This window comes from Pseudomonas sp. RW409, assembly GCF_003184125.1.
GTDB classification, from domain to species: Bacteria; Pseudomonadota; Gammaproteobacteria; order Pseudomonadales; family Pseudomonadaceae; genus Aquipseudomonas; species Aquipseudomonas chlororaphis_I.
Genome location: NZ_QHHP01000021.1, coordinates 1 through 57,068, shown reverse-complemented (window position 1 = coordinate 57,068; position 57,068 = coordinate 1). Strand labels below are relative to the sequence as shown.

General features: G+C 64.7%; 49 protein-coding genes and 2 riboswitches (1 of these 51 running past the window's edge). Of the genes, 25 read left to right on the top strand and 24 right to left on the bottom strand.

The window, feature by feature from the left end; all coding sequences use genetic code 11:
* Window positions 1-188 carry the start of a FadR/GntR family transcriptional regulator gene (locus DK261_RS09045; protein WP_009049687.1) on the bottom strand. It extends 583 nt beyond the left edge of the window, so the window shows 188 of its 771 coding nt (coding positions 1-188); it begins with the start codon at window positions 186-188; its stop codon lies off the left edge, out of view.
* A gap of 216 nt (window positions 189-404) precedes the next feature.
* Here DK261_RS09045 and DK261_RS09040 point away from each other — a divergent pair, with 216 nt between their 5' ends.
* A complete protein-coding gene (locus DK261_RS09040) occupies window positions 405-809 on the top strand; it encodes a DUF488 domain-containing protein (protein WP_110175608.1) in 405 nt (134 codons plus the stop codon).
* Window positions 810-821: 12 nt separating this feature from the next.
* Here DK261_RS09040 and DK261_RS09035 read toward each other — a convergent pair whose 3' ends face one another.
* Complete coding sequence (locus DK261_RS09035; protein WP_110175607.1) at window positions 822-1,283, bottom strand: hypothetical protein; 462 nt, start codon at window positions 1,281-1,283, stop codon at window positions 822-824.
* Window positions 1,284-1,495: 212 nt separating this feature from the next.
* The gene (locus DK261_RS09030) at window positions 1,496-1,774 is read right to left on the bottom strand and encodes a hypothetical protein (RefSeq protein WP_256597559.1); all 279 of its coding nucleotides are present in this window, start codon (window positions 1,772-1,774) and stop codon (window positions 1,496-1,498) included.
* Window positions 1,775-1,972: 198 nt separating this feature from the next.
* Between DK261_RS09030 and DK261_RS09025 the strand changes: the two genes are divergently transcribed.
* The gene (locus tag DK261_RS09025) at window positions 1,973-4,603 is read left to right on the top strand and encodes a glucosidase (RefSeq protein ID WP_110175605.1); all 2,631 of its coding nucleotides are present in this window, start codon (window positions 1,973-1,975) and stop codon (window positions 4,601-4,603) included.
* Between the two features lie 126 nt (window positions 4,604-4,729).
* On the opposite strand, the gene DK261_RS09020 is transcribed toward DK261_RS09025, so the two are convergent.
* Window positions 4,730-6,448, bottom strand: coding sequence for a hydrogenase maturation protein (locus tag DK261_RS09020; RefSeq protein WP_110175604.1), 1,719 nt, complete (start codon window positions 6,446-6,448; stop codon window positions 4,730-4,732).
* Window positions 6,449-6,749: 301 nt separating this feature from the next.
* On the opposite strand from DK261_RS09020, the gene DK261_RS09015 reads away from it, so the two are divergent.
* The 8 genes from DK261_RS09015 to DK261_RS08980 all read left to right on the top strand — a co-directional run bounded on the left by DK261_RS09015 (window position 6,750) and on the right by DK261_RS08980 (window position 20,108).
* Window positions 6,750-7,262: a sigma-70 family RNA polymerase sigma factor gene (locus DK261_RS09015; RefSeq protein WP_110175603.1), complete on the top strand. Its 513-nt coding sequence runs from the start codon at window positions 6,750-6,752 to the stop codon at window positions 7,260-7,262.
* Window positions 7,259-8,212, top strand: coding sequence for a FecR domain-containing protein (locus tag DK261_RS09010; protein WP_009049680.1), 954 nt, complete (start codon window positions 7,259-7,261; stop codon window positions 8,210-8,212). Before DK261_RS09015 ends, DK261_RS09010 begins: the two co-directional genes overlap by 4 nt.
* A 104-nt stretch (window positions 8,213-8,316) precedes the next feature.
* Complete coding sequence (locus tag DK261_RS09005) at window positions 8,317-11,271, top strand: TonB-dependent receptor (RefSeq protein WP_009049679.1); 2,955 nt, start codon at window positions 8,317-8,319, stop codon at window positions 11,269-11,271.
* A 139-nt stretch (window positions 11,272-11,410) separates the two neighbouring features.
* Window positions 11,411-14,305 (top strand): TonB-dependent receptor, encoded by a 2,895-nt coding sequence (locus tag DK261_RS09000; protein ID WP_009049678.1) that lies wholly within the window; start codon window positions 11,411-11,413, stop codon window positions 14,303-14,305.
* A gap of 255 nt (window positions 14,306-14,560) precedes the next feature.
* Window positions 14,561-16,414, top strand: a complete 1,854-nt coding sequence (locus DK261_RS08995; protein ID WP_110175602.1) for an extracellular solute-binding protein — start codon at window positions 14,561-14,563, stop codon at window positions 16,412-16,414.
* A complete protein-coding gene (locus DK261_RS08990; RefSeq protein WP_028682869.1) occupies window positions 16,401-17,465 on the top strand; it encodes a microcin C ABC transporter permease YejB in 1,065 nt (354 codons plus the stop codon). Before DK261_RS08995 ends, DK261_RS08990 begins: the two co-directional genes overlap by 14 nt.
* Complete coding sequence (locus tag DK261_RS08985; protein WP_009049675.1) at window positions 17,465-18,487, top strand: ABC transporter permease; 1,023 nt, start codon at window positions 17,465-17,467, stop codon at window positions 18,485-18,487. Before DK261_RS08990 ends, DK261_RS08985 begins: the two co-directional genes overlap by 1 nt.
* 1 nt (window position 18,488) lies before the next feature.
* Window positions 18,489-20,108, top strand: coding sequence for an ABC transporter ATP-binding protein (locus DK261_RS08980; protein WP_038633509.1), 1,620 nt, complete (start codon window positions 18,489-18,491; stop codon window positions 20,106-20,108).
* An 80-nt stretch (window positions 20,109-20,188) separates the two neighbouring features.
* Here DK261_RS08980 and DK261_RS08975 read toward each other — a convergent pair whose 3' ends face one another.
* Together DK261_RS08975 and DK261_RS08970 are read right to left on the bottom strand one after the other, a co-directional pair.
* A complete protein-coding gene (locus tag DK261_RS08975; protein WP_007921837.1) occupies window positions 20,189-20,503 on the bottom strand; it encodes an SCP2 sterol-binding domain-containing protein in 315 nt (104 codons plus the stop codon).
* Between the two features lie 50 nt (window positions 20,504-20,553).
* Window positions 20,554-21,264: a histidine phosphatase family protein gene (locus DK261_RS08970; protein WP_110175601.1), complete on the bottom strand. Its 711-nt coding sequence runs from the start codon at window positions 21,262-21,264 to the stop codon at window positions 20,554-20,556.
* A 204-nt stretch (window positions 21,265-21,468) separates the two neighbouring features.
* On the opposite strand from DK261_RS08970, the gene sohB reads away from it, so the two are divergent.
* Window positions 21,469-22,491, top strand: a complete 1,023-nt coding sequence (gene sohB, locus DK261_RS08965) for a protease SohB (RefSeq protein WP_016705360.1) — start codon at window positions 21,469-21,471, stop codon at window positions 22,489-22,491.
* 197 nt (window positions 22,492-22,688) lie between these two features.
* Here sohB and DK261_RS08960 read toward each other — a convergent pair whose 3' ends face one another.
* Together DK261_RS08960 and DK261_RS08955 are read right to left on the bottom strand one after the other, a co-directional pair.
* Window positions 22,689-23,183, bottom strand: coding sequence for a DUF934 domain-containing protein (locus DK261_RS08960; RefSeq protein ID WP_009049671.1), 495 nt, complete (start codon window positions 23,181-23,183; stop codon window positions 22,689-22,691).
* The gene (locus DK261_RS08955) at window positions 23,167-24,825 is read right to left on the bottom strand and encodes a nitrite/sulfite reductase (protein ID WP_016705359.1); all 1,659 of its coding nucleotides are present in this window, start codon (window positions 24,823-24,825) and stop codon (window positions 23,167-23,169) included. Before DK261_RS08955 ends, DK261_RS08960 begins: the two co-directional genes overlap by 17 nt.
* Window positions 24,826-25,323: 498 nt before the next feature.
* On the opposite strand from DK261_RS08955, the gene DK261_RS08950 reads away from it, so the two are divergent.
* Entirely contained in the window at window positions 25,324-26,421 is a 1,098-nt protein-coding gene (locus DK261_RS08950) for an ABC transporter substrate-binding protein (protein WP_009049669.1), read from the top strand.
* Window positions 26,422-26,428: 7 nt separating this feature from the next.
* Here the strand turns inward: DK261_RS08950 and DK261_RS08945 are convergent, their stop codons facing one another.
* Entirely contained in the window at window positions 26,429-26,647 is a 219-nt protein-coding gene (locus tag DK261_RS08945) for a DUF2970 domain-containing protein (RefSeq protein ID WP_009049668.1), read from the bottom strand.
* Between the two features lie 188 nt (window positions 26,648-26,835).
* On the bottom strand, window positions 26,836-30,546 hold the full coding sequence (gene metH, locus DK261_RS08940) for a methionine synthase (protein ID WP_110175600.1): 3,711 nt from the start codon (window positions 30,544-30,546) through the stop codon (window positions 26,836-26,838).
* Between the two features lie 156 nt (window positions 30,547-30,702).
* Between metH and DK261_RS08935 the strand changes: the two genes are divergently transcribed.
* Window positions 30,703-32,994: a fatty acid cis/trans isomerase gene (locus DK261_RS08935; protein WP_110175599.1), complete on the top strand. Its 2,292-nt coding sequence runs from the start codon at window positions 30,703-30,705 to the stop codon at window positions 32,992-32,994.
* Window positions 32,995-33,198: 204 nt separating this feature from the next.
* Entirely contained in the window at window positions 33,199-33,783 is a 585-nt protein-coding gene (gene nfuA, locus DK261_RS08930) for a Fe-S biogenesis protein NfuA (RefSeq protein ID WP_009049665.1), read from the top strand.
* A gap of 164 nt (window positions 33,784-33,947) precedes the next feature.
* Here the strand turns inward: nfuA and cobM are convergent, their stop codons facing one another.
* From cobM to DK261_RS08910, 4 genes are all read right to left on the bottom strand, one after another.
* On the bottom strand, window positions 33,948-34,694 hold the full coding sequence (gene cobM, locus DK261_RS08925) for a precorrin-4 C(11)-methyltransferase (RefSeq protein ID WP_110175598.1): 747 nt from the start codon (window positions 34,692-34,694) through the stop codon (window positions 33,948-33,950).
* An 81-nt stretch (window positions 34,695-34,775) separates the two neighbouring features.
* Window positions 34,776-35,189 (bottom strand): cobalamin biosynthesis protein, encoded by a 414-nt coding sequence (locus DK261_RS08920; protein WP_009049663.1) that lies wholly within the window; start codon window positions 35,187-35,189, stop codon window positions 34,776-34,778.
* Entirely contained in the window at window positions 35,186-35,893 is a 708-nt protein-coding gene (locus DK261_RS08915; RefSeq protein ID WP_028682873.1) for a CbtA family protein, read from the bottom strand. The genes DK261_RS08920 and DK261_RS08915 overlap by 4 nt, the downstream gene beginning before the upstream one ends.
* Before the next feature lie 11 nt (window positions 35,894-35,904).
* Complete coding sequence (locus DK261_RS08910; RefSeq protein WP_007921866.1) at window positions 35,905-36,093, bottom strand: CbtB-domain containing protein; 189 nt, start codon at window positions 36,091-36,093, stop codon at window positions 35,905-35,907.
* A 97-nt stretch (window positions 36,094-36,190) separates the two neighbouring features.
* Window positions 36,191-36,413: riboswitch (cobalamin riboswitch) on the bottom strand.
* A gap of 239 nt (window positions 36,414-36,652) precedes the next feature.
* Window positions 36,653-36,860, top strand: a riboswitch (cobalamin riboswitch).
* A 95-nt stretch (window positions 36,861-36,955) separates the two neighbouring features.
* Between DK261_RS08910 and cobW the strand changes: the two genes are divergently transcribed.
* From cobW to DK261_RS08890, 4 genes are all read left to right on the top strand, one after another.
* Window positions 36,956-38,038, top strand: coding sequence for a cobalamin biosynthesis protein CobW (gene cobW / locus DK261_RS08905; RefSeq protein WP_041986100.1), 1,083 nt, complete (start codon window positions 36,956-36,958; stop codon window positions 38,036-38,038).
* Between the two features lie 3 nt (window positions 38,039-38,041).
* Entirely contained in the window at window positions 38,042-41,815 is a 3,774-nt protein-coding gene (gene cobN, locus DK261_RS08900) for a cobaltochelatase subunit CobN (RefSeq protein WP_110175597.1), read from the top strand.
* 132 nt (window positions 41,816-41,947) lie between these two features.
* Window positions 41,948-42,955 carry an ATP-binding protein gene (locus DK261_RS08895; protein ID WP_101282777.1) on the top strand — a complete coding sequence of 336 codons (1,008 nt, stop codon included), beginning with the start codon at window positions 41,948-41,950 and terminating at the stop codon, window positions 42,953-42,955.
* Between the two features lie 53 nt (window positions 42,956-43,008).
* Entirely contained in the window at window positions 43,009-43,611 is a 603-nt protein-coding gene (locus tag DK261_RS08890; protein ID WP_177411711.1) for a VWA domain-containing protein, read from the top strand.
* A 56-nt stretch (window positions 43,612-43,667) separates the two neighbouring features.
* Here DK261_RS08890 and DK261_RS08885 read toward each other — a convergent pair whose 3' ends face one another.
* The 4 genes from DK261_RS08885 to DK261_RS08870 form a co-directional block, all read right to left on the bottom strand.
* Window positions 43,668-43,991, bottom strand: a complete 324-nt coding sequence (locus tag DK261_RS08885; protein WP_009044456.1) for a hypothetical protein — start codon at window positions 43,989-43,991, stop codon at window positions 43,668-43,670.
* A gap of 196 nt (window positions 43,992-44,187) precedes the next feature.
* Window positions 44,188-44,310 carry a hypothetical protein gene (locus tag DK261_RS33505; protein ID WP_016705350.1) on the bottom strand — a complete coding sequence of 41 codons (123 nt, stop codon included), beginning with the start codon at window positions 44,308-44,310 and terminating at the stop codon, window positions 44,188-44,190.
* A gap of 80 nt (window positions 44,311-44,390) precedes the next feature.
* The gene (locus tag DK261_RS08875) at window positions 44,391-45,929 is read right to left on the bottom strand and encodes an MFS transporter (protein ID WP_053269380.1); all 1,539 of its coding nucleotides are present in this window, start codon (window positions 45,927-45,929) and stop codon (window positions 44,391-44,393) included.
* Entirely contained in the window at window positions 45,926-46,423 is a 498-nt protein-coding gene (locus tag DK261_RS08870; RefSeq protein WP_009049655.1) for a heme-binding protein, read from the bottom strand. Before DK261_RS08870 ends, DK261_RS08875 begins: the two co-directional genes overlap by 4 nt.
* A gap of 103 nt (window positions 46,424-46,526) precedes the next feature.
* On the opposite strand from DK261_RS08870, the gene DK261_RS08865 reads away from it, so the two are divergent.
* The 7 genes from DK261_RS08865 to DK261_RS08825 all read left to right on the top strand — a co-directional run bounded on the left by DK261_RS08865 (window position 46,527) and on the right by DK261_RS08825 (window position 51,129).
* Window positions 46,527-47,399 carry a LysR family transcriptional regulator gene (locus tag DK261_RS08865; protein WP_110175596.1) on the top strand — a complete coding sequence of 291 codons (873 nt, stop codon included), beginning with the start codon at window positions 46,527-46,529 and terminating at the stop codon, window positions 47,397-47,399.
* Between the two features lie 140 nt (window positions 47,400-47,539).
* Window positions 47,540-48,193 (top strand): hypothetical protein, encoded by a 654-nt coding sequence (locus tag DK261_RS32850; protein WP_124301834.1) that lies wholly within the window; start codon window positions 47,540-47,542, stop codon window positions 48,191-48,193.
* Window positions 48,194-48,212: 19 nt separating this feature from the next.
* A complete protein-coding gene (locus tag DK261_RS08850) occupies window positions 48,213-48,605 on the top strand; it encodes a PAAR domain-containing protein (protein WP_016705345.1) in 393 nt (130 codons plus the stop codon).
* A 2-nt stretch (window positions 48,606-48,607) separates the two neighbouring features.
* Complete coding sequence (locus tag DK261_RS08845) at window positions 48,608-49,177, top strand: DUF4123 domain-containing protein (protein ID WP_231103260.1); 570 nt, start codon at window positions 48,608-48,610, stop codon at window positions 49,175-49,177.
* A complete protein-coding gene (locus tag DK261_RS08840) occupies window positions 49,170-49,553 on the top strand; it encodes a hypothetical protein (RefSeq protein ID WP_016705343.1) in 384 nt (127 codons plus the stop codon). The genes DK261_RS08845 and DK261_RS08840 overlap by 8 nt, the downstream gene beginning before the upstream one ends.
* On the top strand, window positions 49,550-50,389 hold the full coding sequence (locus DK261_RS33500) for a Tox-REase-5 domain-containing protein (RefSeq protein WP_269147507.1): 840 nt from the start codon (window positions 49,550-49,552) through the stop codon (window positions 50,387-50,389). Before DK261_RS08840 ends, DK261_RS33500 begins: the two co-directional genes overlap by 4 nt.
* A 17-nt stretch (window positions 50,390-50,406) precedes the next feature.
* The gene (locus DK261_RS08825; RefSeq protein ID WP_038633494.1) at window positions 50,407-51,129 is read left to right on the top strand and encodes an Imm52 family immunity protein; all 723 of its coding nucleotides are present in this window, start codon (window positions 50,407-50,409) and stop codon (window positions 51,127-51,129) included.
* A 50-nt stretch (window positions 51,130-51,179) separates the two neighbouring features.
* Here DK261_RS08825 and dhaL read toward each other — a convergent pair whose 3' ends face one another.
* The 6 genes from dhaL to DK261_RS08795 all read right to left on the bottom strand — a co-directional run.
* Entirely contained in the window at window positions 51,180-51,824 is a 645-nt protein-coding gene (dhaL, locus tag DK261_RS08820) for a dihydroxyacetone kinase subunit DhaL (protein ID WP_038633491.1), read from the bottom strand.
* Window positions 51,825-51,827: 3 nt separating this feature from the next.
* Window positions 51,828-52,829: a dihydroxyacetone kinase subunit DhaK gene (locus tag DK261_RS08815; RefSeq protein WP_101282776.1), complete on the bottom strand. Its 1,002-nt coding sequence runs from the start codon at window positions 52,827-52,829 to the stop codon at window positions 51,828-51,830.
* Window positions 52,830-52,961: 132 nt separating this feature from the next.
* Complete coding sequence (locus DK261_RS08810) at window positions 52,962-54,068, bottom strand: erythritol/L-threitol dehydrogenase (protein ID WP_016705338.1); 1,107 nt, start codon at window positions 54,066-54,068, stop codon at window positions 52,962-52,964.
* A 39-nt stretch (window positions 54,069-54,107) separates the two neighbouring features.
* Window positions 54,108-54,866, bottom strand: coding sequence for an SDR family oxidoreductase (locus DK261_RS08805; protein ID WP_110175595.1), 759 nt, complete (start codon window positions 54,864-54,866; stop codon window positions 54,108-54,110).
* Between the two features lie 146 nt (window positions 54,867-55,012).
* The gene (locus tag DK261_RS08800; protein ID WP_038633483.1) at window positions 55,013-56,035 is read right to left on the bottom strand and encodes a substrate-binding domain-containing protein; all 1,023 of its coding nucleotides are present in this window, start codon (window positions 56,033-56,035) and stop codon (window positions 55,013-55,015) included.
* Between the two features lie 49 nt (window positions 56,036-56,084).
* Window positions 56,085-57,068, bottom strand: a 984-nt coding sequence (locus DK261_RS08795) for an ABC transporter permease (RefSeq protein ID WP_371923065.1), incomplete at its 5' end; no start/stop codon positions are given.

Below are 57,068 nucleotides of genomic sequence, written 5' to 3'. Positions count from 1 at the left end.
TCGACCTCCAGCGCCTTGAGCGCTTCGCGGGCCGAACCCTTGGAGCACTGGAAGCTTTCCATCAACTCGCGCTCGGTCGGCAAGCGGTCGCCGGGACGCAGGGCGTTGATCACGATGGAGCGTTTGACCGACTCGACAATCACGTCGGAAAGCTTCTGGCGTTTGCGGCGAACAGGTCGTTTGAGCATGTTTTCGATTTATCGTATTAATGCGGATAAATAGTACTTAATAGGGCTGGGCGCGGTGCGTCAATCATCCAGGGAACGAGGTGTCGTTTTCGATGCGGGAGGGTCGTAATCAGACCCCGGGGGAGTGGTGGCGAGGCACTGGTCTTCGTCCTGTGCCAGGCCTTGTCCAGCCACTAAGCTGATGGCAGGTCATGCCGTCATAGAGGGGAAGAACCCATGATTCTGTGCAAACGCGCCTACGAACCGGCGAGCCCCGACGACGGGTATCGGGTGCTGGTGGACCGGCTGTGGCCGCGTAACTGTCGCAAGGAGCAGTTGCCGCTGGACGAGTGGTTGAAAGACCTGGCGCCGTCCACCGGATTGCGCCGTGCCTTCAAGTCCGGCGAGCTGGATTTCGCCACCTTCCGCAGCCGTTACCGCCAGGAACTGACGGCCCGCCCCGAGCATTGGTGGGCGTTGCTGGAACGCGCGCAAAAGGGCCGCCTGACCCTGGTGTACTCGGCTCACGATGAAGTGCACAACAATGCCCGGGTGCTGGCCGAGTGGCTGGAGGACGAGCTGGACCGGCAGGGCGAGGGGAGTTCGCCGGCGTGTTACGCGCACCTTTCGCCGCCTGAATGAAGGCGCTGCGCTTCAGGGTTGCCTCAACATCACATAAGCCTCGCCGCCGCGCCGGTCGTGCATCAGCAGGAAGGTCTGCTTATCGAGGGTGATTTTCGCCGGCAGGTGCTGCGCCACCGGGGTGCTGGAGAACTGCTCGGCCAGCTTGAGAAATTGCGCGGTCAGGGTCTTGTCCCGCTGCGACGGCGTGGTCACCGCGCATTGCTTGCCTTTCTGTACCTGGACCCCAAGGCTGTGGTCCGGCCTCAGTCCCATCCGCGCATAGCCGGCATCGTCCAGCCTGGCGATGCCATAGCCCTTGGCCGCGTTGTCGGCCCCGGCGAAGGAGGGCGCGGATTTCAGGCAGATGTCCCGGAAGGCCAGCACGCCTTCGGCGATGGCCGCCGGTTCCTTGTCGATGACTTCGGGCGGGCTGGCGCAGCCGGCCAACAGGGCCAGGGCCAGGCTCAGAGGGCTCAGGATCGTGCGGTTCATCGGACCTCCCAGGCATTCACGGGGCATGTTTATAGCCTAGCCAAGCTTCTGCCGGCGCGATGGGTCGGCCCGATATAGCGCAGTGCCCGGATCGCCAGCAAGCTGGCTCCTACAGGTCTGGCAGTGTTTGCTGGGGGGGCCGGACCCGCTTTATGTAGGAGCCAGCTTGCTGGCGATGAGGTCCTGAAAGGCGCCGCTGAAAGCAGGGCGGCTCAGTTGAACCCGACCGACCATCGGTTCACCGTTTCCGGTTCATGGCGCTGGCTCGGGTCGGTTTCGTAATTGCACTGAGGGCCGCTGCAGGTGTGTTCCAGGGTGATCGGTGCCTTGAACTCCAGGTGGAACTTGCTGGGTTCCGGCTCCGCCGCCGGGGCGGCCGTTGCCTCTGTCAGGACGGGCGCCGGGTAGCTCAGGTCCAGGCTTTCGGCCTGTGCCGGCAGGGCCAATACACAGAGCATAAGGCTCGCCAGGAGGGTGTTGTCGCTGGACATCATGGGTACCGCGTTTGCACAAAAGGGTTGCCGAGTATAACGAACGCCTCCCCGGAAATTTAAGCCGAAGGCTCTATCACGGGCCTTGTGCGGCAACGGGTCGCGGTTGGCGCCTCGCACCATGAAACATTTGTCATGGGCCGCCGGCGTCGCCAGCCCCTACACTGGCTTTCACCTCCATGGCTCACGGACACCCCCATGACGGCAGCAGCGGCGGCAAGCATCCTCGAAACGATCGAAGGCCAGCGCCTCAATGGCCCGGCGGGCGAACCCTGGCGCGAGTGGGGGCCGTACCTGAGCGAGCGGCAATGGGGCACGGTGCGCGAGGACTACAGCGCCGATGGCGATGCCTGGGCCTACTTGCCCCACGACCATGCCCGCAGCCGGGCCTATCGCTGGGGCGAGGACGGGTTGGCGGGGTTCTCCGACAAGGCCCAGCACTGGTGCCTGGGGCTGGCCCTGTGGAATGAGCGCGACAGCATTCTCAAGGAGCGCCTGTTCGGCCTGAACAACGCCGAGGGCAATCACGGCGAAGACGTCAAGGAGCTGTATTTCTACCTCGACGGCGTGCCCAGCCATGCCTATATGCGCATGCTCTACAAATACCCGCAGGCGGCCTTTCCCTATGAAGACCTGCTGCGGGAGAACGCCCGGCGCGGTCTGGACGATACCGAGTACGAGATCCTCGACACCGGGGTGTTCGAAGATGATCGCTACTTCGACGTGACGGTGGAATACGCCAAGCACGCGGTCGATGACATCTTCATGCGGGTCACCGTGCACAATCGTTTTCATCAGCCGGCGCGCCTGCGGGTCTTGCCCCAGGTCTGGGCGCGCAACACCTGGAGCTGGGGCGGTGATTCGCGCAAACCGAGCCTGCGCCTGCTGGGCGAACAACTGCTGGCCCGGCATCCGCGCTGTTCGCCGATGCAGGTCACGGCCTGGGGGCCGGAGCCTTGCGAGTGGCTGTTCTGCAACAACGAAACCAACTTCCCGAAGCTCGATGGCCTCGCCACGCCCGGCCCGTTCAAGGACGGGATCAACGACTACCTGCTGGGAGGCGCCAGCACCGCCATTGCCCGCGACAGCGGAACCCGTGCTGCCGCCCACTTCACCCTGGAGCTGGCCGGGCTGGAGAGCAAAAGCCTGTACCTGCGTTTCGCCCCGGCCGGTTCGGCCCAGGTCAGCGCCCGAACCCTGTTCGAACAGCGGCGGGCCGAGGCCGACGAGTTCTACGCCGCGCTGCAACAGGGCATCGCCGATGCCGACGCGCGCAATGTCCAGCGCCAGGCCCTGGCCGGGCTGCTGTGGTCCAAGCAACTCTACGATTTCGACGTCAACCGCTGGCTCGACGGCGACCCCGGCCAGCCCCCGCCACCGGCATCCCACGCCCATGTGCGCAACAGCCATTGGCGGCACCTGGCGAACTTCGACATCGTGGCCATGCCCGACACCTGGGAATACCCCTGGTATGCCTCCTGGGACCTGGGTTTCCAGGCGGTGGCCCTGGCCTTGATCGATCCGGGGTTCGCCAAGCACCAACTGTTGCTGCTGGTCAAGGACCGCTTCATGCACCCCAATGGGCAGTTGCCGGCCTACGAATGGCGCTTCGACGACGCCAACCCGCCGGTGCACGCCTGGGCCAGCTGGCGGGTGTACCAGCGGGAAAAAGCCCTGACCGGCCAGGGCGACCTGGACTTTCTCGAGCGGATCTTCCACAAGCTGCTGCTGAACTTCTCCTGGTGGGTCAACCGCAAGGACGCCGAGGGGCGCAACCTGTTCCAGGGCGGTTTCCTCGGTCTGGACAACATCGCGCTGTTCGACCGCTCGGCACCCTTGCCGCCGGGCTACACCCTGGACCAGGCTGACGGCACCGCCTGGGTCGCGGCCTACGCCCTGGACCTGATGCGCATCGCCCTGGAACTGGCCAGGCGCAACCCGGTGTACGTGGACATCGCAGTGAAGTTCTTCGAACACTTCCTGTACATCGCCGGGGCCATCAACCGGCTGGACGACGGCGACGCAGGGCTATGGGACGATCAGGACCGGTTCTTCTACGACGTGCTGCATCGTCCCGACGGCGGCAACGAACCGCTGCGCCTGCGCTCCATCGTCGGCCTGATGCCGCTGTTCGCCGTGCAGGTGCTGGAACAGCATGAACACGAATGCCTGCCGGGGCTGCGCGAGCGCTTGCTGGGGTTCATGCACCATCGGCCGGACCTGGCCCGCCTGGTATCGCGCTGGAACGAACCGGGGCAGGGCAATCGCCTGTTGCTCGCGCTGTTGCGCGGCGAGCGCACCAAGGACCTGCTCAAGCGCATGCTCGACGAGGCCGAGTTTCTCTGTGACTTCGGCATTCGCTCACTGTCCAGAAACTTCGCCGAACACCCCTTCGCCCTGCAGGTCGACGGTCACCAACTGTGCGCCCGTTATGCGCCGGCCGATTCCGACTCACGACTGTACGGCGGCAACTCCAACTGGCGCGGGCCGTTGTGGATGCCGATCAATTACATGCTGATCGAATCGCTGCGCGAGTTTCATCGCTACTACGCCGACAACTTCTCGGTGGAATACCCCAGCGGTTCCGGCTACTTGGCGTCCCTGGAGGAAGTCGCCGACAGCCTGGGCCAGCGCCTGACCCGCCTGTTCCTGCGCGACGAGGACGGGCGCCGCCCGTCGATGTGCGCCTACGCGCAGTTGCAGGCCGATCCCCGGGACCGGGAGTTGCTGCTGTTTCACGAGTACTTCCACGGCGACACCGGCCGCGGCCTGGGAGCCAGTCACCAGACCGGCTGGACGGCGCTGGTGGCGTTGTTGTTGCAGCCTTAGCGGCAACGGGGGAGGGGGCGCTGCCTGGGTTACGGCAGCCTGTTCTTGTGCAACATCGTGGTGACTGTTTCACGGCCGCTGCGCGCCCGATCGCAGGCTGCGCCAGCGGCGACCACGATCAGCCGATCAGGCACTCAAGGTATCCGGTTGCGGCACGGCCCAGTCCTCGATCAACCGCTGCGGGGTGCAGCAGGTCTTGCGCTTGTAGACGAAACCGGCGCATTTCTCGGCGAAGCCGTGGCGGTTCTGCACCATGTCCAGGTGCATCTGTTCCAGCTCGGCGTTGCGGCAGTGCTGCATCAGTTGCGGGTCGGCATTGGCCTTGCGCTCGCGCAGGGCCTGGTACTTCGGCTCGGTCAGTACGGCGTTGGCCCGTTGCAGCAGCCACAGGCCGAATTCGTCGGGGCAGCGCGGGCCGACTTCCTGGACCATGCCCATCTGCAGGGCCTGGAAGGCGCTGATCGGCAGGCATTCCTCGGTGAGCTTGTGGGCCATGGCGTGGCCGACGGCGCGGGGCAGGCTGTAGGTCCAGTACTCCGAGCCGTACAGGCCCATGCTCTTGTAGTGCGGGTTGTAGACGGTATTGGCTCGGGCCAGCACCACATCGGCCGCCAGCGCCAGCATCAGGCCGCCGGCCCCGGCATTGCCGGTCAGGCCGCTGACCACCAGCTGGCGGGCGCTGAGCAGTTCCTTGCAGACGTCGTCGATGGCCTGGATGTTGTTCCAGGCTTCCAGGCCCGGCACCGGCGCGGCCTGGATCACATTGAGGTGCACGCCGTTGCAGAACGCGCCACGCCCGCCCTTGAACAGCAGCACTTTGGTGTCCCGAGCCTTGGCCCATTGCAGCGCGCTGACCAGGCGCTGGCAGTGCTCGGTGCTCATGGCGCCGTTGTAGAACTCGAAGGTCAGCTCGCCGACGTGGCCCGACTCGCGGTAGCGGATCGGCTGGTAGGCCTCGTCGCTGAACGGTTCGCTGGCGACCGACCAGTCCAGATGAGGCACGCCATCCAGTTGGCCGGCCAGCACATGGCGGGCCGGCAGCTTGAAGTGTTCGGTGCCCGGCCGGGCTTTGCGCTTGAGGGAGCCGATCCACAGGCTACGGTCGCCGCAGGCCACCAGCACAGCATCGTCGTGCACCGCCAGCAGTTCGCCGGGGATGCCGCTGCGGCTATCCAGGTGCGCGTCATACAGGTAGTACTGCCCGCCGGCGAGGCTGGCCAGGACTCCGGGCTGGCCGTCGGCGGCGTCGATGCAACGCTTGATGAAGATGGCGCTGTCGTGCCAGCTGAAGCTGCGGTCGTCCTGTTTCATGTTCGGTTGCAGGCGGCCGCGCACTTGCGGCTTGCTGTAGTCCAGGGGTACCGGGACGAAGTCGCTGCCGAATTTTTCCACCACATCGCGGATGCAGTAGATCGCCGCGTCGGCCACCGGCCCGTTGTACAGCTCGGACTTGCGCACCTGCGCCGGTATCTTGAATTCCCAGGTGGACCAGACCGGCCCGGCATCCATTTCTTCCACCGCCTGCAGGGCGGTGACGCCCCAGCGCTCGAGGTTGTTGCTGATGGCCCAGTCCAGGGCGCTGGCGCCGCGGTCGCCGACGATGCCCGGGTGAATGATGATCACCGGACGCGTCGGGTGGCGCCACAGTTGCTCGGGCACCCGGTCCTTGAGGAAGGGACAGATCACCAGGTCGGCGTCGGCCTGTTCGATCTGCCGGCAGACTTCGTCTTCATGGGTGAACAGCACCACGCTGGGGCGATGGCCGGACTGGCGCAGGTCCAGCCAGGCGCGCTGGGTGAGACCGTTGAAGGCGGTGGACAGCAGAATGATCTTCAGCGATTGCATAACGACTCTTCCTTGAAGGTGAAGCGGGGCCGGCCGTTCCGAAAGCCGTCCCTGGCCGATGGAGGCGCCAGAGTAGAGAGGAGCTTTGGGGGGACTGCTGACCGAGATCAATCAAGTGCGTCGTGCGGCGCGGCGAGTCGCTGGATTACATATATTCGTTAGTTAGCCTGGGTAAATTTTTAATTACTTCCAAATAGATTCAGCCCTGTTGCACAGTCGCTCCCCTAATCCTGGGTCGGCAAGGTCCCGACCCAGCCAGACGATTTCGAGAGGGGGGAGCTGTCTCGTGAGGGAGCAAGGCATGGGGGCGAATCGGAACCCGCATTACTCACTGATCGGGCAGATGTTCAAACGCGACTATCAGTGGCTGTGCGCCTCGGTGGGTCGCGTCCTGGGCTGCCATCACAGCGCCCAGGACATCGCCTCGGAAACCTTCGTGCGGGTGCTGGCCCTGCCGGACCCCACGGCCATCCGCGAGCCCCGGGCGCTGCTGACCACCATCGCCCGACGCCTGGTCTACGAAGGCTGGCGGCGCCAGGACCTGGAGCGTGCCTACCTGGAAAACCTGGCCCTGGCGCCGACGCCGGTGCACCCGTCACCCGAGGAGCGGGCGCTGGTGATCGAAGCGCTGCTGGCCGTGGACCGCTTGCTCAACGGCCTGTCGGCCAAGGCCAAGGCGGCCTTTCTCTACCATCAGCTCGACGGCCTGACCTACGCCGAAATCGGCCAGCAGCTGGGGGTGTCCACCAGTCGCGTCCAGCAGTACATGGCCGAGGCGTTCAAGCGCTGTTATCAGGCGATGGTCGACGCATGAGCCGTCCACGCGCGAACGAGGCGCTGGTGGATGAAGCCGCGCAATGGATGGCACGCCTGCAATCGGGGCAGATGAATGCCCAGGAACATCAGGCATTCCACGACTGGCGCGCCGCCGACCCCCAGCATGAGCAGATCATCGCGCTGATGGGCGGCGGCCTGGGGGCGCTGCGCAGCCAAGCCTTGCGCAACCTGTCCCGCGACAGCCTGCTGCACAGCCTGAATGCGCCGTCGAGCCGCCGGCGTTTTATCGGCGGCAGCCTGAGTGTGATGGCCCTGGCCTTGGCCGAGACCTTGCTCGGCCGGCGCTACAACCTGTTGCCCGAGGCGGGCGCCCTGTACACCGGCACTGGCGAGCGCCGCGACTTCACCCTGGCCGACGGCAGTGCGCTGACCCTCAATGCCCGCAGCCAGGTCGTGACCTGTTTCGATGCCCGGCAGCGGCTGTTGCAACTGCGCAATGGCCAGTTGCTGGTGGACGTGGCCAAGGACCCGCAACGGCCCTTCGTGGTGGAAACCGAACACGGGCGCATGCGTGCCCTGGGCACGAAGTTCCTGGTGGAGCGCGGTGAGGACTGGACGCGCCTGGTGATGTTGCATTCGCAAGTCGAGGTGCTTACCGCCAGTGGCACGCGGCAGCTGGTAGAGGCCGGCGAAAGCCTGCGTTTCGACAGTCAGCGCCTGTTGCTGCTGGAGCGTGCCAAGGGCCATGAAAGCGCCTGGACCTCGGGGATGTTCGAGGCCCGCGACCGGCCCCTGAGCGAGGTGATCGACAGCTTGCGTAGCTACCGGCGCGGCATCATCCGCCTCAGCCCCCAGGTCGCCGACCTGCACCTGAGCGGCATCTATCCGCTGGACGACAGCGACCGCAGCCTGCAATTGCTCGAGCGTTCGCTGCCGATCCGCGTCAGCTACCACAGCCCGTACTGGGTCAGCATCGAGCCGCGCTGAAGGGCGCGGTTATAACCCCATAACCCCTTGGCCTAACCGCCGCCCTATAAAAACCCGTCAGTCGCTGCTCATTCCCTGCAACCGCATCCAACAGGGAATTGCTCATGCACTCATCGATCCTTTCCAATCCGCCACGCCGGCCATTGGCGCGCCTGTCACTGGCGTTGGCCCTGGCCCTCGGCACTTATGGCAGCGCCGCCTGGGCCCAGCAGGCAGGCGCTCAGCAGATCGAGCCCAGGCCGATCACCTTCGACATTTCCGCCGGCCCGCTGGACGAGGTGCTGCTGGATATCTCGCGGCAGAGCGGGGTGCCGATTTCCTTCAGCCAGGACCTGGTGCAGGGCAAGCGCAGCCCGGCCATCCGTGGCGCCCTGGGCGGCCAGCAGGCGGTGGACAGGGCCCTGCAAGGCACTGGCCTGGAGGCCCAGCACAGCGAGCAGGGGCTGACCATTCGCAATGCTCCGGCCAGCGCCAAGGCCAGTCCTAAAGTCAGCACCGTGGCGCCGGCTCGCGCGGCGGACCCGCAGCTGGAAAAAGTCACGGTGACCGGCTCGCGCATCGCCCGCGCCCAGTCCGACGGCGCTACTCCGGTGAACGTCATCACCCACGAGGAGATGGAGGCCCGCGGTTACCGCAACGTCTACGACGCCCTGGCGACCCAGACGCAAAACACCGGCATGACCCAGGGCGAGGACTACGGCAACACCTTCCAGCCCGCCGCCAGCGCCCTCAACCTGCGGGGGCTGGGGCCCAACCACACACTGGTGCTGATCAACGGCCGGCGGGTCGCGGACTATCCGACGGCCTATGGCGGCCAGGTCAACTTCACCAACCTGGCCAACATCCCTTCGGCGATCATCGACCGCATCGAGGTTCTCAGCAGCGGCGCCTCGGCGATCTACGGCTCCGATGCGATCGCCGGGGTGGTCAATATCATCCTCAAGGAGAAGGCCAGCGGCATCGACGTCAACCTGCGTGGCGGCACCACCGAGCGTGGCGGCGGCGACAACCAGCGCCTGCAGATCAGCGGCGGTGGCAGCTGGGGAGATTTCGATGGCCTGTTCGGCCTCGAGCTGACCCATCGCCAGCCGATCTGGGCCGACGATCGCGGTTTCATGGACCGCGGGCCGGCCTTGGACGTGGGCTACCGGCGCAACCTCGACAGCGGCAAGTACATCGGCCCCGGCTGCGGCGCTTACTCCGGAATCTTTGGCAACCACCTCAGCGGCAGCGGCGGGCGCTGCACCACCGACCAGGTCTACAACGATTACTGGACCTTGCAGACGCAGAAGGAAAACTACGACGGCTACACCCGTGGCACCTGGCATTTCAGCGACAGCGGCAAGGTCTTCGCCGACCTGATGTATGGCCTGGACCATATCCAGAACAACACCCGCGGGCCGAGCTTCACCTCGCCGGATTTCATCAACCAGAACACGGGCAACCTGGAGCGCTGGTCCCGGCGTTTCTCCGAGGAGGAAATCGGCGGCCGCACCAGCAACAACAGCAAGTGGCGCGACACCTCCTGGACCGGCACCCTGGGCCTGTCCGACCGGATCGCCGATACCGCCTGGAGCTATGAGCTGGCGGCCAACCGCTCGGAGTACCGCAGCGTGCGCACCACGCGCTATACGCCGTCGGCCACTATCCGCGATTTCTACCTGGGGCCGCAGCTGGGCGAGCAGGGCGGTTATCCGCTGTTCGCCCCGGATGCCTCGCGCCTTGACCGGCCGCTGACCGAGGAGGAGTGGCGACAGTTTCGCCGCAACCTGACCCAGACCAGCAAGTCGGTGTCGCAGAGCTATAACGCCTCGCTCAACGGCGAGCTGTTCGACTTGCCGGCCGGGCCGGTGGGCTTCGCCGGCATCCTCGAGCTGGGCAAGCAGGAGTACCGCATCGACCAGGACGACGGGCTCAACGACGGCAGTTTCTACGGCACCACGCCGGCGCAGAGTTCCGGTGGCTCGCGCAAGCGCTATGCCGCCGGCGGCGAGTTCAGCGTGCCGATCAGCGACAGCCTGCTGGCGTCGCTGGCGGGACGTTGGGACCAGTACAAATTCAGCGGCCGCACCGAGCAGCAGAAGACCTACAACCTCGGCCTGGAGTGGCGCCCGTTGAACAGCCTGCTGTTGCGCGGCAGCTACGGCACCAGCTTCCGCGCGCCGGACCTGAACTACATCTACCAGGCCGACACCAACGGCTATGTGCCGGACCAGATCGACTACTACGGTTGCAGCCAGGGCGTGGAGGGCGCCTGCGATCGCGGGCGGGTGGACTACACCCAGAGCGGCACCGCCGACCTCAAGTCCGAGCGGGGCAAGTCCTGGACCTACGGTTTTGTCTGGTCGCCGTCGCGCAACTTCGATGTGTCGGTGGATTACTGGCGCGTGCAGATCGAAGACCTGCTGACCACCGTCGACCAGAACCGCCTGTTGCAGGAAGAGAATGCCTGCCGCAGTGGTGCCATGGACATCAACTCGGCCAGTTGCCAGGCGACCCTGGCGCGGATCCAGCGCAACCCGGGCACCGCCGCGGTGGACCCGAACCGCTTGCAGCGGGTGCAGATCAATGCGATCAACGCCGCCAGCGAACGGGTCAGCGGGCTCGACCTGAAAAGCAATATCCGCTGGGGCGCCGGGGAATACGGGGCCTTCAGTTCGACCCTGGGCTACACCCTGGTCCTCTCGCATTTCTACAAGGAATCGGACGACGCGCCGACCCAGGACTGGCGCGTGGACCGCAGCAATCACGACTGGCGCAGCAAGGTCAACGCCAGCCTGACCTGGGATTACCAGCACTACACTGCGACCCTGCTGGGCATCCGCTATGGCAGCGTCACCAACGGCAACTCGGACGGGCGCCTGTCGCCCTGGACCGTGTTCAACGCCAGCGCCCGCTACAAGGTCAACGACCGCGCCAGCGTCGGCCTGACCGTCAACAATCTGCTGAACCAGGTCAAGCGCGACGACTCCGGCGGCTGGCCGTACTACCCCACCGGCAACTACGACCCCTATGGCCGGCAGTGGTGGCTGGATGTGAGCTATCACTTTGGCGGTTGATCCCCTCGTCGGAGGCCTCTTCCTACGGGGGGATGATGAACTGGCATAAGCTCATCACCCAACGGTCTAGATCGGCCTCTATAAAAACCGCCCGGCCGTTGCACATCCCTGCATACACCTAATGCAGGGATGGTTGTCCATGAGTCTGTTCGTACCCCATAGATCCCCTTTGAGTCTGGCCTTGCTGGCGACGCTGAATGTGTTGCCGGCCTGGGCCGCGACCACTCCGTTCAATCTGCCCGCGGGGCCGCTGGACCAGACCTTGCTGCAGATTTCCCGGCAGACCGGCCTGCCGATTTCCTTCGAGCAGAAGCTGGTGAGCGGCCGTTATGCGCCGGCGATCCAGGGCCAGCTCGAGCAGCGCCAGGCGCTGACCCTGGCCTTGCAGGACAGCGGCCTGAAGGAGCAGCAGGACACCCAGGGCGTGACCATCACGGCGGACGCCAGCACGGCCAGCAGCGCCGCGACATTTGCCGAGCCCACCACCCAGCTGCAGCGAGTGGAAGTGACCGGCACCGCGATCCGCCGGGTCGATGCCGAGACCGCGGTACCGGTCACTGTGCTGCAGGTCGAGAAGCTGCGCGAGCAGGGCGTGACCACCACCGAAGAGCTGATCAACCGGATTTCCGCCAACCAGTCCTCGGTCGGTTCCGGACGTTCGGTGGGCTCCAGCAGCGGCGGGGCGGCCTATGCCGACCTGCGCGGCATAGGCCCGAACAAGACCCTGGTGCTGCTCAACGGCCGGCGCCTGAGCAACAACGCGACCAATGCCATCAACGGCTCCGGGGTCGACCTCAACACCATTCCCTTCGCCGCCATCGACCGGGTCGAGGTGCTGCGCGACGGCGCGTCCGCGCTGTACGGCACCGACGCCATCGGCGGGGTGATCAACTTCATCACCAAGAAGAGCCTGACCCGCGGCCAGGTCAGCACCCGCTACGACACCCCGAGCCATTCCGGCGGTGGCCAGAGCAAGAACTTCAGCGGTAGCTGGGGCATCGGCGACCTGGAGGAAGACCGCTTCAACGTGTTCGGCGTGGTCAGCTACGACAAGCAGGAGCGCCTGGCCGCCAAGGACCGCGGCTACACCTACAACTATCAGCCGGGCCGCGGCCTGGACTACACGTCCGGCACCGCCTCGCCGGCCAACTGGAGCCAGGGCGCCAATGCCACCAACCCGCTGGCCGGTTCCGGCTGCAACGCACCGGGCTTGCTGTCGCGCAACGGCATTTGCCGCCAGAGTCTGTGGAGTTACCTGGACCTGGTGCCGGAAACCGAAAAGACCTCGGCCTTCGCCAAGGCCACCGGCAAGCTCAGCGACGATCACAACGTCAGCCTCGAATACTTCTGGGCGCGCAACGAGAACCGCACCCAGATCGGCCCCGGCACCCTGATGGGCAACCAGGTCAACCCGGGCACCGCGTTCTATCCGGGCAATGGCATCACCCCGGGGCCGAGCGGCTTTGCCCTCGACCCGACGCAACCGGTGGCGGCCAATTGGCGGGAAACCGATGTCGGCGCCCGCCGCCATGAGGACGACAACACCGGCCAGCGCCTGCTGCTGAGTTTCGACGGCAGCGCGGCGGGCTGGGACTACAACATCGGCGCCTCGTACAACCAGAACAAGGTGGTCAGCACCATTCGCAGCGGCTACGTGAACGATGTGGCGGTATCCCAGGGCATCGCCAATGGCGTGATCAACCCCTTCGGCCCGCAGACCGCGGCGGGCAGCGCGCTGTTGGCGGCCAATACGGTGGACGGCGATTACGCCACGGCGGTCGGGCGGGTCAAGGCCATCGACGGCCGGGTCAGCCGCGAGATCGGCGACTGGTTCGGCTCGGGCCCCTCGGCCCTGGCCCTGGGCGGCGAGTACCGCAAGGAGGACTTCCACCAGGATTTCGCCCAGTTCGCCGGCAATGTGCAGAGCCTGGGCATCGACCCCAACGGCAGCGTGTCGGGCGACCGCAGCGTGCAGGCGCAATATGCCGAACTCAACGTGCCGGTGCTCGACAGCCTGGAGCTGACGGCGGCGATCCGGCATGACAAATACAGCGACTTCGGCAGCACCACCAACCCCAAGTATTCGTTCCGCTTCCAGCCGTTCAAGGAGCTGGTGCTGCGCGGCGCCTACAGCGAAGGTTTCCGCGCGCCGTCGCTGTACGAACTGTACAACCCGACCTTTACCACCTTCACCAACGCCAACTACAACGACCCACGGCTGTGCCCCGGCGGTACCCCGGCCAATGGCGGGATCGGCAACCGCGACTGCGCCCAGCAGTTCAACCGCAGCACCGGCGGCAACACCGAGCTGAAGCCGGAGACCGCGCGCAACGTGACATTCGGCTTCGTCTATCAGCCGTTCGACCGGCTCAACGCCGGGCTGGATTTCTGGTGGATCAAGCTCGCCAACCAGATCGCCGAGTTTCCCGAATCGGCGCCGTTCGACAACCCCGACCTGTACGCCGATCGGCTGGTGCGCAAGGCCGACGGCTCCATCGATCACGTGGTCACCGGCATGGCCAACCTGGGCAAGCTCAAGACCAGCGGGGTCGACGTCAGCCTCGACTACCGCCTGCCGGCCACTGCCTGGGGCGAGTTCGGCCTGGGGCTGCAAGGTACCTACGTCACTCGCTACGACTACCAGCAACAGCTCAAGGGCGAGTACATCGACAAGCTGGGGGACTTTCGCGGCGGCGACTTCGCCTCGGCCGGAGCGGTGGCGCGCTGGCGCCACAGCCTGACCGCGACCTGGAACCAGGGGCCGCTGGGCGCGACCCTGACCAACCGCTACACCAGCGGTTACCACGACTCCGATCGCGACAGCCATAACCGCGTCGGCTCCTACAACGTCTGGGACCTGGCCGGCACCTACACCTGGCGCCAGGCCCTGGGCGTGACCCTCGGGGTGAAGAACCTGTTCGACCGCGAGCCGCCGTTCAGCAACCAGACCTACACCTTCCAGAGCGGCTACGACCCACGCTATTCGGACCCGTTCGGACGGACCTTGTACACCCGGCTCAGTTACAACTTCTGAGTCGACTGGCAATAAAGGGTCCGGACGCTTTTTAGTAACCAATGGTTCTAAAACCCGCTCTATAAAAATGCTCGGCCAGTTGCACAAGACAGGCAGGAGCGGGGTGTTCCGGGTGGAAGGGTTCGGGCAGGAGTCAGGGCTGAGCAGGCGATTGTGATCGCGGCAAGTCGCGCACGCTGTAGGCGCGAGGCTTGCCCGCGCTGAGGTCATCTATTCATCCCGGATCCCTGCTTCTGTTCAAAGAGGCATCATTCCATGCTGTTGCAACGCACCTTGCTGTTCTGGCTCTGCCTGCTGCCGAGCCCCGTGCTGCTGGCCGCCGTGCAACCGTCGCTGACGGTCTACGGCGAAGCTCCCAAATATCCCGCCGGCTTCCAGCACTTCGACTACGTCAACCCGGACGCGCCCAAAGGCGGCAGCCTGCGCCGGTCCTCCCTGGAAAGCGGGCCTTTCGATCATCTGATTCCCTACATCGACAAAGGCACCGGCGTGGCCGATATCGACGGCTGGCTGTACGCGCCGCTGGCCTATCGCTCCAAGGATGAGCCCTACACCGTGTACGGCCTGGTGGCCGAGGGCCTGGAGCTGGCACCGGACCGTTCCTGGCTGCGCTTTTACCTCAACCCGAAGGCGCGCTTTGACGATGGCAGCCCGATCACCGCCCAGGACGTGCGCTACACCTTCGAGCTGCTGATGACCCAGGGCAGCTTCAAGTACCGCCAGCAGTTCGCCGATGTCGCCGAGGTGCAGGTGGAGTCGCCGACCCGGGTGCGTTTTGTGTTCAAGAACAGCGAGAGCCGCACCTTGCCCCTGGACCTGGCGTCGTTGCCGGTGTTGCCCGAGCACTGGTGGCGCGGCCGCAATTTCGCCGACGGCGGCGGCTTCGAAGCGCCGCTGGGCAGCGGGCCGTACCGGGTGAGCGCGGTGGACGCCGGGCGCAGCGTCGACTTCGAGCGGGTCAGGGACTGGTGGGGGCAGGACCTGCCGGTGGCCCGTGGGCGCTACAACTTCGATCGGCTGCGGGTGGAGTTCTTCGCCGACACCGATGTGTCGCGGCAGATCCTCAAGGCCGGCGGCTACGACTACAACCGCGAGTTCTCTGCCACCGGCTACACCATCGGTTATGCCGGCGCCGCCCTGGAGCAGGGGCGCCTGGTGCGTGAACACCTGGCGCCGGGTTCGGCCCTGGGCGCCCAGGGTTTCATCTTCAACCTGCAGAAACCGCAGTTCCAGGACCGCCGGGTGCGCCAGGCGATCGCCATGCTCTGGGATTTCGAGTGGAGCAACCGGCAGATGATGCGCAGCCTGTACCTGCGCCAGCAGAGCTTCTTTTCCCACAGCGAACTGGCGGCAGCGGCGCTGCCGGACGCTGACGAGTTGAAGATCCTCGAACCCTGGCGCGGGCAGGTTCCCGAGGAGGTCTTTAGCCAGGTGTTCCAGGCACCACGCACCGACGGCAGCGGGATCATCCGCCCGCAACAGTTGCAGGCCCTGAAGCTGCTGGAACAGGCGGGCTGGAAACCCCAGGGCGACCAGTTGCGCAACGCCGCCGGCGAGCCCCTGCGTTTCACCTTTCTCAACGGCCAGAAAGGCCTGGAGCGTTTGCTGCTGCCGTTCAAGCGCAACCTGGCGCAGATCGGCATCGGCTTCGATATCCGCCAGGTCGACACCGCGCAATACACCAACCGCGTGCGCAGCCGCGACTACGACATGATCATCGCCGCCTACCCGGTGTCCCAGGCGCCGGGGCGCGAGCTGTTCAACTACTTCGGGTCGGTGAGCGCCGACGACCCGGGCTCGAACAACTACATGGCGCTGCGCGACCCGGCGGTGGACGGGCTGATCAGCGCCCTGGTGCAGGCCGACAGCCGTGCCAGCATGCTGGCCCACGCTCGGGCCCTGGACCGGGTGTTGCAGTGGGGCTACTACTGGATCCCCAACTACTACCCGCCGGGCATTTCCTCGGTGTGGTGGAACCGCTTTGGCCGGCCGGCCATCGCGCCGCTATACGACGCCGGGCTCGACACCTGGTGGGAGGTCAGCCCACAAGCGCTGACCCTGAGCCAGATGCGCCAACGTCGCGGGGAGGCTGTCCATGCTGGCTTATAGCGCGCGGCGTCTGCTGCTGATCGTGCCGACCCTGCTGTGCATCCTGCTGGTAAACTTCGTCATCGTCCAGGCGGCGCCCGGCGGCCCGGTGGAGCAGGCCATCGCCCGTCTGCAAGGCATTGGCGGCGCCTCGGCGGTGGGCGGCGGGCACGTGGAAACGGTGGGCGGAGAGTCCCGCGCCACCCGTGGCCTGGACCCCAAGCTGCTGGCCGATATCGAGCGCCAGTACGGCTTCGACAAACCCGCCGGCGAGCGTTTGTGGCTGATGCTCAAGCGTTATGCGCGGCTGGATTTCGGCGACAGCTTCTTTCGTGGCGCCAAGGTCACCGAGCTGATCGCGCAGAAGTTGCCGGTGACTTTGTCGCTGGGCTTGTGGGCGACGCTGATCACCTACCTGGTGTCGATCCCCCTGGGGATTCGCAAGGCCATCCATGACGGCTCGGCCTTCGATGTCTGGAGCAGCGCGGCGATCGTTATCGGTTATGCGATGCCGGGGTTCCTGTTCGCCCTGTTGCTGATCGTGGTGTTCGGCGGCGGCACTTTGCTCGACTGGTTCCCGGTACGCGGGCTGGTTTCGGAGAACTTCGCCCAGCTCTCGGCCTGGGGCAAGGTCGCCGATTACTTCTGGCATTTGGTGCTGCCGGTCAGCGCCCTGGTGATCGGCGGCTTCGCCACCTTGACCCTGCTGACCAAGAACAGCTTTCTCAACGAGATCTCCCGCCTGTATGTGGTCACCGCGCGGGCCAAGGGCCTGAGCGAGCGGCAGGTGCTGTACGGCCATGTGTTTCGCAACGCCATGCTGCTGGTGGTCGCGGGCTTGCCCCAGGCCCTGGTCAATGTGTTCTTCGGCGGCTCGCTGCTGATCGAGGTGATCTTCTCCCTCGATGGCCTGGGGCGCCTGAGCTACGACGCCGCGGTGTCGCGGGATTACCCGGTGGTATTCGGCTCGCTGTTCATCTTCACCCTGTTCGGTCTGCTGATAAAACTGCTCGGCGACCTGTGCTACACCCTGGTCGATCCGCGCATCGACTTCAGTGCAAGGAGCGCCTGATGTTGACCTTGTCTCCCATAGGCTTGCGGCGCTGGCAGCGCTTCAAGTCCCACCGGCGCGGCTGGTGGTCTTTGTGGCTGTTCATCGCGTTGTTCGCCTTGACCCTCGGCGGTGAGCTGATCGCCAACGACAAGCCCTTGCTCGTGGCTTACCAGGGCCAGTGGTATTTCCCGGTGTTCAAGCGTTACACCGAACAGCAGTTTGGCGGCGAGCTGCCGTTCCAGCCGGATTACCGCAGCGCTGCGGTGCGCCAGCTGATCGAAGGGCAGGGCGGCTGGCTGCTGTTCGCGCCCATTCCTTTCGCCTTCGACACGGTCAACTACGACCTGACGGAGCCGGCGCCCAGCCCGCCCTCGGTGCAGAACTGGCTGGGCACCGACGACCAGGCCCGGGACGTGCTGGCGCGGGTGATCTTCGGCACCCGGGTGTCGCTGCTGTTCGCCCTGGCGCTGACCGCCGCCAGTGCGCTGATCGGCATCGCCGCCGGCGCCCTGCAAGGCTATTACGGCGGCTGGATCGACCTGTTGGGGCAGCGCCTGCAGGAGGTCTGGTCGGGGCTGCCGGTGCTGTATCTGTTGATCATTCTTTCGGGGTTCGTCGAGCCGAATTTCTGGTGGCTGCTGGGGATCATGACGCTGTTTTCCTGGCTGACCCTGGTGGATGTGGTGCGCGCCGAGTTCCTGCGCAGCCGCGGCCTGGAGTACGTCAAGGCGGCGCGGGCCCTGGGCGTCGGCGATACCCAGGTGATGCTGCGGCACATCCTGCCCAACGCCATGAGCGCCACCCTGACGTACCTGCCGTTCATTCTCACTGGGGCCATCGCCACCCTGTCGGCCCTGGACTTCCTGGGCTTCGGCATGCCGGCCGGCAGTGCCTCCCTGGGCGAGTTGATCGGCCAGGGCAAAAGCAATCTGCAGGCGCCCTGGCTGGGGCTGACGGCGTTTTTTGCCCTGGCGCTGATTCTGTCGTTGCTGGTGTTTATCGGCGAAGCCTGCCGTGACGCCTTTGATCCGAGGCATTGAGATGAGTGAGCGACTGATTGAACTGCGCGACCTGCGGGTGGCGTTCAAGGCCACTGAGGTGGTGCATGGCATCGACCTGGAGATCCGTCCCGGTGAGTGCCTGGCGTTGGTGGGCGAGTCCGGCTCCGGCAAGTCGGTGACGGCCCACAGCCTCCTGCAATTGCTGGATCCGGGCTGCACGCGTATCGCCGGCAGCATCCGTTATCGCGGCGAAGAGCTGCTCGGCGCCAGCCCGGCGCGTTTGCGCCAGCTGCGCGGCAACCGTATCGCGATGATCTTCCAGGAGCCCATGAGCTCGCTGAACCCGCTGCATAGCCTGGAGCGGCAACTGGGGGAAACCCTGCGCCTGCACAAGGGCATGGCCGGTACCCAGGCCCGCGAACGGATCCTGGAGCTGCTGCGCCTGGTGGGCATCCAGCAGCCGGAGCAGCGCTTGAGGGCCTACCCCCATCAGCTCTCCGGCGGCCAGCGCCAGCGGGTGATGATCGCCATGGCCCTGGCTTGCGAGCCGGAACTGCTGATCGCCGACGAGCCGACCACCGCCCTGGATGTCACGGTGCAACGCAAGATCCTGCTGCTGCTCAAGGACCTGCAACAGCGCCTGGGCATGGCCTTGCTGCTGATCAGCCACGACCTCAACCTGGTGCACAGCATCGCCCAGCGGGTGGCGGTGATGCGTGCCGGGGAGATCGTCGAAACGGCTGGCTGCGAGCAACTGTTCGCTGATCCGCAACATCCCTACAGCGTCCAGTTGTTGAATGCCGAGCCCGGCGGCCAGGCGCTGCGCTGCGGGCCCAGCGAGACCCAGCTGGCGGTGGACGGGCTGAAGGTCTGGTTCCGTCAGGGCGGTGGCTGGCTGCGTCCCAGGCGTTACCTGAAGGCGGTGAACGGCATCGACCTGCAACTGCAACGGGGCAAGACCCTGGGCATTGTCGGTGAGTCTGGCTCGGGCAAGTCGACCCTGGGCCAGGCGATCCTGCGGCTGATCGAGTCCGAAGGCAGCATCCGCTTCAAGGGCCAGGACCTGCAAAGTCTCGACGGCAAACAGCTGCGGCCATTGCGTCGGCAGTTGCAAGTGGTGTTTCAGGATCCGTTCGGCAGCCTCAGCCCGCGCCTCAGCGTGCAGCAGATCATTGCCGAAGGTTTGCTGGTGCACAGCGAGCTGAATGCGCAGCAGCGCGAGCAGGCGGTGATCAAGGCCTTGCAGGAGGTCGGCCTCGACCCGGCCAGCCGCCATCGCTACCCCCATGAATTCTCCGGCGGCCAGCGTCAGCGCATCGCCATTGCCCGCGCCCTGGTGCTCAAGCCGGAACTGATCCTGCTCGACGAACCCACTTCGGCCCTCGACCGCACGGTGCAGAAACAGGTGGTGGCGCTGCTGCGCCGCCTGCAGCAGGAACACGGCCTGACCTACCTGTTCATCAGCCACGACCTGGCCGTGGTGCGGGCGCTGGCCCATGACCTGATCGTGATGAAGGACGGCGAAGTGGTGGAGCGCGGCGAGACCGATCAGCTGTTCGCCTCGGCACGGCACCCTTATACCCGGGAGCTGTTGATGGCGTCCTCGGTCATGACGGCAGCTACCGGCTTGCCGCTGGCCGAGCCCTTTGGTGCGGGCTGAAAGCACGGGCCTGAAACGACGAATCCCGCCAGAAGGCGGGATTCGTGGGCAAACAAGGGCTTCCCTGGGGAAGCGCTTACTTAGGCCGGGAACAGTTCGCTGAGCTTCATCGCCAGCATCATGTCGCCTTCGGCGCGCAGCTTTCCGCCCATGAAGGCCTGCATGCCGTCGGTTTCGCCGCTGACGATGCCTTGCAGGGTTTCGCCGTCCATTACCAGCGTGACCTGGGCGTCCGGGTTCTCGCCTTCCTTGAGCTCGCAGGTGCTGTCTTTGACGATCAGCGAGAAGTTCTTGGTGTCATCGATGCGGAAACCGAAAACCAGGTCCAGGCCGGCAGCGGCAGCTGGGTTGAACTTGGCTTTCATGGCTTGTACGGCGTCGGCTACGGAGGTCATGGTTCGATCCTTTTATGGGTTGTTACAGCAAGGGTCACAGTGATCCGGACTCAGCGGAAAGTGATGAGTTCCGGGGCCTTCAGCAGCTGCAGGTGGGCATGGCTGTTGAAGGAAGCCAGGGCGACCTCGCGACCGCGAAACTTCAGCAGGTTGAGCGAGGTATTGACGATTTGCCAATTCAGTTCGAAGGCCTGGGCGGCAGGCATCCGGGTAATCAGGTGGAGCAGGGCGGTGATGGTGCCGCCGGAGGTGAACACGGCGATTTTCTGGGTGTTGTCGGCCTGTTCCAGAATCCGCTGCAGGCCGGCCTGCACCCGCTCGACGAATCCCAGCCAGCTTTCCAGCCCCGGTGGATCGTAGGTGCCGGCCAGCCAGCGGTCGATGATCAGGGCGAAGATTCTTTGGAATTCGGCGCGGTTCTGCGCGGTGTTGCGCAGGATGTCCAGGGCGTCGGGCTCCTCGGACAACATGGCGGGCAGCAAGGCACGGATCACCGCGTCGGCATCGAATTCGTTGAACGCCGAATCGGTTTCCAGGATCGGCGTGGGCAGGCCCGCGGCGCTGAACTGTTGCAGGGTGGAGTTGGCGGTGTGTTGCTGGCGGCGCAGGTCGCCAGCCAGGCAGCGGTCGAAGTTCACCCCCAGTTCGACCAGGTGTTGACCGAGCACTTCGGCCTGGCGCACACCCGTGGTCGAGAGGACGTCGTAGTCGTCCGCACCGAAGGAGGCCTGGCCATGTCGAATCAGATAGATGCTGCCCACGTCCGCGTCATCCCGGTACGTTGAAAGTTTTGCGAGGTTATGAGGATGCCGGTGAGCTGTCAATGAAAAAACATACGCTTGTTTGAAATGCCCGTTAGAGCACGGTAACAGGAGGTTTCGCGACTGGCCGACGCCTGGCTGCGCCGGTATGCTGGAGCCATTCCGCCACGTGTTGGCAGTGATGCACGTCTTTAAGGAGTCCCTGTGGAGTTTCTCTCCGAGTACGCCAGTTTCCTGGCCAAAACCGTCACCCTGGTCATCGCCATCCTGGTGGTGCTGATCACCGCTGCCTCGCTGCGCAGCAAAGGCCGGCGCAAGGGCGCCGGGCAGTTGCATGTGAGCAAGCTCAACGATTTCTACAAAGGCCTGCGCGAGCGTCTGGAGCAGAGCCTGCTCGACAAGGACCAGCTCAAGGCGCTGCGCAAGTCCGAGGCCAAGGCCGAGAAAAAACACAAGAAGCAGCACGAGGAAAAGCCGCGGGTGTTCGTGCTGGATTTCAGCGGCGACATCAAGGCTTCGGCCACCGAGGGGCTGCGCCACGAAATCACCGCGCTGCTGAGCCTGGCCACGCCCAAGGACGAAGTGGTGCTGCGCCTGGAAAGTGCCGGCGGCATGGTGCACAGCTACGGGCTGGCCTCGTCGCAACTGGCGCGGATTCGCCAGGCCGGCGTGCCGTTGACGGTGTGCATCGACAAGGTCGCGGCCAGCGGCGGCTACATGATGGCGTGCATCGGCGAGAAGATCATCAGCGCGCCGTTCGCCATCCTCGGCTCGATCGGCGTGGTGGCGCAGCTGCCGAACGTCAACCGCCTGCTGAAAAAGCACGACATCGACTTTGAAGTGCTGACCGCCGGCGAATACAAACGCACCCTGACCGTGTTTGGCGAAAACACCGAAAAGGGCCGGGAGAAATTCCAGGAAGACCTGGACGTCACCCATCAGTTGTTCAAGAACTTCGTTTCCCGTTATCGGCCGCAACTGGTCATCGACGAGGTGGCCACCGGTGAAGTTTGGCTGGGTGTCGCGGCGCAGGAGAAAAAGCTGGTCGACGAGTTGAAAACCAGTGACGAATACCTGGCCGAACGCGCCAAGAGCGCCGAGCTGTTCCACCTGCACTACGCCGAGCGCAAGAGCCTGCAGGAGCGGGTCGGGCTGGCGGCCAGCGGTTCTATCGACCGTGTGCTGCTGACCTGGTGGAGCCGCCTGACCCAGCAGCGTTTCTGGTAAGGCCGTTGCGGCCTCCTGTAGGAGCGAGCTTGCTCGCGATGGAGGTTGCAGCACCACGTTTCTCTGGAGTTCGTGTTGTCTTGAGGTTTATCGCGAGCAAGCTCGCTCCTACAGGGGCGGGCAGCGCGTTAAAGATGGCAGACACAAAAAAGCCCTGAACCGGTTTCCCGGTCCAGGGCTTTTTGTTGGCGCGGCGTTTAGCGGCGACGGAACAGCGGTAGCGGTTCGTCGGTGGCGGCCTGGTAGGTCACGGAGAAGTCCTTGAGGCTTTCCAGGGCTTCGTACGGATCCTTGTCGGCGCGCAGGGCGTAGGCGTCGAACCCGCAGCGGCGCAGGTAGAACAGCTGGTCGCGCAAGATGTCGCCGATTGCCCGCAGCTCGCCCTTGAAGCCGTAACGGTCACGCAGCAGGCGGGCGTTGGAGTAGTTGCGGCCGTCGGTGAAGGCCGGGAAGTTCAGGGCGATGACCTGGAAGTGCTGCACGTCATCGCCGATCTCTTCGGCTTCTTCATCGCTGTCCAGCCACACGCCCAGGCCGCCGTCGCGGGCCTTGAGGGCATGAGCGTGCTCGCGCCACAGGGCCAGCGGCACGATCAGGTCGTCGCAGTTGGAAATGCCGTCGAGGGTCGCGTCCTTGGGCAGCAGGTGCCAGGTTTCGTCGATGACCTCGTTGTTCTTAATTATTCGCTGCATAGACGCGCTCCTTGAAGAGGTCGATGCCAATACGTTGGTAGGTGTCGATGAAGCGCTCGTCTTCGGTACGTTGTTCCACGTACACGTCGATCAGCTTCGAGATCACGTCGGGCATGTCGTCCTGGGCGAAGGACGGGCCGAGGATCTTGCCCAGGCTGGCGTCGCGGCTGGCGCTACCACCGAGGGAAACCTGATAGAACTCTTCACCTTTCTTGTCCACGCCGAGGATGCCGATGTGGCCCACGTGGTGGTGGCCGCAGGCGTTCATGCAGCCGGAAATGTTCAGGTCCAGCTCGCCGATGTCGAACAGGTAGTCCAGGTCGTCGAAACGGCGCTGGATGGATTCGGCGATCGGGATCGACTTGGCGTTGGCCAGGGAGCAGAAATCACCGCCCGGGCAGCAGATAATGTCGGTCAGCAGGCCGATGTTCGGCGTGGCGAAACCTTGCTCGCGCAGCTCGCCCCACAGGGTGAACAGCTGGCTCTGCTCGACGTCGGCGAGAATCACGTTCTGCTCGTGGGAGGTGCGCAGCTGGCCGAAGCTGTAGCGGTCGGCCAGGTCGGCGATGCCGTCCAGCTGCTTGTCGGTGACGTCGCCCGGGGCTACGCCGGTGGGTTTCAGCGACAGGGTCACGGCGACATAACCCGGCTTCTTGTGGGCCAGGGTGTTGCGCGTGCGCCAGCGGGCGAAGCCCGGATATTGTTTGTCGAGCTCGGCCAGTTCGGCGTCCTGGTTGACCAGTGCCTTGTAGTCCGGATCGACGAAGTGCTTGGCCACCCGATGCACTTCGGCTTCGGTCAGGGTGGTCTGGCCGCCGCGCAGGAAGGTCATTTCCGCTTCGACTTTCTCGGCGAACACCTCTGGGGTCAGGGCCTTGACCAGGATCTTGATCCGCGCCTTGTACTTGTTATCGCGCCGGCCGTAGCGGTTGTAGACCCGCAGGATGGCGTCGAGGTAGCTCAACAGGTCCTGCCACGGCAGGAACTCGTTGATGAAGGCGCCAACCACCGGGGTCCGGCCCAGGCCGCCACCGACCAGGACCCGGAAGCCCAGCTCGCCAGCGGCGTTGTACACCGGCTCCAGGCCGATGTCGTGGACTTCGATGGCCGCGCGGTCCGAGGTCGAACCGTTGATGGCGATCTTGAACTTGCGCGGCAGGTAGGCGAACTCAGGGTGGAAGGTGGTCCACTGACGGACGATTTCACACCAGGGGCGCGGGTCGATCAGCTCATCGGCGGCGACGCCGGCGAACTGGTCGGTGGTGACGTTGCGCAGGCAGTTGCCGCTGGTCTGGATGGCGTGCATCTGCACGGTCGCCAGCTCAGCCAGGATGTCCGGGATGTCTTCCAGCGCCGGCCAGTTGAACTGCACGTTCTGCCGGGTACTGATGTGGGCGTAGCCCTTGTCGTAGTCGCGAGCGATCCTGGCCATCATCCGTGCTTGGCGCGAAGTCAGCTGGCCATAAGGCACCGCCACCCGCAGCATCGGGGCAAAACGTTGGATATAGAGGCCATTCTGCAGGCGCAGAGGGCGGAATTCTTCTTCGCTCAGCTCGCCTGCCAGATAGCGCCGGGTCTGATCACGGAACTGCTTGACGCGGTCCTCGATGATCCGCTGATCGTACTCGTCGTATACGTACATATAGATCCTGTTCTCAGGCTTATCAGGTGACGCAGAGGCGGATGTCACCCAAGAAATTCTGCGCGCACGGCCGCGCACTCCCAACGGAGCCGGGCGAAGATACCAGTTTGCAGTTATGCGCAAAAGTGATGTTTGAGTATATGCAAAGAACCAAAACGACTAACGGTATCCGGCCGGCTCAAACCCACATTTGTGGTGAGGGCAATCCTCGACTTAACTGTGCTCGAGTCTTTGTGCAGTCACCGATAAAACCGACAAGAGGCGATGCTATGAGCAATCCAACCAAGGCAAGGAAAAGCGACAGCGCTGTCGATGCTTGGGCCATTCTCTTTCTGATCATTCTGGTCGTGGGAACGGCGGTGTTCTGGGTCAGTCATCAATAGTTGCGGTCGAGCGACGAACAGAGTCCGAATTGTCTGTGGGAAATGACGATTTGCCGACATTGGCCAGTATTTTGCCAGTTATACTGCGGGGCAATATTCCGGGACTCTGGTCGCAATGTTCAAGGCGTTTGATAAGTGTCTGCTGCTGGTGCTGCTTGTACTGAGTCCAGCGTTCTGGGCCATGGCCCATGCCACCTCGGTGGTGTTTTTGAACCCGGGCCATTCCACTGAAACCTTCTGGGTCGGTTATTCACAGTTCATGCAGGCCGCGGCCAACGACCTCGGCCTGGATCTGCGCGTGCGTTATTCGCAGCGCGATTCGCAAACCACCATCCGCCAGGCCCGGGAAGCCCTGCAGGGCCCGGACCGGCCGGATTACCTGGTGGTGGTCAACGAGCAATATGTCGCGCCGGAGATCCTGCGCTTGTCCCAGGGCAGCGGGGTGAAGCTGTTCGTCGTCAATAACGCGCTGACCAGCGATCAGCAACGCTTGCTGGGCGATCGCCAGAGTCGTTATCCCGACTGGATCGGCAGCATGATCGCCAACGACGAGGAAGCTGGCTACCTGATGCTCAAGGAGCTGATCCGTCGTCACGGTCCGTTAGCCCCAGGGCAGTACATCGACCTGCTGGCGTTCTCGGGAGTGAAGAACACCCCGGTGGCGCAATCCCGTGAGCAGGGCCTGCAACGAGCGCTGGCCGAGCATCCCGAGGTGCGGCTACGGCAACTGGTGTATGGCGAGTGGAATCGCCAGCGCGCCTTTGAGCAGGCCCAGCAGTTGCTCAAGCGCTATCCGCAGACGCAATTGATCTGGTCGGCCAACGACGAGATGGCCCTGGGGGCGATGGAGGCGCTGGAACAGCAGGGGCGGCGACCGGGCAAGGAGGTGCTGTTCAGTGCCCTGAACAGCTCGCCACAGGCCTTGCAGGCGTTGATCGACGGACGCCTGACGGCGCTGATCGCCGGGCATTTCACCCTGGGGGGCTGGGCGATGGTGGTGCTCAACGATGATGCCCGGGGGCTGAACCCTGCGGCCTATGGTGGCCCGAGCTGGCAGCTTGATGTGTTCCAGCTATTGGACAAGGTCCAGGCGCAGCGCTTGCTGGATCTACAGGGTTCGCAGCAATACGGTGTGGACTTTCGCGGGTTGTCGGCCGAGGGCAAGCCGGCCGGCTACCGTTATCCCTTCTCGCTGAATCTGTTGTTGCACTGACAGGCGTTCAAAGCCCCGCCAGGTGCACGACCAGCTTGACGATACCGAACAGGGTCAAGGCAAACACCGCAGTGAACAGAATGCCCAGGATCACGAAATGGCTGGGCTTGCCGTGGGTAAAGTCGCGCTTGCGGTTCTTGCCGCTCTGTACGCCAAAGGCGGCAGCGGCGACGCTTTGCAGCATCTGCCAAAGGGTCGGCGGCTTGTTGTTGATGGGGTCGTCCATAAATCCCTCGACACAAGTGAGTGTAGGGAAAGCATAGACAATTTTCGCGTAGCTCCTGCCCATACACCCTGTAGGAGCGAGCTTGCTCGCGATCAAAACGTCAAGACAACGCGATTCTTCAGATTCACCGCGTCATCGTTGGCGTTCATCGCGAGCAAGCTCGCTCCTACAGTGGGGGCGCGTAGCTGTTAGTTGTCGTAGCCCAGGTTCGGCGCCAGCCAGCGCTCGGTCACGGCCAGGTCCTGACCTTTGCGCGCGCTGTAGCTGTTGACCTGGTCCTTGTCGATCTTGCCCACGGCGAAGTACTGCGCCTGTGGGTGGGCGAAGTACCAGCCGCTGACCGCCGCCGCCGGGAACATGGCGAAGTGTTCGGTGAGGAACACGCCGCTGCGCCCGGCCTTGCCTTCGGATGCCTCGGGGTCGAGCAGGGCGAACAGGGTGCTCTTCTCGGTATGGTCCGGGCAGGCCGGATAACCCGGGGCAGGGCGGATACCGCTGTACTGCTCCTTGATCAGCGCCTCGTTGTCCAACTGCTCGTCCTTGGCGTAGCCCCAGTAGTCTTTGCGCACCTGCTGGTGCAGCCACTCGGCGCAAGCCTCGGCCAGACGGTCGGCCAGGGCCTTGACCATGATCGAGTTGTAGTCGTCGCCCTTGTCCTGATAGGCCTTGGCCACTTCTTCGGCACCGATGCCGGCGGTGGTGATGAAGCCACCGACGTAGTCGGTCACGCCGCTGTCCTTGGGCGCGACGAAGTCGGCCAGGGAGAAGTTCGGCTTGCCGTCGGTCTTGATGGTCTGCTGGCGCAGGTGGTGCAGCCTGGCCAAGGGCTGGCCGTCGTCGGCATAGACTTCCAGGTCGTCGTCCTGCACCTGGTTGGCCGGCCAGAAGCCGAACACCGCGCGGGCGCTGATCAGCTTCTCGTCGATCAGCTTGTCGAGCATTTCCCGGGCGTCCTTGTACAGCGCGGTGGCGGCTTCACCCACCACCTCGTCCTGAAGGATGCGCGGGAATTTGCCGGCCAGGTTCCAGGAGATGAAGAACGGCGTCCAGTCGATGTATTCGGCCAGGACCCGCAGGTCGATATTGTCCAGCACCTTGGCCCCGGTGAAGGTCGGCACGGTCGGCTGGTAGCTGATCCAGTCGAACTGCGGCTTCTTGGCCACGGCCGCCGGGTAGCTCAGGCGCTCGGTGCGGGCGCTGCGGTTGGCGGTGCGCTCGCGGACTTCCACGTACTCTTCGCGGGTGCGTTCGACGAAACCGGCCTTGAGTTCCTTGGACAGCAGTTGGGTGGCCACGCCCACGGCGCGCGAGGCGTCGGTGACGTAGACCACCGCGTCATTGCTGTACTTGGGCTCGATCTTCACCGCCGTGTGCGCCTTGGAGGTGGTAGCGCCACCGATCATCAGCGGCAGGTGGAAGTCCTGGCGCTGCATTTCCCGGGCGACGTGGACCATCTCGTCCAGCGACGGGGTGATCAGGCCGGACAGGCCGATGATGTCGCACTTCTGTTCCTTGGCCACCTGCAGGATCTTCTCCGCCGGCACCATCACGCCGAGGTCGACGATGTCGTAGCCGTTACAGCCCAGGACCACGCCGACGATGTTCTTGCCGATGTCGTGCACGTCGCCCTTGACCGTGGCCATGAGGATCTTGCCCTTGGCTTGCGGCTTGTCGCCTTTTTCCAGTTCGATAAAGGGAATCAGGTGGGCCACGGCCTGCTTCATCACCCGGGCGGACTTCACCACCTGGGGCAGGAACATTTTGCCGGCGCCGAACAGGTCGCCGACGATGTTCATGCCGGCCATCAGCGGGCCTTCGATGACTTCGATCGGGCGGGCGAAGGACAGCCGCGACTCCTCGGTGTCTTCGACAATGTGCGTGGTGATGCCCTTGACCAGGGCGTGCTCCAGACGCTTGTTGACGTCCCAGTTGCGCCACTCTTCGGTCTCGGCTTCCTTGACGCTGCCGTCGCCCTTGTACTTGTCGGCGATGGCGAGGAGGGCATCGGTGCCTTCCGGGGTGCGGTTGAGGATCACGTCCTCCACGGCGTCGCGCAGCTCCTGCGGGATTTGGTCGTAGATCTCCAGCTGGCCGGCGTTGACGATGCCCATGGTCAGGCCGTTGCGGATCGCATACAGCAGGAACACCGAGTGGATCGCCTCGCGCACCGGGTTGTTGCCGCGGAACGAGAACGACACGTTGGACACCCCGCCGGAGCTCAGCGCATAGGGCAACTCGTCGCGGATGTAGGCGCAGGCGTGGATGAAGTCCACCGCGTAGTTGTTGTGTTCCTCGATGCCGGTGGCCACGGCGAAGATGTTCGGGTCGAAGATGATGTCTTCCGGCGGGAAGCCGACGTCGTTGACCAGGATGTCATAGGAGCGTTTGCAGATTTCCTTCTTGCGCGCCTCGGTGTCGGCCTGGCCGGCTTCGTCGAAGGCCATCACCACCACGGCGGCGCCGTAGCGCTTGCACAGCTTGGCGTGATGAATGAACTGCTCGACGCCTTCCTTCATGCTGATGGAGTTGACGATGCCCTTGCCCTGGATGCACTTGAGGCCGGCTTCGATCACTTCCCACTTGGAGGAGTCGATCATGATCGGCACGCGCGAGATGTCCGGCTCGCCGGCGATCAGGTTGAGGAAGGTCACCATGGCCTTCTTCGAGTCCAGCATGCCTTCGTCCATGTTGATGTCGATCACCTGGGCGCCGGCTTCGACCTGCTGCAGGGCGACTTCCAGGGCTTCGGTGTAGTTCTCTTCACGGATCAGGCGGGCGAACTTGGCGGAACCGGTAATGTTGGTGCGCTCGCCGACGTTGACGAACAACGACTGGCGGTCGATGGTGAACGGCTCCAGGCCCGACAGGCGGCAGGCCTTGGGGATGTCCGGGATCTGCCGCGGCGCATAGCCGGCGACGGCCTTGGCGATGGCCTCGATATGCCCCGGGGTGGTGCCGCAGCAGCCGCCGACGATGTTCAGGAAGCCGCTCTGGGCGAACTCTTCGATGACCTTGGCGGTTTGCGCCGGCAGTTCGTCGTACTCGCCGAATTCGTTGGGCAGGCCGGCGTTGGGGTGCGCGGAGACGTGGGTGCTGGCCTTGTTCGACAGCTCTTCCAGGTAGGGGCGCAGTTCGCTGGCGCCGAGGGCGCAGTTCAGGCCGACGGAGATCGGCTTGGCGTGGGCCACCGAGTTCCAGAAGGCTTCGGTGGTCTGCCCGGACAGGGTGCGGCCCGAGGCGTCGGTGATGGTGCCGGAGATCATGATCGGCAGTTCCAGGCCCAGCTCTTCGAACACACCCTGCACGGCGAAGATCGCCGCCTTGGCGTTGAGAGTGTCGAAGATGGTCTCGATCAGGATCAGGTCGGCGCCGCCCTCGATCAGGCCCTTGGTGGCCTCGGTATAGTTCTCCACCAGTTCGTCGAAGGTGACGTTGCGGTAACCGGGGTTGTTGACGTCCGGCGACAGCGAGCAGGTGCGGCTGGTCGGGCCCAGGACGCCGGCGACGAAGCGCGGCTTGTCCGGGGTTTCCAGGGTCTTGGCATCGGCGACCTTGCGTGCCAGGCGCGCGCCTTCGACGTTGAGCTCGTAGACCAGCGCTTCCATGCCGTAGTCGGCCATGGAAATCTGCGTGGCGTTGAAGGTGTTGGTTTCGAGGATGTCGGCACCGGCATCCAGATAGGCCTTCTCGATGCCGCCGATCACGTCCGGACGGGTCAGCACCAGCAGGTCGTTGTTGCCCTTGACGTCGCTCGGCCAGTCGGCGAAGCGTTTGCCACGGTAGTCCTGCTCCTCGAGCTTGTAGCTCTGGATCATGGTGCCCATGCCGCCGTCGAGAATCAGGATGCGCTCTTTGAGGGCTTGCTGAAGGGCTTGGAGGCGCGTGCTGCGATCGGACATGAAAGACTACCTGGAAGGGCCATTACGAAGGGCGAGGATCATAGCAAACCTGTGCGCTTTTAGAGCATGCGGCGGTTTTGCATGAATATCGCTCATGTTGGTGGCGGTGCTGGCCCGGTAGAATCGCCGGATTTTCTTATGGATTGGACCAGGGATATGTCTTACCGCGTTGTCATTGGCAGTGTGCTGCTGCTTTTAAGTTCGTTCGCCAGCGCCCAGGGTCCCGCGCCAGCGATCTCCTACACCCGCGATATCCAGCCGATCTTCACCGAGAAATGCGTGGCCTGCCATGCCTGCTACGACTCGGCCTGCCAGCTCAACCTGGGCAGCGGCGAGGGCGCGGCCCGCGGCGCCTCGAAGATCCCGGTGTACGACGGCGAACGCAGCAAGGCACAGACGCCGACCCGCTTGTTCTATGACGCTTCCGGCAAGCACGCCTGGCAGGGTATGGGCTTCTACTCGGTGCTCGATGCCCAGGGCAGCCAGGCGGCGCTGATGGCGCGCATGCTCGAGCTGGGCCACAAGACGCCGTTGCAACCCAACGCCAAGCTGCCGGAGGACATTGTCCTGGGCCTGAACCGCGAGAACATGTGCGCGCAACCGGCCGAATTCGATGGTTATGCCAAGGCCCATCCGCGCGAAGGCATGCCGCTGGCGGTGACCGGTCTGACCGATCAGCAATACCAGACCCTGCAACGCTGGCTGGCCTCCGGGGCGCCGATCGACGAACAGGGCCTGGCGCCGAGCGCCAAGGAAGCGATGCAGGTGCTGCAGTGGGAAAACCTGCTCAATGCCCCGGGCGCCCGGGAAAGCCTGGTGGCCCGCTGGCTGTTCGAGCACTGGTTCCTCGCCCACATCTATTTCGAGGGCGGCGAGCCGGGGCATTTCTTCCAGTGGGTGCGCTCGCGCACGCCGAGTGGCCAGCCGATCGACCTGATCAACACCCGCCGACCCAACGACGACCCGGGCACCCAGGTGTATTACCGCCTGTGGCCGGTGCAAGGGGTGATCGTGCACAAGACCCACATCACCTACCCGCTGAGCGCGGAGAAGATGGCGCGGGTCAAGACCCTGTTCTACAGCGGCGATTATCAGGTCAGCGCGCTGCCGGGTTATGGCCCGGGCCGCCGCGCCAACCCGTTCGAGACCTTCGAGGCGATTCCGGCCAAGGCCCGCTACCAGTTCATGCTGGATAACGCCGAGTACTTCGTGCGCACCTTTATCCGCGGCCCGGTGTGCCGCGGACAGATCGCCACCGATGTGATCCGCGACAACTTCTGGGCGCTGTTCCAGGCCCCGGAACACGACCTCTACATCACCGACCCGGCCTACCGCGGCCAGGCCACGCCGCTGCTGGCCATGCCCGGGCAGAACGATGACGTCGGCAGCGTGCTGAGCCTGTGGCTGGCCTATCGCGACAAACGCAACGAATACGAGATCCTGCGCCGCGACTCCTACGCCAATGCCCCGGCGCCGAGCTGGTCGACCCTGTGGGCGGGCAACGACAACGCGCTGCTGAGCATCTTCCGTCACTTCGACAGCGCCTCGGTGACCAAGGGTCTGATCGGCGAGGTGCCGCAGACCATGTGGCTGTTCGACTACCCGCTGCTGGAGCGCACCTACTACCAGCTGGCGGTCAACTTCGACGTGTTCGGCAACGTCTCGCACCAGGCGCAGACCCGGCTGTACTTCGACCTGATCCGCAACGGCGCCGAGCAGAACTTCCTGCGCCTGATGCCCGCCGGCACCCGCGAGGACTTCCTCGACGATTGGTACCAGAACAGCGGCAAATTCAAGATGTGGCTGGACTACGAGTCCATCGACGACGACAAGGCCAGTGCCCTGGTCCTGGACGAGAAGGACCCGAAACGCGACTTCGCCAACCAGCTGTTGAGCCGTTACGGCGACCTCAATGCGCGGCCCGATCCGATCAACCGCTGCGACGGCGCCTACTGCTCGCGGCCGAACATCGACCCGGCGCTGCAGAATGCCGAACAGGCCCTCAGCGGCCTGGTTTCGCGGCCGGCGGCCGGCATGCGGGTCATCGACCTGTTGCCGGAGGCCACCATGCTGCGCATCCAGGCGCCAAGCGGCAAGCGGGTGTTCTACAGCATGCTGCGCAACCGCGCCCACAGTAACGTGGCGTTCCTGCTGGGCGAGTCGCTGCGCTACCAGCCGGGCCTGGACACCCTGACCATCTACCCGGGCGTGCTCAGCAGCTACCCGAACTTCATGTTCAATATTCCTGCCGAGCAAGTGCCGGCGTTCGTGGCCGAGATGGAAAACGCCAAGGACGCCCACCGTTTCGAGAAAATCGTCGAGCGCTGGGGGATCCGTCGCAGCCATCCGCAGTTCTGGCAGTACTTCCATGACCAGACCCAGTGCATCCTGGAAACCGATCCGAAAGAGGCGGGCGTACTGGACATGAACCGCTACGAGAACCTCTGACGGCGCCAAGCCCTTGAAATTCCGGGTCGGAGCCCTCAGGTTCCGGCCCGGCCCATCCCGCAAGAGCCTTGTTAAAAAATCCCAGGCGTTGCGTTGACCACGCAGCGCGGGCCTATCGACCAAGGTCTATCCCGACAAAAATACTAGGACTTTGTCCGGCACGCCGATTGGCGTAAACTGCGCCCACGCCTGCGAGGAATTTCCATGACCGCTATTACCATTACCGACGCCGCCCACGATTATCTGGCTGATCTGCTCTCCAAGCAGAACACCCCGGGCATTGGCATCCGCATCTTTATCACCCAGCCAGGGACTCAGTACGCCGAGACCTGCATCGCCTATTGCAAGCCGGGTGAAGAAAAACCCGAAGACAAAGCCCTGGGGCTGAAGAGCTTCACCGCCTACATCGACGCCTTCAGCGAAGGTTTCCTCGATGACGCGGTCGTCGACTACGCCACCGACCGCATGGGCGGCCAGCTGACCATCAAGGCGCCCAACGCCAAGGTACCGATGGTCAACGCCGACAGCCCGATCAACGAGCGCATCAACTACTACCTGCAAACCGAGATCAACCCGGGGCTGGCCAGCCACGGCGGCCAGGTCAGCCTGATCGATGTGGTCGAGGACGGCATCGCCGTGCTGCAGTTCGGCGGTGGTTGCCAAGGCTGCGGCCAGGCCGACGTGACCTTGAAGGAAGGCATCGAGCGTACTCTGCTCGAGCGCATTCCCGAGCTCAAGGGTGTACGTGACGTCACCGACCACACGCAGAAAGAAAACGCCTACTACTAAGGCGTTCGCTGCGAACAAAAAAACGGCGCCCCGTGAGCGCCGTTTTTTTATGCCCGGATGTATGTGGCCCCAGTTGCTCCGCGGCGCCTGGATCGCGAGCAAGCTTCGCTCCTACAGAGGAATGCGCATGCTTTTGTAGGAGCGAGCTTGCTCGCGATAAGGCCTCAAGGTCGATACAAATGCGCATGCCCCGCGCGATACAACGACGACTCGCTGAAACTGTCCGTGGCCAGCACCCGGCCCACCAGGATCAGCGCCGTGCGCCGAAACCCCTTGGCCTGTACCTTTTCGGCAATGTCCGCCAGCGTGCCCAGCACCCAGTCCTGATCCGGCCAGGTCGCCCGGTGTACCACCGCAATCGGGCAGTCGGCGCCGTAGTGGGGCAGCAGGTCGGTGACAATCTTCTGCAGATGGTTGACCCCCAGATGAATCGCCATGGTGGTGCCGTGGGCGGCCAGGCTGGCGAATGACTCGCCGGCGGGCATCGAGGTCTTGTCGGCATAGCGGGTCAGGATCACGCTCTGGGCGACGTCCGGCAGGGTCAGCTCGGCCCCCAGCAACGCCGCGCAGGCCGCGGTGGCGGTCACGCCGGGGATGATCTCGAAGGGGATGCCCAGCTCGCGCAGGCAGCGAATCTGTTCGCCGATGGCGCCGTACAGGCTCGGGTCGCCGGAATGCACCCGGGCCACGTCCTGGCCTTTGGCATGGGCGTCCTTGATCAATTCGATGATCTGTTCCAGATGTAATTCGGCGCTGTTGACCAGCTGTTCGGCACTATGACCCTGGAGCACGGCTTCGGGCACCAGGGAGCCGGCATAGATGATGACCGGGCAGCTGTGGATCAGCCGTTGGCCCTTGACGGTGATCAGTTCCGGGTCGCCGGGACCTGCGCCGATAAAAAAGACGGTCATGGCGTTCTCCTGTGAAAAAAGGGGCGAGGCAACCTCACAGATGAAGATTGCTCATGATCAGCGGCGGGGATTATCGAAGATTTACCCGGAGCAGGCCAAGGCGAGGGTCGCCTGGGCATATTTCTGCCGCGTGACCAGCAGCTTTGCCGGGCCTCGGGCCAGCTGTTCGGCCAGGGCCAGGGCGGCGCTTTCGGCGACGCCGTAGCAGCCGGTGTGCTCGTAGGCGATCTCTGAACGATGGCTGAGTTGCGGCGCATAAGGCGTCAGCTGGCGGCTGCTGAAACAGGTCAGGGGCAGGCCCAGTTGCGCGGCCAGGGCTAGCAGCCCGGGTTCCTCGCGTTTCAGGTCGATGCTGGCCAGCGCCTTGATCTGCCCGAGGTCGATGCGGTGGGCGCTCAGGGTCTGGTCGAGCAGGGCGCGCAAGGTCTCCACCGGGCAGCCCCGCTGGCAGCCCAGGCCGACCACCAGGGTCGGCGCTGTGCTGGCAGCCGTCATGCCGAGTACTGATCGTCGCTCTTGCGGCGGAACAGCCAGGCGCTGATCAGGCCCAGGGCCAGCCAGAACGCGGCGTTGGTCAGTTGCGAAGCGATCTTGAACTGCGCTTCCAGTGCTTGCGGCGCGAGCATCGAATGCACTTCCGGCTGTGGCGCGCCGATGAGGTGCGGCACGGCGAGGATGGCCACGCCCAGCACTTTCAGCAACCAGTGGCGCGCGAAGACGACCAGGGCAATGCCGACCGCGGTGGAGGCGGCGGTGCCGACCCACCAGATCTGCCGTTGCCCCAGGTCCGCGGCAGCGGTGCCCGGCAGTTCGGGCGGCAGGCCGAGGGTCGGCGCCAGGCAGAAGGTGGCATAACCGGCCAGGCCCCAGAGCAGGCCCTGGGAAGTACGGTTCGGCGCACGCAGGGTGTAGAGGCCGGCGAGCATCAGGGCGAAGCCCACGGCGACCACCAGGTTGCCGCCGGTGGTGGACAGCACGCGCTGCCAACCGTCTTCCGGCTCCCAGGCTTCGGCGTCATGGCTGTGGGCGGCGGTGCCGGCGGCGTGTTCATGCACGTCTTCGTGCTGGGCGGCCGGGGCCTTCTCGTAGGTTTCCGCCTCCAGGATCAGCGGCGCGACCCAGAAGCTTTGCAGCAGGGTCAGCAACAGGGCCGCCAGCAACCCGGTGAACCCCGCGGTTTGCGCGATACGCTTGATCATCTCGGCAGGTCTCAGTGGCAAGGGAAGGCGGCGCTGTGACGGGTATCGTGGGCGGCGTTGTGCACCGCTTCGATATGGGAGAAACCGGCGAAATACACAAGGCACGCACCGAGGATCGAGGCGCCGATGGCGGCGACCAAGCGTTGGCTCAGGGTGGCGGTGCTGCTGCTGGAGTGGCTGGTGCTGCTGATGATCGACATGGCGCTTCCCTCTGGTGTGTCAGCGGGTGAATCGAGCGCAGCAAGACCCCGCGAGACGGGCTCGCGGGGAATTAACAGCGCCCGCCCACCGCGGGTTTGTTATGACTGTGTAGCGGGCCGGTCTCCGGGCTCGCGAGGGGCGGGGCTTGCGCCTGGCCGGCAAGAATCGCCTTCCCATGCCGGACTGCTGGCACAGTGGATCTGATTCTTCGCTCGCTTACCGTTGCGGGGGCAGCACCGGACTGATCAAGGCTTTTGGCCTGTGACGCACCGGTTTCCCGTTTCACCCTGTGAAGGGCACCCGTAACAAGTTGTGTAGGAGAGCATGGGCGAGGGAGGGGCGTCAATTGGCAAGGGTTCTCGTTTTCGATCGCGATTGGCCTGTCTTCGCGCCGCATGAAGATTGACCGCCCCCCAAGCTCTGCGTAGCCTTGCGCTCTCGAGGTTCTTCGGCGTCTGCCGAAGCTAGGTTCTGTACGAAAAGTCGGCGAGCGAAGGTCAGGCAAGGCAAAAACAGGCGAGGAAGCGGAGTGTAGGGGCCTACATGAGCATTCCGAGCCTGTTTTTAACGCAGCATGGCCGAGCGCAGCCACTTGTCGTACAGAACCTAAGAAGGGAACGCGGTCCAAGCCGCGGCTGCCCCCGCAACTGTAAACGGTGATGAACGATGCAAGGCCACTGCCAGGCGGCGGGAAGGCGCATCGTTCGCCAGTCCAATGACCGGCGCACCGCCAGCCAGGAGACCTGCCTCGGACTCGATTCTCACTACAACCGGGCGGGGTGATCCGGTGGCGAACTCTTCCGTGCACCTGCCTGCGCGGTTCTCGTCCCGTATGCCCGCCACCTTGCCAAAGGGCATCCGATGAAAACACTGGCCAAACTTCCCGTCACCATCGTTACCGGCTTCCTCGGCTCGGGCAAAACCACTTTGCTGCGGCATATGCTGGACAACGCCCAGGGCCGCCGCATCGCGGTGATCGTCAACGAGTTCGGCGAGCTGGGCATTGACGGCGAGATCCTCAAGCAGTGCGCCATCGGTTGTACCGAGGAAGAGGCCAGCGGCCGCGTCTACGAGCTGGCCAACGGCTGCCTGTGCTGCACCGTGCAGGAAGAGTTCTTCCCGGTGATGCGCGAGTTGGTGGCCCGTCGCGGCGACCTCGACCATATCCTCATCGAAACCTCCGGCCTGGCCCTGCCCAAACCTTTGGTCCAGGCTTTCCAGTGGCCGGAAATCCGCAGCGCCTGCACCGTCGACGCAGTGATCACCGTGGTCGACAGCCCGGCCGTGGCCGCCGGCACCTTCGCTGCCTTCCCGGACCAGGTGGACGCCCAGCGCAAGCTCGACCCAAACCTCGACCACGAGTCGCCGCTGCACGAGCTGTTCGCCGACCAACTGTCCAGCGCCGACCTGGTGATCCTCAACAAGGCCGACCTGATCAGCCCGGAAGACCTAGCCAAGGTGCGCCTGGAAGTCGCCGAGGAACTACCGCCGGCGGTGAAAGTCATCGAAGCCAGCAGCGGTCGCCTGCCGCTGGACGTGCTGCTGGGCCTGGGCAAGGGTTCGGAAGAACACATCGACGGCCGCCACAGCCACCACGATCACCACCATAACGGTGACGCTGCTGTTGAGGGGGAGCATGACGACCACGATCACGACGCCTTCGATTCCATCTCCATCGAGCTGCCACAGGCCGACGAAAGCCTGCTGCTGGACGCCCTGACCCAACTGGTGGTGCAGCACGGCATCCTGCGGGTCAAGGGTTTCGCGGCGATCCCCAACAAGCCGATGCGCCTGTTGATCCAGGGTGTGGGCACGCGCTTCGACAAGCACTTCGACCGCCAGTGGGGCGCCGATGAAGCCCGCACCACGCGCCTGGTGCTGATCGGCCAGGAACTGGACGCGACCCTGCTCGAAGCGCAATTGCGCGCCGCGCTCAGCGTGTAAGCCATGCACCTGCTCAGGACCCAGCCCGGCGGTTTCGTGTCGGATGACAATATTGCCGACCTGGGACAAACCCCCGCCGAGCTGGTGATCCTGTGCAGCGGCGACTCCAGCCTGGCGCTGCTGGCCGAAGCGGCGCAGCAACTGCCGGAAGACTACCCGAGCTTTCGCCTGGCCAACCCGATGCAGGTGCAGAACCATGCCTCGGTCGACCTGTATGTCGACCAGGTGCTGCGCCACGCCAAGGTGATCCTGATTTCCCTGCACGGTGGCATCGCCTATTGGCGTTATGGCATTGAGCAACTGGTGCAGCTGGCGCAACGCGGCGTGCAGCTGATCCTGGTGCCGGGCGACGATCGCCCGGACCCGGAGCTGAGCGACCTGAGCACGGTGCCCGCCGCCGACCGCGAGCGCCTCTGGCACTTCCTGCGCCAGGGTGGCATGGGCAATGCGCTGAACCTGTACCGCTGCCTGGCCAGTGGCTGGTTGGGGCGCGATTATTACTGGTCCGAGCCGCAGACCCTGCCGCGCACGGCGATCTACCACCCGCACAGAAGCAGCGCCGCCCTCAGCGACTGGCAAGCCGACTGGCGGGCCGGCCAGCCGGTGGCGGCGCTGCTGTTCTACCGCTCGCATTTGCAGGCGGCCAACACCGCCTTTATCGATGAGTTCTGCCGGCGCTTGCAGGCGGCGGGCCTGAACCCGCTGCCGATCGCCCTGGCCAGCCTGAAAGAACCCGGTTGCCTGACGGTAGTCGAGGAGCTGCTGGATGAAGTGCAGGCGGCGGTGATTCTCAACACCACCGGCTTTGCCCAGTCCAGCCCGGAGGCGCCGCACCTGCGGCCGTTCCGCCGCAATATCCCGGTGATCCAGGCCATCTGCGCCCAGGACAACGAGCCCGGCTGGCGCGCCAGCGAGCAGGGCCTGGGCCCGCGGGACCTGGCGATGCACATTGCCTTGCCGGAACTGGACGGGCGCATCATCAGCCGCCCCATCAGCTTCAAGGACCTGGCCTGGCGCAGCGAGCGCAGCCAGTCGGACGTGGTCTGCTACCGCTCGGCCCCCGAGCGCATGGATTTTGTCGCCGAACTGGCGCGGCGTTGGGTCGATCTGGCCCGGCTGCCCAATGGCGAAAAACGCATCGCGCTGATTCTTGCCAACTACCCGACCCGCGACGGCCGCATCGGCAACGGCGTGGGCCTGGACACGCCGGCGGCGGCGCTGAATATCCTGCGTGCCCTGCAAGCCGAGGGTTACCCACTGCCGGCCGAGTTGCCGGACAGCGGTACAGCGCTGATCCAGCAATTGCTCGGCGGGGTCAGCAACGACCTGGACAGCCTCGACCTGCGCCCGTGCCAGCAAAGCCTGGCGCTGGACGAGTACCAGGCCATGTTCGACGCGCTGCCCGAAGCCAATCGCCGGGCGGTGCTCGAACGCTGGGGCGGGCCACAAAACGACCCGATGTTCCGCAGCGGGCGGCTGATGATTGCCGGCCTGCGTTTTGGCCTGACCTTCGTCGGCATCCAGCCAGCACGTGGCTATCAGGTCGATCCGAGCGCGGTCTATCACGACCCGGACCTGGTGCCGCCCCACGCGTACCTGGCGTTCTATTTCTGGCTGCGCCAGACCTACGGCGCTCATGGGCTGATCCATGTCGGCAAGCACGGCAACCTGGAGTGGCTGCCGGGCAAGGGCGTCGGCCTGTCCGAAAGCTGCTGGCCGGATGTGCTGCTGGGGCCGCTGCCGAATATCTATCCGTTTATCGTCAACGACCCGGGCGAGGGCGCCCAGGCCAAACGCCGGACCCAGGCGGTGATCATCGATCACCTGATGCCGCCGCTGACCCGCGCCGAAACCTACGGCCCGCTGCGCGACCTGGAGCTGCTGGCCGACGAGTACTACGAAGCGCAACTGCTTGACCCGCGCCGCGCCCGCGAGCTGCAGAAGGACATTCTCAAGCTGGTGCGGGTGACCCGGCTCGACCGCGAACTGCAACTGGACGGGCCGCTTGATAGCGAGGCCGACGCCGCGCTCTGGCTGCCACGGCTGGATACCTACCTGTGCGACCTGAAGGAGTCGCAGATCCGCGACGGCCTGCATGTGTTCGGCGAGTCGCCCGTGGGCCGCCTGCGCATCGATACATTGCTGGCCTTGCTGCGCATTCCCCGCGGCGATGGCCGGGGCGCGCAGTCGAGCCTGTTGCGGGCCCTGGCCAAGGCCTTCGAGCTGGGGTTCGATCCGCTGGATTGCGCCCTGGCCGAGCCCTGGAGCGGGCGCCGGCCACAGGTCTTGCAGGATATCAGCGAGCAGCTGTGGCGCACTGCCGGCGATACCCGCGAACGCCTGGAGCTGTTCGCCGGGCAGTTGATCGAAGCCGCGTTGTCGGACGAAGTCGAGCAACTGAACGAGCCCGCCTGGAGCGAGGTCAAGGCGATCATCGACAGCCTGCGCGAGGTGGTGGCGCCGCGCCTGGATGCCTGCGGCCCGGCGGAAATGCGCGGCTTGCTGGATGCCCTGGGCGGGCGTTTCGTACCGGCCGGGCCCAGTGGCGCACCGAGTCGCGGGCGCCTGGATGTGCTGCCCACCGGGCGCAATTTCTATTCGGTGGACGTGCGTAACCTGCCGACCACCACCGCCTGGCGCATCGGTTTCCAGTCGGCCAACCTGATCCTCGAACGGCACCTGCAGGACCATGGCGACCACCTGCGCCAGCTCGGCCTGTCGGTGTGGGGCACGGCGACCATGCGCACCGGCGGCGACGATATCGCCCAGGCCATGGCGCTGATGGGCGTGCGTCCGGTGTGGGCCACCGGCAGCCAGCGGGTCGATGACTTCGAGATCCTGCCGCTGAGTCTGCTGGACCGCCCGCGGGTGGACGTGACCCTGCGGGTGTCCGGGTTCTTCCGCGATGCCTTCGCCAACCTGATCCGCCTGTTCGACGCCGCCGTGCAGGCGGTGGCCGCGCTGGACGAGCCGGACGACCTCAACCCGCTGGCGGCCAAGGTCCGCGCCGAGCGCGAAGCGCTGCTGCAGTCCGGCCTGGATGCCGAGGCCGCGCAGCGCCAGGCCGGCTGGCGGATCTTCGGCGCCAAACCCGGGGCCTATGGCGCGGGTGTGCAGGGGGCTATCGACGGTCGCCTGTGGCAGAGCCGCGAGGACCTGGCCGAGGTCTACCTGAACTGGGGCGGCTACGCCTATGGCGGCGCCGATGAAGGCACCGCGGCCCGTGGCCAGTTCGCCCAGCGTCTGAGCCAGGTGCAGGCGGTGCTGCAGAACCAGGACAATCGCGAACACGACCTGCTGGATTCCAACGACTACTACCAGTTCCAGGGCGGCATGCTCGCCGCCGTGGAAAGCCTCAGTGGCGAAAAGGCCGCCAGCTACCATGGCGACCACAGCCAGCCGGACCTGCCGAAAATCCGCAGCCTCAAGGAAGAGCTGAACCGGGTGATCCGCTCCCGCGCGGCCAACCCGAAATGGATCGCAGGGGTGAAGCGCCACGGCTACAAAGGCGCCTTTGAAATGGCCGCCACCGTGGATAATCTGTTCGCCTTCGACGCCACCACCCAACTGATCGACGATCACCAGTACGCCTTGCTGGCCGACGCCTATCTGCTGGACCCGGCGACCCGCGAATTCATCCAGCAGCACAACCCCCATGCATTGCGCGATATGACCGAGCGCCTGCTCGAGGCCCAGCAGCGCGGGATGTGGCAGGAGCCCGGTGAGTACCGCGAGGCCCTGGAAAACCTGCTGCTGGATATAGAAGAAGATGGCTGACGTGCCCGAGGACCGCGTCCTCGATCGCGTGCAAGCCTCGCTCCTACAGAAGCGTGATTACCTGTAGGAGCGAGCTTGCTCGCGATAACGATCTGGCCAACGACACCCGACTCGACCCAACCGAGAACCGACATGAGCGATACCCCACATTTCCCGCTGTCCGCCGTGGTCGGCGCCGATGACCTGAAACTGGCGCTGTGCCTGACGGCCATCGACCCGAAAATCGGCGGGGTGTTGATCGAGGGGCCGCGGGGCATGGCCAAGTCGACCCTGGCCCGCGGCCTGGCGGACCTGCTGGCGAGCGGGCAGTTCGTCACCTTGCCCCTGGGCGCGACCGAGGAACGCCTGGTCGGCACCCTGGACCTGGACGCGGCCCTGGGCGAAGGCCGGGCGCAGTTTTCCCCGGGGGTGCTGGCCAAGGCCGATGGCGGGGTGCTCTATGTCGACGAGGTGAACCTGCTGCCGGACCATCTGGTGGACCTGCTGCTGGACGTGGCCGCCAGCGGCACCAACCTGATCGAGCGCGACGGTATTTCCCACCGGCATTCGGCCAGGTTCGTGCTGATCGGCACCATGAACCCGGAAGAGGGCGAACTGCGTCCACAACTGCTGGACCGCTTTGGCCTGAATGTCGCCCTGAGCGGCCAGACGCTGCCCATTGAACGGGGCCAGATCATTCGCCGGCGGCTGGATTTCGACAGTGATCCCCAGGGCTTCTGCCAGCAGTGGGCTGCCGAGCAGGAGGCCCTGCGCCAGCGCTGCCAGCAGGCGCGGGGGTTGCTGGCGGAGATTGCCCTGGACGATCAGGCGCTGGAGCGGATCACCGAACGCTGTTTCGCCGCGGGCGTCGACGGCCTGCGCGCGGACCTGGTCTGGCTGCGTGCCGCCCGCGCCCATGCGGCCTGGCGCGGTGCCCGGGCCATCGAGGAGCAGGACATAGACGCGGTGGCCGAATTCGCCCTGCGCCACCGCCGTCGTGACAACCCGCCGAGCGCGGCCCATCAGCCGCAGCCGCCTCAAGCACCAGCCCCGGCCCAATCCAGCCCCGCCGAGGGCCAGGGCCAATGGGGCGAGCTGCCGGCCCAGGCGCTGGCCACCGGCGCTCGCCGTGAAGTGCCGAGCTGGCCAAAAAAGCCCTAGGCATTCGCCCCCGGTCCGACGTGGGGACGAATGCCAAACCCCGCGCCGGGCGGTTGGACCAGGGCAGGCAAGGCCGCGCGCGGGCGGCCGTCCAGGGTTCGATCAACTGGCCAGGCACCTTGCTCAACGGCCGGCCCCGCCAGCGCGACGACCTGTTGTGGCACCTGCGCGGCCGTTCGCCCCATGAACTGTGGCTGGTAATCGTCGATGCATCGGCCTCGACCCGCCGCCATCAGGCGCTGAGCGATGCCAAGGGCCTGCTGGCCCAGCTGTTCGACGATGCCTACCGACAGCGCGCACGCCTGGCCTTGCTGACCGCCAGCGGCCGCGCGCCGAACTGGCAGGTGCAGGGGCTGAAGGCCTCGAAGGATTTGCGCGACTGGCTCGACGGGCTGGGCGCGGGCGGCGGCACACCGTTGCTGGCGGCCTTGGCCGAGGCGGGGCAATGGCTGGTTTCGCGGCAGAAGCGCTATCCGGCCGAACAGCAGCGGGTACTGTTGCTCACCGACGGCCGGCTCAAGACCCTGCCGCCCTTGGCGCACCTCGGTTGCCCGACCCTGTTGATCGATATCGAACGCGGGCCGATCCGCCTCGGACGCGCTCGCGAGCTGGCGCAGCAACTGGATGCGCAGTACCGGCATATCGATGGGGTGTGATGGGGGTGAGGGCAGTCCGGCCATGAGCCGGTCGACGACTGCCCCGGATCAGCGTTTCAGCCGCCGAAAGGAGCGGAACGGATGGCTTCGCCTTTCCTGGCGCAGGAAGGCGGGTTGGTCATGCCCAGTGTGAGCAGGTTGCCGCCGTTGATGATGCAGTTGAACTCCTTGTTGTCGTTGGTTTTCAAGGCCACGTAGGTGTTGGTGCCTTCGGTGCGACGGCTGACGATGCTGACGTCCGAGGGCGCATAACCCAGGGCGCCGCTGGTCTGGGATTTGATCTGTTCATCGCTCAGGGTATTGGTCTTGCCGGCAATGGAGTTGCAACCGGCGAGTCCGAGGGTGAGGGCGCAAGCCAGGGCAAGGGGGACGACTCTCATGTGTTACTCCTTATTATTAGGGGGGAGGTCCGCCAAGAATCCTAGCAGCGGCGTATTTTTTTGCTGGCTGCGCTGCTGGTTTTTTGCGATCCGCTGCGCGAATTGAGCATTACCAGCCGACGGACGGATGCGTTTACTCGGGTGCCCCGTCCTTTCACTCGAGAGCGTCCCCTCGCTTGCGCCCTTGCATCGGCTATTACCAGGCCATTTCCTGTCGGTACTGGCGCGTGCGCCCGCTGCTGTTCAACTGGTCGAGCAGCAACACCTGCCAGGGGCGTACTTGAAGTTTGCGCGCCCGCCCGCGACTCAGGCGATGCATTTGCAGGCGGACGATGGTTATGGGGCCTGGTCATGGCCACCGAGCGATTTCAGTGGCCATATGACGAGTCCCACCTGATTTCACTCCACGCTCAGCGTCAACGGCCGCGGCTGCGGGATGGGGTTGCGCATCAACGTACCGACCGTTACCGCCGCGAGCAGCGCCAGGAGCCCGGCGACCCAGAGCACCACGCCGAAGCCGTCGACGAAGGCCTGGCGGGCCAGGGGTTCGACCAGCCCTTTCGCGGAGTCGGGCAGCAGTGCCAGGGCCGCGGGCATGTCGCCGGCCACCACCCGTGAGGCGATGGCCTGGGCCTGGTCGAGCCATGGCGTGGCGCTCTTGCCCAGGCTGACGTGCAGGCGTTGCTGGGTATGGCTGCCGAGCAGGGCGCCGAACACGCCGATGGCCAGCATGATGGCGCTGAAGCGCATGGTGGTGCTCAGGCCCGAGGCCATGCCGGCGCGGTCGCGGGGCACACAGGCCATGATGTTTTTCTGCGTGTCGCCATTGAGCAGGCCGGCACCGGCGCCGGTCACCGCGATGGCCAGGGCAAAGCTCAGGTAGCCGCCAGCCTGCACGGCCCAGGCCGCGAGCAGGTTGCCGCAGCCGACCAGGGTCAGGCCGGCGGCCATCAGGGTCGCCGGGGCATAACGCGTCGCCAGGCGCACGCCGATGCGCGGACAGATCAGCATGGTCAGGGCAAATGGCAGCATGCCCAGCCCCGAGGCGATGGCCGAGAAGCCCAGGCCGTTCTGCAGGTAGAAGGGCAGCAGGGTCATCATCACCTGGGCGCAGCCGGCGTAGGCGAACATCCCCAGCAGGGCACCGATAAAGCGCGGATGGCGGAACAGCTGCAGGTCGACCATGGGCCGGCGCTGCACCCGTTCGATCAGCACGAACAATCCGAGCAGCGCCACGCCGGCCAACAGCCGGGTGTAGGTCAGCGGGTGGCTCCAGCCGATGCGATTGGCTTCGATCAGGCCCCAGATCAGGCACAGCAGGCTGGCGCTGAAGGCCAGGCTGCCCCAGGGATCGAGGCGCGCGGCCTGGGTATCGCGGGACTCCGGTATCGCGCGCCACACCATCAGCACCAGCAGCCCGCCCACCGGCAGGTTGAGGTAGAAAATCCAGCGCCAGCCGATGGACTCGGTGATCAGGCCGCCAACGGTTGGCGCGGCGGTCATCGCCACGCCCATGCAGGCCCCCCAGAACGCCCAGGCCTTGGCCCGTTCGACCTCGTCATGGAAGGTGTGGCCGATGGTGGCCAGGGCCGAGGTCAGCAGCAGCGCCGCGCCGACGCCCTTGATCGCCCGGGCGATGTCGAGCAACAGCACGTTGGGCGCGGCGCCACAGCCGAGCGAGGCGAGGATGAACAGCCCGAGGCCACAGAGCAGGGTGCGCTTGCGCCCGAAGCGGTCGGCCAGGCTGCCCGCCGGCAGCAGCAGGGCGGCGAAGGCCAGCATGTAGGCGCTGACCACCCACTCGATATCGGCAAAGTTGGCCCCCAGGTCGCGGGCGATGCTCGGCAGCGTCACCGCGACGATGTTGGTGTCGAGCACGATCAGCGAACACACCCCGGAGGCAGTGAGCAGGGTCAGGCGCGGGCTGGCTGGCCTCATGGCTGCACCCGTTGATCCAGCGCGGCGAGGGCGGCCTGGGCGATTTCATCGTCGTGGGCCGGGGTGTCGGCGCTGATGCCGATGGCGCCGATCACCTGGCCGTCGACGCGGATCGGCTGCGCGCCTTTCATCATCAGCAGGCCCGAAGTGATGGCCGCCTGGCGCCCGCCGTTGATGGCGTTTTCCAGGTCGCCGGAAGGGCGCTTGAACAATGCCGAAGTGCGCGCCTTGCCCTGGGCCAGCTCGATGCCGGCCACCACCGGCGCCCCGTCCATGCGCGCGCTGAGGATCGGCCAGCCGCCGTCGTCGACGATTGCCACGGCGCAGGGCCAGCCCTTGGCCGTGGCGGTTTCCTGGGCGGCGTTGAGCAGTTGCTGGGCGGTGGCGAAATTGAGGATTGCCTTTTGGGCAACGTCGGCGTTTTTCTCGGCGGCGAAAGTCGCGGGCACGCTGCAGCAAGTGATCAGGGCCAGAAACAGAGGTTTGACGTGCATGGCTTAGGCTCTCTACTGTAAAGGTCCAGCCAGCTTATCCCGGGCTTTCGCCCGCTCTGTTAGGCGCGCTGGAGCACTTCATTACCTTTGAGCTAACGTACTTATGGAAATCCGTCATTTCCGCTATTTCCTGGCGGTGGCCCGGCAACGCAATTTCACCCGCGCCGCCGAACAGCTGGGCATCTCGCCGCCGACCCTGAGCCGGCAGATCCAGGACATGGAGCAGGCCCTGGGCACCCGTTTGTTCGTGCGCCAGCAGCGCGAGGTCAGCCTGACCGAGGCTGGCGCCGCCCTGGTGCGCGAGGCCGAGGCCACGGTGCGCCAGTTCGAGTTCGCGCAACGTAACGCCCAGCGCGCCGGGCGCGGCGAGATCGGCCATATCGAGTTGGGCTACGTGGCCTCGGCGGTGTATTCGGGGCTGTTGCAAAAACAGGTGCAGCGCTTCAGCCAGGACTGCCCGGACGTCAGCCTGAGCGTGCGCGAAAGCCCGATGGCGGCGTTGCCGGCCCTGGTGGCCGAGGGACGCTTCGACATCGGCTACATCCGCTCGCCCATGACCCTGCCCGAAGGGGTCGAGGCGGTCCGCCTGGATGCCGAAGGTTTTGTCCTGGCGCTGCCCGCCGAGTCCTGGCTGGGACGCTTGCCGGAGATCGCCCCGGCCCATCTGCACAACGAGACTTTCGTCCTTCCGGAGCAGATCAGCGGCACCTTGCAGGTCGCGGCCGAGGGCGGCTATGCGCCGAAACTGGGGCCGCAGCCCGGCGGCCTGGTGGCGGTGCTGGCCCTGGTCTCCCTGGGTCAGGGCGTGGCCGTGGTGCCGGAGTCGGTGGTCGGGCACGTGGGGTTGCCCAATGTGTTGTACCGGCCGATCCAGGGCAGCGCGGCGTCGTCCTGGCTGTCGCTGATCCACCGCCGCTTCGAAAAGGCGCCCGCGGTGGCGCGGTATATCGAGCAGGTCAGAGGCCAATGCTCTTGAAATTTTTTGTAAAGAATTCGTCGGGGCCCGTGGGCACAAGGCTTTGAGCGCAACTGCGCAACTTCTTGCGCAATTCATCGTTGCTAGAGTGGCGGACTCAATGGAGCGACCGACAGATCGCGCTGCTTGGAGGAAGCAGGATGGTTCGATTTCAAGGACTGAGATCCTCAATTCGTCTTTATGGCTTGGTCACCGTCACAGGCATTCACGATCATCTTGCCCTGGATCCGGTGCAGATAAACTGTGTCGGCGACCCTGATGCACCCATCGTTCGAGTGTTCATTTCCCGGTTGGATGCGGAGATCTACCTGCGTTCTTCCCATCTGCGCCACTATCGTGTGGTGCCACTTCGGCTGTTCGATCCTACCCAGCTTCTCAGCCACGCCGATGGCTGGCTGAAACTCAATATCTGCCTGGGTTTCGCGGCTCAGGGCGACTGCCTCCTCAGCACCGATCAACAGGAAATGATTCCGGTCGGGCTGACTGCCTGGACCCGGCCCTTCCTGGATGACCAGGGTTACTACCTGCAATGGTCGGATACGGAATTACCCGAGTACCTGCTGAACGCCTATAAAAGTGTTGGCGTACCGGACTACAACCGGCAGCTCAACGAACTGGATGACTGGGCGCCAGCCGCCATGGAGCGGACTGTCGCTGATGCGCTTCAGATGTCGCCCCCCGTCAAGGCTCCCGGTTCGATGGCCAGCCAGCTTGCATTATTCGATGTGGAGGATGCCTGTTGGCGCTTTGGCCTCTTCCAGATCGATGGCGTAGGGACAACATGCAATACCTAACGGATGAAGGAGATTGCCAATGAGTGGAAAACCTGCGGCCCGTGTCACGGATATGACCGCTTGTCCATTGCCCGGGCACGCCAGCAACCCGATTGTCTCGGGTTCGCCTGACGTATTGTTCGATGGGCTCAGTGCAGCGCGGATGACGGACACCACGGCCTGCGGCAGTGCCCTGGTCAGCGGCGTGGTTGCCAATGTGCTGATCAATGGATTGCCGGTCGCGACCCTGGGGACGACGGGCAACCACGGGAATGTGGTGGTGAGCGGATCGGGAAGCGTGATCATCGGGCAGCAGGTCAGCGCTGCTGCGGTCGCTCCAGTGGTCAAGATTCCCGGGCTTTGTCTGCCGTGCCTGTTGGCGGCGGCACAGCGCAATGAAACCTTTGTCCCGCTGCAGAGCCTGGGGAACTGACCATGAGTGCTTCAGGCAATGGACGCCGACCTGATCCGAATGTTCTGCAATTTCGCACCCATATCCGTCATTGCCTGGAACAGCATCCTGAAACCCGGCTCTATGTGCTGGTGGATGGCGCCCGTTACATGACCCTGGAGAATCGCCTGGACGCGGCCGGGGCGGCGATCCGCGTCGAGTGGTTGCTGGCCGCTACCGAACTGGACGAAATCAGCCGTGGCGGGCCGGCACTGGTGGAGTTCGTAGGGGATAGTGCCGAGGCCACGCAACTGCTCGACTGGCTGATCGAGCGGGACCAGAAGTCGCCGCTGGTTTCGTGGCTGTGGAGCGAGCGCTCCTTTGAAGCGTTGAGCAATCATCTCAAATCCCATTTGTTCAGCCGCCTGCCGGATGGTCGGATGGCGCTGTTTCGTTATTACAACCCGACCGTCCGTCGTGGCCTGGAGAGTGTCCTGGACAGTGAGCAGCGAATGGCCCTGATGTTGCCGCTCGATCGCTGGCAGATCTGGCAGCCATTGGCCCTGGCATACCAGACGTATTACCGGGTTGGGCAGGAGGCTCGCCATGCTTGAGTTGACGGCAGACCAGCTGAAAGCGCTGGAGCGGGTTCGGCAAAATGAGGTGATCGAGAAGATCATGCTCGAGATACGTCAGTACAATCCTCAGTGGCTAGAGCAAAAAGGGCATTGGCAGACCATCCAGTACCTCAAGGACTACCGGGAAAAAGCCTGGGCCCTGCAAATCGAAGAGCCGGATGCGGTTGAAAACTTCATGCGCTTTGGCCTGCAGTTTCCCGGTTTTGAAGAAACACCCGGATTTATCCGGTGGATGAAAAGGCCGGTAAACGACACCCCGGAGCAGCGTTTTCGCGATTACGAAAGCGTCATGGATTTCGTCCAGGGGCAACGGGCCTGGCGGGCCGCACTCAAGACAGGGATGCCTGAATGACCAGTTTTATTTCCGGATCCGTCGCCCAACTGGCGCCTCCCATCAGCGGCGGGTTGCGTATGCCGTTGCCTCGCACCGGGCCGAGGCTGCCCTTCGATATACCCATGCCCGCGCCGACCCGGTTACCGATGCCGCCGCCCCGGCCGTCGCCGGTGCCACCGCCACCGCCGGAAGTGGTGCCCCGGCCGCTACCGCCCCCAAGGCCCATGCCGCAACCGATGCCGTTGCCCAAGCCCGAGGCCTTGCCCAAGACGGATGCGCCGGCCAGGACCCGGGACCGGACCCAGGAGGCCGAACGGGACTGCAAACGGCAGAAGAAGGACTGCGTGAAATGCCCTCCCGAAGACGGGCATATGTACATTCCCGTCAATGGCAAGGGGCACAGCATGAGCGACCTGTCGAGCCGCTACCAGCAGTGGGTGACCAACTTCCCGTTTCCCTGGGAGTGGCTGTGGAGTGGTACCGATTGGGATGGTTTTGTGAAAAACCGCTGTACCTTGCAAGAAGCCAAGGCCAACTACGAATTCTTCATCTTCCTCGGTTTCAAGTATCCGAAGGCTGCCAAGAACGTTGAGAAGGACCTGATCGTGAAGGCGTTCAAGCAGGCAGACAAGGCCAAGCCCAGCCCGCCGGTGATGCTCGAGTGGCATTTTCTTCAGCGGGTGGTTTACGAGTATTGCTCCGAGAAATACGAGGAGGGTGGGCTCACCAACCTGAAGGCTTATTGGAACCCGATGCCCGGCACCAAGGAGCATGAGGAGTACCAGAAAGTGCGTCGCCAGGAGGAAAAGGAGCTGGAAGAGTTCTACAAGCAAAACCCAGACTTAATGGCCTGAGACCGGATGGAGTGCTCATGGATACGTTCAAACGTTTCAATTTCAAGCTGAGCTTCGATAAGCAGAAGATTGCCCAGGTCACCGAGCAGGAACAAATCGACAGGAGCCTGGCCTTTCTCAAGGCGATAGGCGAGATCGACCCGATCCTCAAGAACTGGTTCTTATGCGCCGAAGGCAAGGATGATGGCCTGACGCACAATGTGCTCCTCGACCCGAACAGTCTGCGGCGGGAAATAGCCTCCTGGAAAGACTCGGACTTCGACGTCAACGACATGAGTTTTGTGCTGTGGAACGGGATATCCGATCCACTCAAGGGCGGGCTTTCGATCACCTATCACGCACGAAGCGGCGGCTCGTTGCCCGCGGGTATCGAGTTTTCCGAAGCCGGGACATTGGTCCGTTGCCTGCAGGATCCTCGGCAGGGCATTGTCGAATTAATGAACACGGCGGTCGGTCTCTGGCCGGAAATTTCCTGGGGCGTGGTCGCCCCCAACGAATATTTTCGCAAGCAGCGGGTGTTCCAGGACCGGCAGACCATCGGCTGGATCGGCTATTGTCCGCACCCGCTGTCGGCGGCGGACTTTCCGGAGGTCGCTGAACTGCGTCCCATCCCATCCCGGGGAACCATCGTCGTTTCCTGTCCCGGCATCATGGACGAGAAGAACGTCCAGCATGTGCAGGTAGTGGGTGACACCGATATCAAGCTGGTGGAGCTCGGGCTTTTGCCCGGACGCTATTGAGTGCCCGGGCAGGCTCGCTTTTGCAGGAGCGAGCCTGCTCGCGCAGGGCTTCAGATCAGGCGCGTCTCTATCGAGTCCGCCAGTTGCGTGAGGATCAGGCAGCAGGACACGGCGCCGGCATCCAGTACCCCCAGCGAGCGTTCGCCCAGGCGACTGGCGCGGCCGATCTTCGCCACCAGGTCGCGGGTCGAATCCCGGCCTTGGGAGGCCGCGCTTTTCATCCGCTGCAGGGCCTCCTTGAACGAGGCGCCGCCGGCCTCGGCCTGTTCGAATGCCTCCACGGCGGGAATCAGCGTATCCATCAGGCACTTGTCGCCTACTCCGGCGTCGGTGATGTCCTGCAATGAGGTCAGTCCGCCGCGCAATAGCCGGGCGAAGCGGGCAGCATCAATCTGCTGGCTGCCACGCACTTCGTCGGCCATGCCGATAAACAGGCTGCCGTAAAGCGGGCCCATGGAGCCGCCGATGCCTTCCATCAGGCTCAGGGTCAATTCGTCGAGGGCGCCGGCCAGGTCCAGCTGGCGGCCGGCGATGGCCCGGCCGCAGTGGGCGAAACCCTTGGCCATGTTGATGCCGTGGTCGCCATCGCCGATGGCGCCATCCACTTCGCTGAGGTATTCACGGTTGGCGACTATCACCGTCACCAGGTCGTTGACGATGGCGCTGCCGTCGAGGCTGGAAAAATGCTGGCTCATGGTTCACTCCGCCTGGGTCATGCCGATGGAGCGGCAGGGGTGGTCGATCAGGGTTTTCAGTTCGGCGTCCAGGCCCAGCAGGGTCAGGGTCACGCCCATCATTTCCAGGGAGGTGAAGTAATTGCCGACATAGCAACGATGGATCTTCAGGCCCCTGGCCCTGAGTTTGCGCTCGACTTCGGCGTAGAAGATATACAGCTCCATCACCGGCGTGGCGCCGAGGCCGGAGACCAGCACCACCACGCTGTCGTCGCGGCTGAAGTCGCGATCGGCGAGGATCGGCGCGAGCATGCGCTCGGCCATGGCGGCGGCGGACTCGACCGGTACAACCTGGATGCCAGGTTCGCCATGGTGGCCGATGCCCAGTTCCATCATGCCGTCGGCGATCTGGAAGTTCGGCTTGCCCACCGCGGCAATGGTGCAGGGCGTGAGACCGACCCCGATGGAACGGCACTGGTCGACGGCCTTTTGCGCGACGCCGATCACCCCGTCCAGGTCATAACCTTTGGCGGCCGCCGCGCCGCCGACTTTCCACATGAAGATCTCGCCCGCCACGCCGCGGCGTTTGCCGATCTCTTCACGGGGCGCGGAGGCCACGTCGTCGTTGGCCACCACGGTGCGGATCCGCATGTCCTTGCTGGCGGCCATCTTCATCGCCAGCTTGACGTTCATGTTGTCGCCGGCGTAGTTGCCGTACAGGCAGGCCACGCCCGCGCCCTGGTCGGCGGCGCGGAAGGCGTCGAAGAAGCTCTTGGCGGTGGGCGAGGAGAAGATTTCGCCGACCGCCACGGCGTCCACCAGGCCAGGGCCGACATAGCCGAGAAAGGCCGGCTCATGGCCGGAGCCGCCGCCAGTGACGATGCCCACCTGGCCGATCGGAGAGAGGCGGCGCTTGCGGATGACCCGTGGGTTGGCCTCGTATTGGGCCAGTTCGGGGTGGGCCAGGAGGATGCCTTGCAGCATGTCCTCGACCACCTGGTCCGGATCGTTGATCACTCGATTCATGACGCGGTTTCCTTGTTCCTGTTAGCTGCACGGCTGTGCAGTGAATCGCCGGCAAGCTCGCCTCCCGTGGAGGGAGTGGGAGAGTCCGCGGGTGCGGGCTTGTCGGCGAACCGGTTGGAAGGCAGTGGGGCCTCAGGGCTTGAGCACCACCTTCAATGATCGGTCGCCGCGCTCCATCACCGCGAAGGCCTGCTTGAAGTCGGCCAGGGCAAAGGTGTGGGTGACCACGTCGCGCATGTCGATCTTGCGCTTGCCGATAAAGTCGATGGCCCGTGGGTACATGTAGGGCCCCAGGTGCGAACCGAGCACGTCCAGTTCCTTGCGGTCGCCAATGATCGACCAGTCCACCGTGGCTTCGTCGTTGAACACGCTGAACTCGACGAAACGCCCGAGCTTGCGCAGCATCGCCAGGCCCTGGTTGACAGCCTTGTGGTGGCCGGTGGCTTCGATATAGATGTCGCAACCATAGCCGTCGGTGATCGCGCGTATCTTTTCCAGCACGTTCTCCTGGGCCGGGTTCCAGACTTCATCGGCACCCAGGCGCAGGGCCAGCTCGGCGCGCTCGGGCTTCATGTCGAGGACGATCAGGCGCTTGGGGTTGCGCATCCGCACCGCGCCGATGATGCCCAGCCCCAGGGTGCCGGCGCCGGCCACTACCACTATGTCGTCGAAACCGACGTCGGCGCGCTCGGCGGCGTGCAGCGAGCAGGCCAGGGGTTCGATGAGGATGGCTTCGTCCGGCGGAATCTCATCCGGCACTTTGTGCACGATGCCTTCCCTGGTGAAGATCATGTACTGCGCCATGGCGCCCTGGACATTGTTCTGGAAACCGTACAGGTCGTGCTTCTGGCACATCCAGTACTGGCCGTGGTTGCAGAAGCGGCAGCCCCAGCATGGCACTATCTGTTCGGAGATCACCCGGTCGCCGACCTGCACCCCGCGTTTTTCCGCGCCCGGCCCCAGGGCCACCACGCGGCAGACGAACTCATGGCCGGGGATCATCGGCGGCTTGACGTAGCGCGGCTGCTCGGCGTCGCCCCAGAAGGAGGGGGCGCCACGGTAGGTCTTGATGTCGCCCATGCAGATGCCGCACAGCTCGACCTTGGTCAGGATTTCGTCCGGGCCGGGTGTCGGCACCGGCACCTGTTCCAGGCGGTAGTCTTCGGGGCCGTGGCAGACCACGGCCTGCATGGTGCTGGGAATCTCGGGTGACAGGTGTTCGGCGGACAAGGTGGACATGGCGACGGGCCTCACTGCATGAATGGGAGTAACGCTCGATTACTGGATGCTGTAGCCGCCATCGATCACCACGTTCTCTCCGGTGATCATCTGCGCGGCGTCGCTGAGCAGGTACAGCACCAGCCCGGCGATTTCCTCGGGCTGGGCGAAACGGCCGACCGGGATCTGCGATTTGGCCCGCTCGCCCAGTTCGCCGGCCCAGGCCTTCTTGCCCAGGGCGGTCTCGACTATGGTCGGCGAGACGGCGTTGACGTTGATGCCGTGGGCGGCCCATTCCATGGCCAGGACCTTGGTCATGCCCACCACCGCGGCCTTGCTCGCGCAATAGGCCACGTGCCGGTCCAGGCCGATGACGGCGGCCTGGGAGGCGAGGTTGACGATGCGTCCGCTGCCTCGTTCGAGCATGTGCCGGGCGCAGGCCTGGGCAACGAAAAAGCTGGCCTTGAGGTTGATATCCAGGGTGGTGTCCCAGGCGTTTTCGTTGACTTCCAGGGCCTTGTCCAGCAGGGCGACGCCGGCGCTGTTGACCAGGAAATCCAGGCGCCCGAAGTACTCGGCGACCCGGTCCACGGCATGCTGCACCTGGTCCAGCTGGCGCAGGTCGAGGGCCAGCCCCAGGTGCCCGGCGCCGAGGCGGGCGGCGATCTCGACGACCTCCGGGTCGCGATCCAGCAGCGCTACCTTGGCGCCGCGCTCCACCAGCAGCGTGGCGCAGGCCAGGCCGATCCCGGCGGCGCCACCGGTGATCACCGCGCAGCGACCGCTGAGGTCGAAGGCCTGATCCCAGAATCCGGACATGATGTTGACTCCTGTATGGCAAACGAATGGCTGAAAATACCGCTGTCTCGTAGGAGCGAGGCTTGCCCGCGATGGCGGACTCATAGCCACGCATGCGTCGATTGCAAGGACGCTATCGCGGGCAAGCCTCGCTCCTACAGAGGGGGTTATTTGCTGCCGGCGACCTGCTGGTACAGGCTGTCGGCATTGCTATTGGTTACCGGCACCCACGGCAGGATGTACAGCTTGTCGGTGCCGTCTTCCCATTTCACGTCCTGGGCATAACGCTCCCAGATCACCGACTGCGGCTTGTAGTCCTTGCCGGCCAGGGTGCGCAGGGCCACGTCCAGGGCGCCCTGGGACTGGGCCTGGGCGTCTTGCAGGAAGGTGGTGACTTCGCCTTTTTTCGCCGCCTGGATCGCATCCGGCATGCCGTCGATGGAGGTCACCGGCACGTCGCTCGGCGACAGGCCGCGGGACTTCACGGCCTGCAGGGCGCCGAGGGCCATGTCGTCGTTTTGCGCGATGATCCCGGAGATGCCGCCGTTGGGGTGGGCATTGAGCCAGTCCTCGGTCAGCGACAGGGCCTCGGCGCGCGACCAGTTGGCGGTCTTCATTTCGATGACCTTGATCCCGGGGTTCTTCTTCAGCACTTCCATCTCGCCTTTCTCGCGGTCGATCTGTGCCGACTGGCCGATCGGGCCCTGGATGATCACCACGTTGCCCTTGCCCTGGAGCTTGTCGACCATGGCCTGGGCCTGCAGGCGGCCGCCCTCGACGTCATCGTTGCCGACATAGGGCACGCTGGCGCTGGCGACCTTGGTATTGGAGGCGATCACCGGAATGTCGTTTTCCTGGGCGCGGGCCACGGCGCCGACGCCGGCCTTGGTGTCGATCGGCACGAAGATGATCGCGTCGTAGCGCTGGGTGACCATGGTTTCGATCTGGTTGTTCTGGGTCAGCGCGTCGTAGTTGCCGTCGAACACGGTGATCTGCACCGTGCCGTCCTTGACCGCCGGATGCTGCTTCAACTCGCGTACCCAGTTCTGCATGAACTGGCCCTTGAGGCCGTAGACCGCGGCGCCGATCTTGTAGGGCTTGCCCTCGGCCAGGGCCATGCCGCTGGCGAGCAGGGAGGCCGTGGCCAGGGCGAACAGGGAGGTGCCAAAGGTGGTGGAGGAAAGCTTCATGGGGAGCTCCGTTATTGTTGTAGTCGTGCCATGGAAAGGACGGGGGGAGTCAACGTTTCTTCTTGCGCCAGACATCGATGAGCACCGCGAACACGATGATCAAACCCTTGGCGACTTGCTGGTAATAGGAAGACACCCCGAGCAGGTTCAGGCCGTTGTTGATCACACCGATCAACAACGCGCCGAACAGGGTGCCGACAATGCTGCCGGTGCCGCCGGAGAGGCTGGTACCGCCGATCACCACCGCGGCGATGGCGTCCAGTTCATAGGAAGTGCCGGCCTGGGGCAGGGCGGAGGTGGTGCGGGCCGAGAGCACCACGCCGGCCAGGCCCGCCAGCAGGCCCGAGACCACGTACACCGAGAACATCACCTTGCGTACGCCGATCCCTGAGGTGCGGGCGCTCTTTTCGTTGCCGCCCACCGCGTACACGTAGCGGCCGTAGGTGGTGTAGCGCAGGACCATCCAGAAGATCAGCGCGACCACGGCGAAGATCACGACCGGCACGCCCACCGGGCCGATCTTGCCGATGCCCAGGGCCAGGTAGTTGTCCGGCAGGTCGGTGACCGGGCTGCCGTCATTGAGAATGAAGGTCATGCCACGGGCGATGCTGAGCATGCCGAGGGTGGCGACAAAGGGCGGGATCGACAGGTTGGCGACCATGAAGCCGTTGACCACCCCGAGCATCGCCCCGGCGAACATCCCGGCGCTGACCGCGGCCAGCAACCCATAGCCCTGGGTGGCCACCAGGGCGCTGCACAGGCCGGCGAAGGCGAGGATCGAACCCACCGAGAGGTCGATGCCCTTGGTCAGGATCACGTAGGTCATGCCCACCGCGAGAATGCCGTTGATCGAGGTCTGGCGCAGGATGTCCATCCAGTTGCGCCAGGTCATGAAGTACTCGCTGGCAAAGGCCATGACCACGCACAGCAGGATGAAAACCAGCGGCAGGCCGAAGCGGTCGAGGGCCAGGCGCAGGCGGCTGCGGGGTGCCGGGCCGACGGCGGTGGAGGCGGTGGCGGCGGGTGTGGCGGC

Excerpts from the sequence above, each read along its gene's own strand:
- DK261_RS09040 (WP_110175608.1), top strand. The coding sequence starts at position 405 with ATGATTCTGTGCAAACGCGCCTACGAACCGGCGAGCCCCGACGACGGG.
- DK261_RS09035 (WP_110175607.1), bottom strand. The coding sequence starts at position 1,283 with ATGAACCGCACGATCCTGAGCCCTCTGAGCCTGGCCCTGGCCCTGTTG.
- DK261_RS09030 (WP_256597559.1), bottom strand. The coding sequence starts at position 1,774 with ATGTCCAGCGACAACACCCTCCTGGCGAGCCTTATGCTCTGTGTATTG.
- DK261_RS09025 (WP_110175605.1), top strand. The coding sequence starts at position 1,973 with ATGACGGCAGCAGCGGCGGCAAGCATCCTCGAAACGATCGAAGGCCAG.
- DK261_RS09020 (WP_110175604.1), bottom strand. The coding sequence starts at position 6,448 with ATGCAATCGCTGAAGATCATTCTGCTGTCCACCGCCTTCAACGGTCTC.
- DK261_RS09015 (WP_110175603.1), top strand. The coding sequence starts at position 6,750 with ATGGGGGCGAATCGGAACCCGCATTACTCACTGATCGGGCAGATGTTC.
- DK261_RS09010 (WP_009049680.1), top strand. The coding sequence starts at position 7,259 with ATGAGCCGTCCACGCGCGAACGAGGCGCTGGTGGATGAAGCCGCGCAA.
- DK261_RS09005 (WP_009049679.1), top strand. The coding sequence starts at position 8,317 with ATGCACTCATCGATCCTTTCCAATCCGCCACGCCGGCCATTGGCGCGC.
- DK261_RS09000 (WP_009049678.1), top strand. The coding sequence starts at position 11,411 with ATGAGTCTGTTCGTACCCCATAGATCCCCTTTGAGTCTGGCCTTGCTG.
- DK261_RS08995 (WP_110175602.1), top strand. The coding sequence starts at position 14,561 with ATGCTGTTGCAACGCACCTTGCTGTTCTGGCTCTGCCTGCTGCCGAGC.
- DK261_RS08990 (WP_028682869.1), top strand. The coding sequence starts at position 16,401 with ATGCTGGCTTATAGCGCGCGGCGTCTGCTGCTGATCGTGCCGACCCTG.
- DK261_RS08985 (WP_009049675.1), top strand. The coding sequence starts at position 17,465 with ATGTTGACCTTGTCTCCCATAGGCTTGCGGCGCTGGCAGCGCTTCAAG.
- DK261_RS08980 (WP_038633509.1), top strand. The coding sequence starts at position 18,489 with ATGAGTGAGCGACTGATTGAACTGCGCGACCTGCGGGTGGCGTTCAAG.
- DK261_RS08975 (WP_007921837.1), bottom strand. The coding sequence starts at position 20,503 with ATGACCTCCGTAGCCGACGCCGTACAAGCCATGAAAGCCAAGTTCAAC.
- DK261_RS08960 (WP_009049671.1), bottom strand. The coding sequence starts at position 23,183 with ATGCAGCGAATAATTAAGAACAACGAGGTCATCGACGAAACCTGGCAC.
- DK261_RS08955 (WP_016705359.1), bottom strand. The coding sequence starts at position 24,825 with ATGTACGTATACGACGAGTACGATCAGCGGATCATCGAGGACCGCGTC.
- DK261_RS08950 (WP_009049669.1), top strand. The coding sequence starts at position 25,324 with ATGTTCAAGGCGTTTGATAAGTGTCTGCTGCTGGTGCTGCTTGTACTG.
- DK261_RS08945 (WP_009049668.1), bottom strand. The coding sequence starts at position 26,647 with ATGGACGACCCCATCAACAACAAGCCGCCGACCCTTTGGCAGATGCTG.
- metH (WP_110175600.1), bottom strand. The coding sequence starts at position 30,546 with ATGTCCGATCGCAGCACGCGCCTCCAAGCCCTTCAGCAAGCCCTCAAA.
- DK261_RS08935 (WP_110175599.1), top strand. The coding sequence starts at position 30,703 with ATGTCTTACCGCGTTGTCATTGGCAGTGTGCTGCTGCTTTTAAGTTCG.
- nfuA (WP_009049665.1), top strand. The coding sequence starts at position 33,199 with ATGACCGCTATTACCATTACCGACGCCGCCCACGATTATCTGGCTGAT.
- cobM (WP_110175598.1), bottom strand. The coding sequence starts at position 34,694 with ATGACCGTCTTTTTTATCGGCGCAGGTCCCGGCGACCCGGAACTGATC.
- DK261_RS08920 (WP_009049663.1), bottom strand. The coding sequence starts at position 35,189 with ATGACGGCTGCCAGCACAGCGCCGACCCTGGTGGTCGGCCTGGGCTGC.
- DK261_RS08915 (WP_028682873.1), bottom strand. The coding sequence starts at position 35,893 with ATGATCAAGCGTATCGCGCAAACCGCGGGGTTCACCGGGTTGCTGGCG.
- DK261_RS08910 (WP_007921866.1), bottom strand. The coding sequence starts at position 36,093 with ATGTCGATCATCAGCAGCACCAGCCACTCCAGCAGCAGCACCGCCACC.
- cobW (WP_041986100.1), top strand. The coding sequence starts at position 36,956 with ATGAAAACACTGGCCAAACTTCCCGTCACCATCGTTACCGGCTTCCTC.
- cobN (WP_110175597.1), top strand. The coding sequence starts at position 38,042 with ATGCACCTGCTCAGGACCCAGCCCGGCGGTTTCGTGTCGGATGACAAT.
- DK261_RS08895 (WP_101282777.1), top strand. The coding sequence starts at position 41,948 with ATGAGCGATACCCCACATTTCCCGCTGTCCGCCGTGGTCGGCGCCGAT.
- DK261_RS08885 (WP_009044456.1), bottom strand. The coding sequence starts at position 43,991 with ATGAGAGTCGTCCCCCTTGCCCTGGCTTGCGCCCTCACCCTCGGACTC.
- DK261_RS33505 (WP_016705350.1), bottom strand. The coding sequence starts at position 44,310 with ATGCATCGCCTGAGTCGCGGGCGGGCGCGCAAACTTCAAGTACGCCCC.
- DK261_RS08875 (WP_053269380.1), bottom strand. The coding sequence starts at position 45,929 with ATGAGGCCAGCCAGCCCGCGCCTGACCCTGCTCACTGCCTCCGGGGTG.
- DK261_RS08870 (WP_009049655.1), bottom strand. The coding sequence starts at position 46,423 with ATGCACGTCAAACCTCTGTTTCTGGCCCTGATCACTTGCTGCAGCGTG.
- DK261_RS08865 (WP_110175596.1), top strand. The coding sequence starts at position 46,527 with ATGGAAATCCGTCATTTCCGCTATTTCCTGGCGGTGGCCCGGCAACGC.
- DK261_RS32850 (WP_124301834.1), top strand. The coding sequence starts at position 47,540 with ATGGTTCGATTTCAAGGACTGAGATCCTCAATTCGTCTTTATGGCTTG.
- DK261_RS08850 (WP_016705345.1), top strand. The coding sequence starts at position 48,213 with ATGAGTGGAAAACCTGCGGCCCGTGTCACGGATATGACCGCTTGTCCA.
- DK261_RS08845 (WP_231103260.1), top strand. The coding sequence starts at position 48,608 with ATGAGTGCTTCAGGCAATGGACGCCGACCTGATCCGAATGTTCTGCAA.
- DK261_RS08840 (WP_016705343.1), top strand. The coding sequence starts at position 49,170 with ATGCTTGAGTTGACGGCAGACCAGCTGAAAGCGCTGGAGCGGGTTCGG.
- DK261_RS33500 (WP_269147507.1), top strand. The coding sequence starts at position 49,550 with ATGACCAGTTTTATTTCCGGATCCGTCGCCCAACTGGCGCCTCCCATC.
- DK261_RS08825 (WP_038633494.1), top strand. The coding sequence starts at position 50,407 with ATGGATACGTTCAAACGTTTCAATTTCAAGCTGAGCTTCGATAAGCAG.
- dhaL (WP_038633491.1), bottom strand. The coding sequence starts at position 51,824 with ATGAGCCAGCATTTTTCCAGCCTCGACGGCAGCGCCATCGTCAACGAC.
- DK261_RS08815 (WP_101282776.1), bottom strand. The coding sequence starts at position 52,829 with ATGAATCGAGTGATCAACGATCCGGACCAGGTGGTCGAGGACATGCTG.
- DK261_RS08810 (WP_016705338.1), bottom strand. The coding sequence starts at position 54,068 with ATGTCCACCTTGTCCGCCGAACACCTGTCACCCGAGATTCCCAGCACC.
- DK261_RS08805 (WP_110175595.1), bottom strand. The coding sequence starts at position 54,866 with ATGTCCGGATTCTGGGATCAGGCCTTCGACCTCAGCGGTCGCTGCGCG.
- DK261_RS08800 (WP_038633483.1), bottom strand. The coding sequence starts at position 56,035 with ATGAAGCTTTCCTCCACCACCTTTGGCACCTCCCTGTTCGCCCTGGCC.